The sequence below is a fragment of the Psychroflexus curvus genome, assembly GCF_020164585.1.
GTDB classification, from domain to species: domain Bacteria; phylum Bacteroidota; class Bacteroidia; order Flavobacteriales; family Flavobacteriaceae; genus Psychroflexus; species Psychroflexus curvus.
This window is the reverse complement of record NZ_JAIQZF010000011.1, coordinates 1-40,520: the sequence shown is the minus strand read 5'-3', so window position 1 is coordinate 40,520 and position 40,520 is coordinate 1. Positions and strand designations below refer to the sequence as shown.

Genomic DNA, 40,520 nt, shown 5'->3' with positions numbered 1-40,520 from the left:
CTCAAGGGCGATATACGTAATTGTTATCAAGGGAAGAACCATACTCTTATTGAGACCCTTTATAATTGATTCTTTAAATTTATAAATCTATATTTATATGAAATCAAACATACGAGGGAAATGCCGAAGGCAAAGGGTGTTTTCCTGGTGAGATGGGGAAACGTAAGTATAAATAAATCGATGCGCTCTATCGTATAATCGGCGGGGTGTTTTATGTAACGGTGACGAAGACTTTGACGTTGACTAAAACTACTAGTTAACTGGTATACTGACCTTCCCTAAATAAGGTTCACCGTTTTGGTTAATATACTAATTGATTATTTTCATAATTTTATACCCACCACTCAAAAACTCAAAGACTCAATAACAACTCAACTCAGGTTTGCTGCTTTTTCGTGTAATCGTGTAATCGAATATTCGAATAATCGGCAGGCGCTTTATGTAACGATGACGAAGACTAAGACTTTGGCTTCTGGTTAACTGAATTTGAAAAGAAAAATGTGAACTAACAAATTTAAATTGTTCATAATTCGGTATTCAGTATTTATTATTCAGTATTCGAAATTCCAGTGAGAACTGGGCAGCTAGTCGACTGGTGGCTAATATAAAAACCCAAAAAGCCATAATGGTATTTTATTTTGGTAACCATATTCTATATTATCTGCAACTACAAAAGCATTTTTTAAACCTTTAATTTGCTTTTTAGACTTGTCTTTACCTCCAATTTCAAAAGCATAGGTATTGTTGATTAAAAAATCTGTTTTTTCATGATAGCTCAACTTATTTTTTTGGCTTAATTGATTAGCAAAAAAAGTTTCTCTAACATTGCCTGTATTTATGTTTAGAGAAGAAAGTACAAACATTAAATTAGTGTTTTCTAAATAAACCTTAGCTGGTTTCTGCAACTTTGTATTCCCGTGAGCCTCTTTTTGCAAATGAATAGTTAAGCCTACTTCTTGCAAATAATGTAAATAGGATAACAAGGTAGTTCTATGCATATCCATTTTTTGACTCAAAGCCGCTATATTAGGCACAAAAGGGACAGACTCTGAAATGATTGTTAATAGTTGTTTTATTTTCGGGACTAAACCAACATCAATACCGCGCAATAAAGGTAGTTCTACCTCGAGCATCATGTTGATGACTTCTTCTATACGCTGTTCATATAAATCAGGCTCCTCTTTGTAAAATGGGTAGTAACCTTGTTTTAAATAGCTATTAAAATAACGAAATGGCTTTATTTTATCATTTATTAAACCTGCGATTTTTACATGATCTTTTAAAATAGCTTCCAAGGGATATTGCTCGATTTTTTTTCCTGTTTCAAGCTCAAGATATTCTCTAAATGATAATCCTTGCATGTGGTAAATAATAGCTCTACGACTCAAATCGGCTCGAGAGTTTAATATTTCCAACAGAGATGAACCTGTAAAAACTACTTTTAGCTCAAGGTGATCGTCATAAATATTTTTTAACTCTTGAGCCCAATTAGGATATTTATGCACTTCATCCAGAAACAAATACTTTCCTCCATGTCGAACGAATTCATCTGCTAAGTCAACTAATGTTTTATCTTTAAAACCGAAGGAGTCTAAACTTACATACAATGCAGTTTCTAGATTTTCACTGCAATTCAACTTTATATATTGTAATAGCAAAGTTGTTTTTCCTACGCCTCTTGCACCTTTAATTCCAATTAATCTAGCGTTCCAATTGACATCATGAATAAAACTTCTAACAAAATCCGTGCTGACCTGTTGTATTTTTTTTCGGTATCTTCTAAATAAATCCTCCATAATGCATATTGTATTATACAAATATAACTATATTTTGCATATCATGATGTGCACTATTGTTTTTTGGCTATGACTTTGACGAAGACAAGTGGTGAAGTGTCCTCCTAGTCCGCCTTAGGTGGATTGGCAGAGACAAAGACATTGACGAAGACGAAGACAAGTGGTGAGTGGTGAGCCTGCCTGCGTTCCTTGGCAAAGGCAGGGAATCTTTTTTTTCGTAGATATTAGATATCAGACGTTAGATATTAGAAAAAGGAGAAAAGAACATAGAACAATGACCTTCCCTAAATAGCGTCGACCGTTTTGCTTAATATGCTAATTGTTTATTTTCATAATTCTATACTCAACTCTCACCACTCAAAGACTCACATACTACTCAACTCAAGTTTGCTGCGCTCTTTCGTGTAAGGGTGTAATCGGCAGGCGCTTTATGTAACGATGACGAAGACGCTGAAAACTGGCTGTTGGCTTTTGGCCGTTAGCTACTGTCATCCCGAGAGAGAAGTTTTTTTTGCTTCGACGAGGGATCTTTTTATTATTTGATAATCTTAATTTAATGACTTTAATTTTAATTAAAACTTTCATTCTTTTTTAGTTCACCCTCGTTATTATTGTTTTAAGTGTTCATGAATCTCGTGCCTCGATTTGCATCGCCCAATCCCGATAGCTATCGGGAGAACCAATCCCCAAAGCCTTGGGGACTAGGCTTATTTTTATGTCTTTAAAAACTACGAAAGCAGTTCCTCCACGCAATGCCAACCGTTTCACTAGGGCATTGCTCCTTCATCCTTACTTCACTACCTTCTTGTTTTTTTACATCCATAAAAAATAGGCCAGTTTTAATATGTAAACAATGATGCTGAAGACTGTATTCTATACTCTTCACTTTAATTCCAATTGTTTTAATATGGAATTGCCTATACTGAGCGCAGTCGAAGTAGAGTCGAGATGGAATAATCTTTTGCTCCTAACAACGGAGCTTCGATACATCCGCCTGAGGCGGACACCTGCCTTTGCCGGCAACGCAGGCAGGCTCAGCCACCAATTGAAATTTTAGTGTTGGTAAATCGCTACGCTTATTCGTGTAATCGTATAATCGAATAGTGGTATAATCGGCGGGGCGCTTGAAGAAACGATGACGAAGACCTTGACTAAGACTTCTGGTTAACTAGTCAACCTGCCCGACTAGTGTCATTCAGGCGGGCCGGTCAACCTGCCCGACTAGCGTCAGTCAGGCGGGCTGGTCAACAGGTCTACCAATGTTCAGCAGTTCACTGATTCACTCCTCACTGTTCACTCTTTAATACAACAAACCAAACTGCCAGAGAGGAATAGTGTTGAGGTATCCAGTTTCAATATTATCTTTCACCAAAAAGGCATGATCAAGTCCCTTCAGCTGCTTTTTGCCTTTGCTTTTACCTCCAACTTCAAAATGTAGATGACCAATTTTGAAATCAACGTCTTTGGATGAGGTTACAATATGACTTTGGTTTAACTGATTGAAAAAAAAGGTTTCTCTCAAATTACCTGTATTTAGTTCGCCTTCAGTTAAACTATAAATAAGGTTGGTATTGTCTAAGTAAATTTTATCAACTTTCCCCAAACCCCTGATTCCACCAGTGGAGGGTCTTAATTGCCCTATCATTCCTGCCTCTTCTATATAAAGCAGATAATCTGATATATTATTCCGACTGGCCCCCAGGAATTCTGCGATTTTGGTCCTATTGGGTTTAAAAGGGACACTACGCGAAATGATAGCAAGTAATTGTTTTAACTTTCTGCCTGTAGCTACATTCATCCCTGCATACACAGGAATATCCACTTCCAGACTTTGGTTGATGATTTGTTTTAGTCGTATGTCAAAATCAGCTTCCAGGGAAAAAGGATAATAGCCTTGCTCTAAATACTTTGAAAATAAGGCTAAGGGATGCGGTAATTGTGGAGCCTCCACTTTATGGCTAAGCACCTCATCCAGAGTGTATGTCGGAAGGTCAATGTGATGAAAAAGACTCAAGTATTCTCTAAAAGACAAGCCTTTCATATGGTACATGACCGCTCTTCTGCTTAAATCGGCACTTCCTTTTTTGATATCCAGAACCGAAGACCCCGTAAACACAATCTGCAAATCTTTGTGGTAATCGTAAATGAGTTTCAGTGCTTTGGACCAGTCCGGGTATTTATGTATTTCATCTATAATGAGATGCTTACCGCCATACTTCACAAATTCACTTGCTAAATCGACAAGACTGTGACTCGAAAAATAAAAATCCTCCGCAGTCACATACAGGGTTTGCTGTTGGGGAAGATTTTTTTTAATGTGTTGAAGCACCAGTGTCGTCTTGCCTACACCTCTTGCGCCCAGCAAGCCTATCAACCGATTATCCCAGTTGATTTGAGTATGCATATACCTCATAAACCCAAGATCGGTTTCTTTTATAAGCTTATTGGCATATTCAAAAAGGCTTTCCATAGGACTGATTTTCAGTAAAAATACAAAAAACGCACTTATATAATGCGTTTTTTTATATTTTTTGCACTATTGTAGTGCGTTTTTAGTTTATAAATCTTTAGATAGCGATGTGTTATGAGTTGGTAAGGTGATTTTTATGACGTTGAAAACGGGCTTTAAGCCGTTGGCTTTTGGCTTCCCCCTAGCCCCCAAAGGGGGAATGGCTTGGCAGTGACGAAAACGATAGCAGAAGTTAAATAGTAAATATTAGAAGTAAAAAGTAGTAAGTATAATGACCTTCCCTAAATAGCGTCGACCGTTTTGCTTAATATGCTAATTGTTTATTTTCATGATTCTATACTCACCTCTCAAAGACTCAATAACTACTCAACTCAGGTTTGCTGCTTTTTCGTGTAATCGTGTAATCGAATAGTGGTATAATCGGCGGGGCGCTTGAAGAAACGATGACGAAGACGCTGAAAACTGGCTGTTGGCTTTTGGCCGTTAGCTACTGTCATCCCGAGAGAGAAGTTTTTTTGCTTCGACGAGGGATCTTTTTATTATTTGATAATCTTAATTTAATGACTTTAATTTTAATTAAAACTTTCATTCTTTTTTAGTTCACCCCCCTTGTTATTGTTTTAAGTGTTCATGAACCTCCTACGTCGGTTTGCATCGCCCAATCCCGATAGCTATCGGGAGAACCAATCCCCAAAGCCTTGGGGACTAGGCTTATTTTTATGTCTTTAAAAACTACGAAAGCAGTTCCTCCACGCAATGCCAACCGTTTCACTAGGGCATTGCTCCTTCATCCTTACTTCACTACCTTCTTGTTTTTTTACATCCATAAAAAATAGGCCAGTTTTAATATGTAAACAATGATGCTGAAGACTGTATTCTATACTCTTCACTTTAATTCCAATTGTTTTAACATCGAATTGCCTGTACTGAGCGCAGTCGAAGTAGAGTCGAGATGGAATAATCTTTTGCTCCTCACAATGGGGCTTCGATACATCCGCCTGAGGCGGACACCTGCCTTTGCCGGCAACGCAGGCAGGCTCAGCCACCAATTGAAATTTTAGTGTTGGTAAATCGCTACGCTTATTCGTGTAATCGTGTAGTCGAGTAATGGTATAATCGGCTAGTGCTTGAAGAAACGATAACGAAGACAATTGGTTAACTGAATTTGAAAAGAAAAATTTAGATTATTCATGATTCAGTATTTATTATTTAGTATTCGATATTTCAGAAGAACCAGAACTGGCCAACCGGTATACTGGTGAACTGGTCTACTGGTAAAGTGTTGAACTGGTTTTCGATACAATTTTTCGTTTCACTTAAAATCACTCGAACTGACAAAGTGGATAACTGAGTTTAGGAAACTTTATCCCAGCACCCCGATTTAATAATGCCCTAAAGCCGATACGATAACCACCAATCGGTCGGGTTCTTCAATGACTTGATACACTATTCTGTCTTTTTTATTGATACGCCGGCTCCAGTAGCCAGTTAGGTTGTATTTTAATTGTTCAGGGTTGCCTGTACCTGTATAAGGGTGCTCTGAAAGCTCAGTAATTATTTGTTCAATTTTTTTGATACTGGCTTTGTTACCGGTTTTATACACCTTATCAAAATCTAATCGTGCTGCTTTTTCTACTTTAATCCTAAACTTTCCCATAAGTTATTTGGATCAACTGTTAGGGTATTCCCTGCTTCTACACTTTGAGTACGTTCTTTAATCTTTTTTACAAAAGTGAGGTCGTATGGCGATTTTTCGGTTTCAAACCTTACGCCAAAGGCTTTTAAAAACTGCTTTATGGCTTTGGACTTTTTAGGGTCTGTTTGTATGATAATTGTTTCCATTTCATATGACTTTAGTTACAAAGTTACATATTTTATTTTTCCAAAATCTTAGTACGCTTGATCTTTGACTGGTGGGAGCCCCCTAGCCCCCGAAGGGGATCTTTTGGTAGATGTTAGATTCTAGATTCTAGATGTTAGAAAATGGAGAAAAGAACATAAAGCGCCCCCTAGCCCCGAAGGGGGAATGGATTGATAGTGACGAAAATGATAGTAGAAGTTAAATAGTAAATATTAGAAGTACAAAGTAGTAAGTATAATGACCTTCCCTAAATAGCGTTGACCGTTTTGGTTAATATACTAATTGGTTATTTTCATAATTCAATACTCACCACTCACCACTCAAAGACTACTCAACCTGCCCGACTAGCGTCAGTCAGGCGGGCTGGTCTACTGGCAAAACACACATCTCAGTTTTCTATCATTATAGCTCTTTCGATAACAAAAAATCGGTGATGTATAAATGCTGAACTCCTTCAATAGTATCTTTCCAGAAGTCATCCATAGTTACAACATATTTGGGATAGTGGTCTTTGATAGCCAATAAGTTTCCAAACTCCCTTTCTACGGTGTCTTCACTCTCCAGTTTATAAGCAACTTGTAAGTAAATTTTACGGTTATTTTTTTCGGCTACAAAATCAATTTCTTTATGGTCTAACTTGCCAATATAAACCTTGAATCCTCTTCTTTTAAGCTCTAAAAACACGATGTTTTCTAGTATCCCTGCAATCATTCTGTCGCGATTTCCCATAGTTGCATAAATCAAAGAAATGTCACTGACGTAAAACTTTTCTTGGGTTTTAAGGATTTCTTTTCCTTTTACGTCATAACGCGGAACACGATGCAAAATAAAGGCTCCCACCAAGGCGTTTAAATAATTATAAACCGTATTGATATCTATTTTGCGTTTCTGACTTTTGAAGTAATCGGCTATATTTTTACCCGAAAATGTGTTACCAATATTGTCGAAAGCATATCTAATCACCCGCTCTAATAGCTCCACATCTCTTATCTTATAGCGTTGTACTGTATCTCTAAGAATCACAGATGAGTAAATATCGTAAACGACCTTGTAAGCAGATTCCTCCGAATAATCTAAGGTATGAATTACAGGAAACCCCCCTTTCCGTAGATACTCTAAAAATTGATTTCCTGTATTTTTAGCCTCCGAAAAATAATGCTTTCTAAAGTGTAAATATTCCTGGAATGACAAGGTAAAAATCGGAATTTCAACGTACCGCCCTGCCAAATAGGTGGCTAATTCTGATGAAAGTAAATGTGAATTAGAACCTGTAAGATAGATGTCTACATCAAAATCAACTAAAAAGGAATTAACTGCTTTTTCCCAATCTTTTACTTTCTGGATTTCATCTAAAAGTAAGTAGTATTTTTTTTCTTGTTGAATTTGATTACTTATAAATTGATACAGTTTTGATGCTTCCAATAGGTCTGCGTATCTAAAACTCTCCAGATTAATAAAAATGATATGCTCTTGTTCCACTCCCCTTGTCAACAGTTCATTTTTAAGCAACTGCAACACTGTGGATTTGCCTGAACGTCTAATGCCAGTAATAATTTTAATCTGTGGCCTACCAATAAATGGCTTAATGGCCTCTATATATCCTGAACGTGAAATCATATTTTTAAGGTTATGGGCGTAAAAATATGGTTATTTATTTAATTTTTATGGTTATAAGCCTAAATACTTTGATTTACTTAAAGGTTTTGTAGTGATTTTTCGTGCAATCGTGTAATCGCATAGTGGTATAATCGGCGAGGCGTTTTAGGGGAAGTGACAAAGACATGGACTTTGACGAAGACGTTGGAAACTGGCTGTTGGCTTCCCCCTAGCCCCCAAAGGGGGAATGGCTTGGCAGTGACGAAAACGATAGTAGAAGTAAAATAGTAAATATTAAAAGTACAAAATAGTAAGTAAAAAGTAGTAAGTATAATGTCATTCCCTGATATAGGTTGACCGTTTTGCTTAATATGCTAATTGTTTATTTTCATAATTCTATACTCACCACTCAAAAACTCAAAGACTCAATAACTACTCAACTCAGGTTTGCTGTTCGATTGCAATTCCTGGCTATATCAGGATTGGGACGGTTCTCGATAGTTCTGCTGAGTTGGGTTTGCATTGGCCGATCAGGTGTCACGAAACGCAAACAATAACAAGGTGGGGTATTTTATGTATTGTAACTATAAATCACTGATCGATCAAGCTATTTCCCAAGTGAAACTAATGAAATAACATTGATTCCGTCGGGACGTCGGTAACTCATGCCTGTTCCCGTAATGATATTTAATGATTTTGGAATTTCCATTTTTCCTGAGTCAATATTAGCTTCAAACTTTTTAAGATTTTCTGCTGCTTCATCAATATAACCTACACCTAGTTTGATTTCAAATGCTGCATAATCTCCATTGCGTTTCTGCACGATAGCATCTACTTCATAGCCATAAGAATCATTGTAGTGGTATACTGTAGCATCATTTGCTTTTGCATATACATTCAATTCGTGTATGGCTAATGATTCGAACAGAAACCCTGTATAGTTAAGATCTTTCATCAATGATTCTTTTCCCAAACCCAAAACAGCAACTGCTAAAGAAGGATCGCATAAATGTCTTTTGGGGGATTTACGTAAAGAGGCAGCTGAACGAATATGAGGGTTAAAAGCCGGTTGCTCAAAGAGAATCATTAATTTGGACAAGGCATTCAAGTAATCGGAAAGTGTATTTCTTGATAATTCGTTATTTTCATTTAGTTGAACGTCTTTTCCTAAGGTCTTATTATCGACTAAAGTTGCGATATTTCTGGAGAGAGAGCGCAATAAACTTCTTACTTTATGAGGATTACGCTTCACGCCTGATACCTGACTTATGTCCACCTCGCAAAGCAAATCAATATAAGCCCGGTTCATATTCAAAGCCTCTTTTAGCCCAGAATCAATGAGCGTAGGCCACCCCCCTATGCATATTCTGTCAACAATATATTCCAATGAAATAGCTGGTTCATAATAGTCATTTACAGTTCCACTAAGCAAATCCGAGACTTTTACATTTCCTGTGGAGTATCCTAATTCTTGCCAGGTCATCGTGTCCATTTGCAAGACGGTAAAGCGTCCGGCACCACTATGAAGCTTCACATTTTCAGGTGGATTGGCAGACCCTGTAAGTATAAATACGCCTTTAGTCTTCCGTTGATCGACTTCATGCCTCACATAATTCCATAGTTCTGGTTGCTCTTGCCATTCATCAATCAATCTTGGAGTTTCTCCTTCCAATAATAACTGTGGATTGGTTCTCATCATGACCGAAACTTGTGGGTCTCGATCCATTTTCAGAATACTTTTCGCATATTGAGTTGCCGTTTCAGTTTTCCCGCAAGATTTAGGTCCTTTAATTAATAAGGCCCCAGAAGCTGACATCTTTGATACTAAGTCATCTTCAACCAATCTTTTTACATAACCCATGACATTTAATTTGTTATACAAAAGTAATTTAAAAATTAATTTGTGCAAATTTAAGCATTTTCATTGTGCAGTTTTAAGGGTTTTTTTTGTGCAGATTTAAGAAATTTGTTGTTGGCTGTTGGCAGTGACGAAGACGTTAACTTTGACGAAGTCATTGACGAAGACAAAGACCAAACGAAAACATCAAGCCATCGAACAAACTCTCCGCCTGAGGCGGAAGGGGCCGGGGGAGGAATTTACTTTTTTACTTGGCAAAGCCAGGTGTTTTGATGATAATCAAAACGTATCGAAATGACCATTTCTACTGTCATCCCGAGAGAGAAGTTTTTTTTTGCTTCGACGAGGGATCTTTTTATTTTTTGATAATATTAATTTAATGCCTTTAATTTTAATTGAAACTTCCATTCTTTTTTAGTTCACCCTCGTTATTATTATTTTAAGTGTTCATGAATCTCGTGCCTCGATTTGCATCGCCCAATCCCGATAGCTATCGGGAGAACCAATCCCCAAAGCCTTGGAGACTAGGCTTATTTTTATGTCTTTAAAAACTACAAAAGCAGTTCCTCCACGCAATGCCAACCGTTTCACTAAGGCATTGCTCCTTCACCCTTACTTCACTACTTTCTTGTTTTTTTACATCCATAAAAAGTAGGCCAGTTTTAAATTCTTACCTATTAATAATGAAAAAATCTAGATTCTTTACTCTTCACTTTAATTCCAATTGTTTTAATATGGAATTGCCTGTAATGAGCGCAGTCGAAGTAGAGTTGAGATGGAATGGGGAGTAGATATTAGATTCCAGATGTTAGAAAATGGAGAAAAGAACATAGAACAAAGAGGAATGACCTTCCCTAAATAGCGTTGACCGTTTTGGTTAATATACTAATTGGTCATTTTCCCTTATCATTGCTCCAGTTCCTATGGTTGTTAACCAATTACTATTACGGTACTTCCTGAGTAATTCTGGACTGTAGCCTTGCTCCACTAGCCAACTACTAATTAACACAACTCCGGATGGCTGTAATTTTAACAACCTGTTTATTTTGGATGGTTTAACGGTACTCATAGTTCATTTTTATATGCTAAAATAAACAAATTCATTTATTTAGTTTATTTAAATTTATTTTAATGCACTCTGAGTTCATTTAAAAGCTTTCAAACAAACTGGTTGGTTATTACGGGTTTTTTATTGCGGGTTGCGGGTTAACTCGGAATAGAGCGCAGCGACAAACTCGCAATAAAGCGCAAGCGACTTAAAATTTCCCGCCTTTGTAACTTGTTGTTTTTAAGTACGACATAAATGAACCAAGTTGATTGCCAATTGATTTTGTTATGTCTGTAAGCTCTTTAAATTCTTCTTGATTAATAATTGCTGCATCTAAAGCTCTATATAATTGTGAACTCAGCTCACCTGCACTTCCTTTTGAAATTGAAAGAAATTGTTTAAACTCTTTATTACCATTTCTCTCAAATCCCTCTGCAATATTATCCATTATGCTACCGCTTGTTTTGAACAAATGATTGATCAGAAAGCCAGTATTTTTATCGTCTTTACCCTTCAAAATCTGAAACATTTTTTTATTCAATTCACGAGCATCCTGCCACACTTTTAAGTCCTCAAATGATTTTATTTTACTCATTATTATTGGGGTTGGTTATTGCGGGTTTGGTTATTACGGGTTTTTTTATTGCGGGTTGCGGGTTAACTCGCAATAGAGCGCAGCGACTAACTCGGAATAAAGCGTAGCGCTAACTCGCAATGGAGCGCAAGCGACTAACTCGGAATTATTACGGGTTACGGGTTTGGTTATTACGGGTTCATTATTACGGGTTGTTGGTAAATCGCTACGATTATTCGTGTAATCGGCAGGGCGTTTTAGGGGAAGTGACAAAGACATGGACTTTGACGAAGACGGCGGAAGGGGCTGGGGGAGGTATTTCTCCCCCTCCTTGGGAGGGGGCTGGGGGGAGGATACTACATAAACGAATCATAATACCACATACTACTATCAAATCTGTAATCGTCGTTTTGGGAATCCTGGAGGGTAGGCTTGCCGCTTAGCGGTTTGATGGCGGACACATAGCCGGAAGGAATAAATAAGATGTTGTGATCCTCTGCTTTAAGGACATATTCTTTTTATAATGCTAAAAGTGAAATTCATCAATCGCCGAAAAACTCATTCAAAGCTTGAGACGGGCATGCAAAGTGACAAATAACAGTTTTAAGAATGAAACTTGATGGGTTTTGCAGGAATCCCTACAGCGGTGCAATTTGCAGGTAAGGATTTTGCAACAACGGCTCCTGCACCAACAATAGTATTTTCTCCAATCTGTAACTGATTAATTATTTTTGCACCTGTGCCTACATAAACTCCTTCTTCAATAGTTACTTCTCCTGAAATGTTTACCGAAGGCATAAAAGATGAGAAGCTTTTAATTTCAGTATCATGACCTACTGTACAAGACAAGTTTAAAGTCACAAAATCTCTTATTATAATGTTACAGGTGACAACTGCGTTAGCGCAAATAACACAACCTTTTCCTATGATAACATCATCCTTACCTAGCCAAACATTCGGGTGAATAAGAGTAGGATATTTGAATTCAAAATTTTCTAATCGTTTAATTATATTTTTTTTTACATCAGAAATCCCAATACCCAATGCTATTGATATTTTATCATCCCTTTTTGTCAAATCATCAATTGAACCTAGATAGGGCAAACCATTAATAGTATTTGGCAAGTTTTTATCATCATCATAGAAACCGATAATATCATACTTAGGTTTGTTTTCATTAATTTGATCTATCAACATTTTTACTTCACGACCAAAACCTCCGGCTCCTATAATTGCTATTTTATCTTTCATAGTTTTTATTTTTAGGATTCTATATTCCCTTTAAACTTTTCTGCTGTAGCCTGCCCAGCCTGATTTATACCTTCTGAAACAAAGACTTTTTTTATAGTTAAAAATAGGATTTTTATATCTAATGCAAAGCTTTGATTCCTGACATACTCAATATCCAATCTAAATTTATCTTCCCAGGAAATAGCATTTCGTCCATTGACCTGTGCCCAGCCGGTAATGCCTGGTTTAACCTGGTGGCGTTTTTAAAAAATTTTATTTTAACATATTTGTCTTTCTACACAAAAAGCTTCCGCTCTACTTACACCGATCGTGGAACCCCTATATTTTGCCAAGGCTTCCAGCGCTTCTAATGATCGTGAATGAGGGAATTCTTTCAATTGAGATGTAAAACACTTCATTGATTCAATCTTGTTTTTAAACACATCACTAACATCGACAAAATGATTGGGTACGAAAGGTCTTTCTTGGTAAGGAGTCCATTCAGTTTCAGAGAGAGTCTCATAGCAATAGATATTATTTATTTTATATTTTCCCTGAGGTCTTGCAGCAACCAAACCAGCTCTATATATTGCTTTATGATCTTGGTGAATATCACCAGGGTGAGGAAGATACAAATGTGTTGGACGAAAGTTATAGAACACTTTTGAGAGCTCTAATGAGATTTTATACTCTGGAAAAGCATTTAGAGAAGGTGCTGGAAATTCCATAAATATAGTTTCCTTTATTCCTAAAGCGTTGTGAGCCTGTAGCGCCTCTTTCCTAACGAAATCTATATCGGAGTCCGTAAATAATTGAGGTGCACCTTTACTTGCATTTGTCGCAATTACAATCTTAACTTCATCACCTTGTTCTATATGTTTTGATATTGTTGCTCCACAACCTAGCACTTCATCGTCTGCATGTGGCGCCAGAACTAAAACTTTATTCATTTGAAATGTTTTTTAATAGTTTTTTAATTTTAAAAATTTCATCTTCAATATCGTAACCCAATTTATCCCCTACTCTAAGCTTAAGATTATTTTCTAGAGTTAAATTTTTAAGCCATATAAGACCAGTTCCACACTGAACCAAATAGCCTTTTAGATCATCTATTATTAGGACACGACCGACAACACCTTTAATTGGAATATTTTTTTCTAAAGAACTTTTCCAAATAATCATTTTTTCATCTTTAAAGTAAGTGTAGGCTCCTGGATGAGGGCTAGTACTTGCCTTTATTAATCTATCAATATAATAAGCTGAATTATTCCAATTGATAATTCCGTCTTCAGCAGTTCTTTTACCATACCAAGTCGCTTCACTTTCCTCTTGCTGAATTGGTTCCCAAATTCCTCTTTTAAGTTGGGGTAACCAATCAGACAGGCTAATATTTATGGCTTCTTCTATTTTTTTTCCTACTGATGTAGCATCATCCTCTTCTTCGATATCAAAAGTTTCCTGAACGAAAATAGGCCCATCGTCAGCTCCTTTTCCCATAAGGAAAAAAGTTGCTGTGCCTTTAGCTTGTTCCAAGACTGACCATGCTAGTGGAGCTCTTCCTCTTCCTTTCGGCAAGTGAGTGGGATGAAAACCTACACAACCTAATCTAGGCATATTTAGCCAATCTTCAGACATCAGTTGTGAAAAGCCAACCGCAAAAATAATATCAGTTTTTTTTTCTTTTGCCCACTGAATATTTTCACTGTCATTAATCCTTTTAAACCCTTTGTAATTTAAACCATACTGGTTTGACAAATCTTCTAAGTCTACCCATCCTGATACTTTTTCTTTTAAAGATGGTTCATGACCTAAGACTCCAACTATATTAAAATCATACTCGATAAGTTTTCTTAGGGTGTGTTTTGCTGTGATAACTGCCCCTATAACTATAATTCTATACATTAGGTTTGTTTATAAATTTATCTTCACCGTATACAACTATCAATATAGTTTTAAAAAAAATCTTCAAATCTAAAAGGAAGGACAAATTTTCAACGTACTCTCTGTCATATTTCCATCTTTCTTCCCAGGATAAATAGATATTCCCATTTATCTGAGCAAGTCCAGTGAGTCCTGGTTTTACTTTAAGTCTTTGTTTACCGTCCTCATTAAAATCAACTAACTGGTTTACCATACAAGGTCTTGGCCCAACAATAGACATATCACCTTTGATGACATTAATTATTTGTGGTAACTCATCAATCTTATAGCGCCTTAAATAACTCCCTATGGTTGTGACTTCACTATCGCCTGACAATATTTCTCGAGTAACATCCCTTTTTTTGTTTAACATGGTTCTAAACTTATATAATTTAAATTTCTTACCATGTTTACCTAGCCTATATTGAAAAAAAAATGGTGTTTCCTTTTCAAATAATAAAATCAGGAGGATGACTAATACTAATAAAGGTGAAATAAGTAGAAAGAAAATTAACGAAACCACTAAATCAAAAATTCTTTTAAAAATTACTTTATACATAATTAAAACATTTATTATTTAGTAAATACAATAGTAATTTTTAATTAATTTTTGTGATTATTGGTATCCATTAAGGCTTTTTTCAAGACTTTTATGTATCCAATAGCCAGAACTACTCGGTCGAAGTGTTTTTTAGCATGGTCGAAGCCGTTTTTACCCATTTGTTTGAGTTGCGATGGATCGTATTTTAAAATTTCTTTAATCCCCTGAGCTATTTCTAGAGTGTTTTCGGGTTCAAGGTATACGCCACATCTTGCTTCATCAACAAGATCTCTAGAAACTCCGTCAATCAATAATAAGACAGGTTTTTTACAGGACATATAATCAAAGGTTTTATTGGAATAGATGGTTTTAAATGTATCTACTTTTTTCAAAACTGAAGCGCCCATATCTGAAGATAGTATGTATTTGAAGACTTCCGATTTCGGAACACTGTCTCTGAATATAAATTGATCTTGTAAATCTCTTTTATTGACTTCATTCATAAGTTCATGCTTTTTCATACCATCGCCAATGAGCTGAAAAACGACATGGGTTTCTTTTAAATGCTCTGCTGCATCTACCAATTGAATCAAATGGTTGGCTACACCATGGGCTCCCACATAAGTGATGATAAACTTATCTTCTAGACCCAGACTTGTTTTAAAGGCTGGAGCATCAAAATCACTAAGCAAACTTTCCGCTAGACTAAAATCGGCTGCATTAGGAATAAAGGAAATTTTATCCTTGTCTATATCTTTATCTTCAATCAGTTTTTTTCTAAAAGCAGGAGTAAGCACGTTTATTTTTTCAGCTCTTTTGTAGATAAAAGCTTCAAACCAATAGGCGAATTTGATAATCCATTTGTTGGTTAAAACACCAGTATCTATAGCAGATTCAGGCCATAAATCGCGTATTTCAAATACAAAAGGTTTACGTTTTAATTTAGATAAAACATAGGCAATAATCCCCACAAATAAAGGAGGAGAAGTAACTAAAATGACATCATACTCTTTTCGAGTTTTGAACATGCCTGCCCATATCCCCGAAAACACGAAAGAAAAATAAGCCCATAATCGTCCTATAAAATTGACATTGTAGCTATCTGAAACATGACAGCGAATAACATCTGCATTTTTGTAAAAATTAAGATCCTTATAAAAGTACTTACCCTTATATTTTTCTGGTTTCTTACCTGTTGCATAGTGAACCATGCCAGAAAGCACAGTTATCTCATAGCCTAAATCTGACCAATGCTTCACCATTTCATTAAATCGACTACCGCCTCCGTCATTTTTCTCCAAAAAATATTGATGGATTAAAAGTATTTTCATGTTTTAAAAACTAATTTGTGTAGTGATTCGATTGGTTGTTGAAGAAAATTGTAGGTTCTGAATAGGATGCTTTTCCAAATAATATAATGAAGCTTCGCTTTTGCTAATTGTCGGTGTTAAAATTTCTAAATTTTGATCTACAGCTTTTAAATTAAGCCCTTCACTGACAGGGATATGCCAGAACACTGTAGCTTCAGTTTCTTTGGATTTCTCAAAAGTATCCTTTACTGTTAACTGACTTAAGTTAGTATCCAACTCAAAACTTCTAATGTGTTTATTTTGATTATGGTCTTTGTAAGATGCAGAAAAACTATAGATACTAGATTTTTTCTCTAATGGCTTTTGAATTGAGGCTTTTAGCCAGCCGCCATATAAGAATCGACTTATTTTAGGCATTTGTTCATGATGGCCGAATTGAACGGTATTATGTGCTGTTACCGATTTGAATCTATCGGTTTCACTGCCAGAATTATAAGAATAAGTTCCAGAGTCGCATAGTACATTTTTACCATTAACCCACAGGTCCATATGAAAAGCGTCTGATGAACTGGGTCTAAACTGATCCTGTGGTAAACGCATGTATAAACTCAGTTGCTCCTCTTTAACGTAAAGAAACTGCTTATCTAATATTCCAAATTTAAGTTGATCTGATTTATATAAAGGAAAATTTAAATAAGAACTGGGATAGCGCCACCATAATGCTTCGTCAAAACCATCGCGATGCTGATTATTGTAAACTCTTTTATTTAAAAGCACTCCAAAAAAGAGCTGAGTTGATGGTCGAAAATCTCGATAATCGCACTGATGAAGGTTTTCGAACATAGCACCATCATTAGAACCTAAGTTTGGTGTGTTTCCTTCTTCATTGGCAGTCATGGTTATTTGCCACTGCCCTAACTTTAGTAGTCGCTCGTTGACCCGATTAGAAAACTTTGGCTCATTATAACGCTGCATAGCATACACTACCCAACTAAAGGTGTCAACGACCACCCGATGATAAGTGACCGATTGTTGTGCAAATGTCCCCTGTCGTGCAATTAATTTTAAAACCCGATTAATTAATAGTTTACGACCACGTTTTTTGTAGGAGCTAAGTTTTTTTAAGGAAACTTGGAGTTCCTTTTGTTTTAACAAGAATGTTGCTCCTATGTATAATCCAGCTGTTTCTGAAGTCCCATGGTTATTGTCCTGAGCAATCGCATAATTGATGTTTCCTGAAATACGCTCCAGGTGCTCAAAAATCAGTTGTTGCAATGGCTGAGAAGCCTCAAAGTCTTGATCTAGAATTTGAGAGGCAGTCACAAGTTTCATCACTCGTATAGCCGTTTCTTGTCCACATTTCCAGTTTGGCCCACAGTTTTTTGGATTTTTTTGACTCCAATCTTGTAACCAAACATTAAGCGTCATCAAATACTTTTCATCTCCAAAGACTTTATAAGCACGAGCTAAATCAGTGAGCCAGTCGAAACGGGATGGCTCCCATAAGATTTTGATATCCCCCGTGTTTAAATCAAAATCACTAAGCTCTGTCCAGTGTTTATATGGATTATTGAGCTTACTAGCTTCAAACGGGTTAGTAAACCAATTTGGAGGATTCCCCACCTCAAAGCCATGGTGATGGAAATAGTCTAACTGACCCTGCATGATAGCATCTGCTCTTTCTTTCAATTGCGGCTTCCATTCCTTTGGATAATTGGATGCTAGAGAAATACTTTTATAAAAAATCCCTTTTACTGGATTTCCCAGTGGGAACTTTGCTTTTCGCAAGCCCAATTTTGAAGAAGTGCGATACCAAAGCATATAAGCCACATTCCAATAGCCTAGCTTGGGTAAAAGTGGAAGTAAGAGACTAAGTTTTTTTAGCATTTTTTTTGGCGTTAGGCTGTAGGCGATAGTCTTTAGGCTGCTTATAGCTTTTGACTTAGACTGTAGATTCGTTTTTTTAGATTATTTATTTTTTCATCTAATATTGTATAAGTTTCTTCATTAATGAAGTTTAAATCTTTTGATAAAAGGACAAAATATTCCAGTTCGTGAGCTGAGCCTAGGGCTATTTGTAAGAAACGGTTAAAGTCTTTGTCTGATTTTCTTCCACATCCTTCGCTGATATTGGAAGGAATTGAATATGCTGCTCTTTGCATTTGAGAAATAATCTGATATTTTTCTGAGTTTGGAAAATCTTTAGTAACAGAGTAAATATCTAGTGTCAGTTGATGACTCAGTTTCCAGATATCATAGTTTTTGAAGTTGCGCATTTTGTTGGTTTTAAGGCTGTAGGCGGTAGGCTGCTTATAGCTTATTGCTTATAGCTTATTGCTTAAGGCTTATAGCTTACGGCTTTTTCCTTCTAAAAAATTATTTATGACAAAGTTACCCAAGCTTTGGACTTAAGGCTTTCAATCGCCGCAAAACTTGCATTTGTTGTGTTGACTAAACTATCAAAAGGAATGATAGCATCGCCTTTATTTTCAATTTGTTGGACTAATTTGGTGAATTGTGCTGAATGCCCCTTATCCATTTTTGATTTCAATTTACTAAACCCTTTAAAGCCATAGCCTTTTAAAACTCGCCAGTTATCAAGTGTGAGTGTACGCTCTTGAGAATAAACCTCAACCCGTTCTTTGCTATAGGATTTACTTCCATTGGAAAAATAATTTATAACCCCAGTTGAGCCATTCTCATATTTTAGTAAAATACTTGCATTGTCTGTGTTTTCTTCAGGATTCACCCCCATAGCATTCATACAGACCTCTGTGACTTTACTTCCTGTGAGATAAGAAATTAAGTCTATAAAGTGACAAGCTTCACCAACAATTCTACCACCACCAATTTTTAAATCATGCACCCATACATTGCTGGGGATCATACCAGCATTCATGGTTGCAATGACATTTATTGGGCTATCTGAGCTGCCTAAGACTTCCTTCATTTTTGTAGCAAATGGAGAAAAACGTCGGTTAAAACCAACGCTTAATACTGAATTACTTTTCTGGTAAGTCTCAATTATTTGATTTAACTCCTCAGGATTGAGAGCTAGAGGCTTTTCTACAAACACGTTTTTATTAGCTTCCAAAGCTTTTAAAACCATTGGAGCATGTAAGTTGTGTCTGGTAGTTATTAAAACTGTATTCACAGTATCGTCTTCAAGCACCGTTTTTATATCTGTTGTGCTTTTAGAAATATTAAATTTTTTGGCTAAAGCTGTTCCTGAAACACCACCACTACTTACAACGCTAACGATGTTGGCATTGGTTTTACTCAATTTTGGTAGCATGGTCATTTTAGTAAAATTACCAGCTCCTACTATGGCTAAACCATTATTTTTACTGTTGTTTTCATTGCTTTTTAAAACAACCTGATTGGAATAATTGGAATTGCTATAGGTTAAAATAGAAGCTATAGCTTTGGAAGCTCCTATCTCACCATAAATTTTTTGGTAGTCTTCCAAAGGAATGACTTCTGTAATCAATGGTTTTACCTGAATGTTTCCAGCACTTATCGCTTCTAAAATAGTTTGAAAATTGCGTTGCTCTGTCCACCTTACAAAAGCAAGTGGATAATCCTGCCCTTGTTGCTCATATACATCATCGTAACGTCCAGGACCGTAGGAACAAGACACCTGGAACGTTAATTCCTTCTCATAAAACTCAGCACGGCTCAGTTCTAAACCAATAACCCCAACCAAAATAATCCGTCCTCGTTTACGACTCATTTGAGCTGCTTGCGAGATCACTTCATTAGACTTTGTAGAGGCCGTTATAATGACACCGTCTGCACCAATGCCTTTGGTTTTATTCATTACTGTTTTTACAGGATCGTCTCCCTGAGCAGGATTAATGGTTTCTATACCAAATTGCTCTGCCAAATCTAATTTAGACTGGTCAAAATCAATACCAATAACTTTACAGCCGTTGGCCTTAAGCAATTGCGCTGTCATCAAACCAATAAGACCTAATCCAGTGACTACTATGGTTTCTCCTAGAGTTGGCTGGCATAAACGAATCCCTTGTAAGCCAATAGCGCCAATGACTGTGAATGCTGCTTCTTCATCGCTAACATTTTCTGGGATTTTAGCCACCAAATTTTTAGGTATAGAAACAAACTCAGCGTGTTGGCCATTGGAAGCTACCCGATCTCCTACCTGAAATTCTGAAACACCCTCACCAACAGCAATAACCTTACCTACATTACAATAGCCTAGAGGTAATGGCTCGCCTAGTTTATTAAATACCGCTTCCAGTGTGGGCAATAAACCTTCTGTTTTTATTTTATCGAGTACCTGTTTTACTTTATCAGGCTGTTGGCGAGCTTTAGAAATCAAGTTGGATTTACCAAACTCTACCAGCATACGCTCTGTCCCTAGTGAGACTAAGCTTTTGGAGGTTTGGATTAATACCTGGCCTGACTTTGCTTTAGGTGCCGGTACTTCTTCTAATATGGTGTCTCCTGTTTTAAAGGATTGAATGATTTGTTTCATTTAAATATCTGTTATGACTGCTTTTAATTTTCCTGAATGAGTTCTTGGAAGTTTATCAAAGTATTCTATTTTGATTCTAACTTGTGAATCTGTAATTCTTTCTTTTATGGATTCTAATAACTTCTCTTCTTGATTATTTTCATCATAACCTGGAATTTTAACCACTCTAAAAATTAATTTTTTTGTATTTGGCTGATACACTTGAGCTTCCCTTACGTATTCAATATTTTTAAAAATCAAATTCATAGGACCGAAACTATTGCCATTTGGTAAGGTGACAAAATCTTTTGAACGACCTAAAATTTCTTGAACAATAAATTCATTGCCCTCATGCTTAATTTTCACTAAATCACCAGTATCATATCTTATTAAAGGAAAAGCAGGATTAGTAAAATTTGTACCAATAATTTTATAGATTTCTTTATCATCCGTAGGTATAAATTCCACATAAGAAAAATCTTCGTCAATTCGCAATTTTCCATCAGGCCTCTCGCTAATATTAGCAACCCCTTCTGCGAGGCCATAATGTTGTCTAACTGGGACCTTAAAAGCGGTTTCAATTTTAATTTTTTGTTCGTTCGTTAGATTCTCAGCTCCAATTGTAATCAATTTGAGTGATTCAATTGGACAAAGATTTAATTCAATTATGTAAGATGCTAATAAGTTTAACTGTGAAGAATAGCCATGCAACCAAGCTAATTTTTCTTTTTTTATTGTATTATAATAATGTTCAGCATTTTTGAAATTAAGATGTATGGGACTAAATAATATTTGCTTACCAATATAATCTTTCCTAAAAAAAGGCGGTTCTTTTTGACTTTGTGGAACAATGACCTTTCCCCCAAACCACCCACACCAAGTCCCGAGTTCTATACCATTTTTATTTCTATATCTCCACCAAACAGCCCATTGTCTATTAATTGCATCAAGAGTTATGGGGAAATTTAATGGATTACCTGTCGTTCCACCTGTACTTACGTAAATGATTTTATCGCTTACGTTATTAATATTAATGATTTCTTCAATACTCTCTTTGACCTCATTTTTATTAAGAATAGGCAGTTTTGTTATTTCTTTATATAAATTATTATTAAGATTAACATCATATTTCTCAAACTTTTTATTCCAATAAGGAGACTTTGCAGCAGTTTTTAAAAAATTATAAAACAAATCTTCATTATCAACCTTTCCGTTTTTATATAGTTTTAAATATTTATGGAATTTTCTGTTATATCTGGTGAATCTAAGTTTGATTGCGTATATATTAACCAAAATGTTTTGAAACACAATGGGTGTTGAACTATATAATTTATTCATATCAATTTTGAATTAAGCCTATAAGTCTATTATGCTCATCTGTGTACGAATAAGCACTAGGGGGCAAGTTTTTTAAATTTCTTTTCCACTTATCGAAAGATATTGTGTCTATATTTAGTATTTGATCAACTGAATCTTCCATATTATTCATATCAATTGAAAGACCTAAATTTTTTTCATCAACTATATTTCCATCAGCAGTGCCTACCTGAGTAATCATTGGCTTTTTATAAAAACATGCTTCATAAAACCTATTAGCGCGAGCAAATTGTGAGTTTTGATGATTATGAGCTACCCAGCTAAGATCTATGGAGCTATATAAGTTAGGTAAATCCGAAGGAGATTGATAAGTGCCAAAATATTCAATATTATTTAAACCTTTTATTTTTTCTATATAATTTTCTGTTCCTAGAAATTTTCCAGCTATGAAAACATGGATTTTATTTTCCCTTTGATTTGCTAATTCTATTAACATATCTAAAGATTTTTTTGACCTGATGAGACCAAAATATCCAATTACAATTTTATTTTCATTGAATGATTTATCGTTGCTGTTTTGTATGTATTTCTTTGGATCGATTTTATTTTCAAGAATGAAATTTTTACTCCTGTCGTGATTTTTTAATGCCTCAAAATGTTTCAAATATTCTTTAGAGGTAAGAACTAATATATCAACATACTTTAATAGAATGTTTTCAATAAAATTTATGGTTTTTGATTGTAAATTACTTGAAGTACGACCCCCTAAATCAGCAATTTCATATATCAATTTAAATTTTCTTTTATTAAATGTAGACAAAATTAGTAGCAGAAGTAAATCCATACTAAATACATAAAAAACATTCGTCGTATTCGCTTCACGTCTGATTTTTGGAATGTTTTTTAAAATTTTAAAAAATCTAATAATGTATTTACCATGATTAATTTCTCCTAAAGATTCATTTTCTACTTTGTGAGTTCCTTCCCCATAATAATCTCTTCTATAATATAATAATTTGAATTCTGCGCCACTTAATTCATTTACAATATTATTAATACGCCTTTCAATTCTGGCGTCTTTCTGAACTGGTGATAAAAAAATAATTTTCATTAATCAATTTATACATTTAAAAGTTCAAGGATTTTATCTTCTTGCTGGCACCAATTAATTTTTTGTTTATTTTTTATTATCATTTCTTTATACAACTCTGACTTAATATTTATACTCCTTATCGCTTTTTTTAATATTTCAACATTATTTCCATCATCTTCTAAAACTATTCCAAAATTATTTGAATCGACAAGATCTTTCATGGGTTCATTGCAGCCTACAATGACAGGAATACCATAACTTAGAGCCTGATACATACGGTTAGGTTCACAATACCGATTATTAGGATTAGATATATCATACAATACAACACTGAATTTAGCATTTTTTAAATATATTGGAATATCAAGTTGATTAACCATTCCTGTATTATAGACTTTATTTTTAAAACCAATATCACCATATTTATCTAATAATTTCTTTTCATCTTGTTTATATAGCCCTCCCACAATTACAATTTTTAAATCAGTTTCAGAAAGAATAGCTTCTAATGTGTTATAAGGAAGCCTATCTTCCTTAGAAATACCTTGCAAATAAACGTATTCATGATCATTAAGCCAATTCATAAAATTTTCATCTGAGCCTAAACCAGTTTTATCTGAAAAAATGTTGTCTGGGTAGTTCCTGATAGAGATATGCTTGTTAACAATTTCTATCACCCCGTTCCTTCTCAAATAATCAATTCGATAGCTATTAGCATGAAGCATATAAGAGCAATTCTTTTCAATGCGATGGAATAGAGACTTAAAGGGTTTCTTATAGAAGCTTTCCGGTAATTCATGCTGATCCCATATGAATTTATTCTTAGGTGCAAATAATGCAAAAATAGCTGTTTCCTCTCCGTGAATCCATTGCATATCGTAATGCTTAAGTTTACTCTTTACTTTCAAGTAAAACTCTAAGGATTTCAATATTAAATTATTTTTTTGCTTTAGTTTTTCACGAGATTTTAATTTTATAGATTCGAACGGTATTCCATAAGATGTCACACCTTTTCCTTCTCTATTATCTGAAAAATTAACAAAGATTTTTATATCAGCTATTTTAGATAAAGTGATACACTCTTTCCTGATACGGTCATCATATTCAAGACCATTAGTACGGGCTATCATAGCTATTTTTAAATTTTTAGCTGTTTTTTTTTTCATGATGAGTTATGAATATCAATATTATTAAAAATAAAATCGAATTATGCCTTAATAAGGAGTCAATGTTTAGCGATGCAATTAAAAATATAATTAATGTAAAAGGGACAATGCCAGATGATGATTCCCGATACATATAGTGTAAAATCCACAAAAATAGGATTAGAGGAATCATGCCATACCTCAAAAGAATATTTACTAAAGATGTATCCGTTATAATCATAGGCTCAGCACCAGTGGGTTTTTGCCAATAAAATATAGGTTTATCAATAGGCAAACCTATGATCCAATGCCCTTCATTGACTCTTTCAACGATGCCTTCATAAATTACAGTCCGAGAATTTTCAATAGCAGATTCATATAAGTTTGTTTGCCCTAAAATAATTGATAATATTCTTCTATCTAATTGTCTTTGAACCTGTTCTATATTATTGTATGACCATATTACAATTCCAAAAAGAATTACAGATAGACTTATTAATTTGAATACATTTTTAAATGATAACGTTGTAAATGACAAATACAAAAATTCGAGAGCTAGGATAGCTAAATAGGTTCTGTTAAAGGATAAAATTAAGGATATAACACTTAAAACAGAAGCTGTTTTAACCAATAATCCTTGATTATACCATTTGTCTTTATCTTTAAATAACAAATAAAGTCCAATAATACCAAAAGCTGCATTTGAATTCGTAATTCTACCTCGAAATACTTCTATTATATTGTCACTAGCTTCTATATCATTATAAATAGGGAGCATTATGAAAATGGAAATAATAGATAGAATTACTGATGATATTATGGCCCATAATAACACTTTCCAAATCACCCTAATATCTGCTCGCACGCCTTGAGCCAGCAATACCACTGACGAAAATAAAGGTAAACCAACTCTTACAGCTTTAAAGGATTCTACTATAGATTGGTTATACAGCAAACCTTTAATTATAATTTCTGTAAAAAGTATAATGAATAATAATAAAACTATTTTCTTTTTTAGTTTAAAATCTTTTAATCGGACTTGTTTTTTAGATGTGCATAAAGTATTTACAAAAGGTAGCAACAAAAATGCTAACTCATTAAATTGTAATAAAAAACCAGGTAATGGAATATAAAAATTAGAATTTGTTGGTAAAAAAAAACCAAAAAATAATAAAATATAAAAAATTAGATTAAAAAGTTTCATTTATAAGTATATCACTTTACTTTCTGAGATAAGTCAAGATATCTTATCACATCTTGAATTCTACTATGCATCATAAAATCATTCAAGATTCTCGTACGTCCTTTTCGTGATATTTCTAGTCTATAATCTTTATCATTTATCATTTTTTTTAATCCTCTATTTAGCTGATCTATATTTTCATTTTCTATCAAAATCCCTCCTTCACCTATTGCTTCCGGTATTCCTCCAGTATTAGTACCTATACAAGGAGTTCCAAAATAAAGGGCTTCCATAAAAACAATCCCAAAACTTTCAATATCGTTGGGTAAAGCTCTACTAGTTAAAATAAAAATATCTGCTTCCTTCATATTTGCCCATACCAGCTTTCGTTCAACTTGTCCCAGAAATTTAACTCTTTCTTCTATACCTAGATTCTTTGCTAATTCTTCATAGTAATCTTCGTAACCTACTAAAGTTTGTCCCGCAATTATATATTGCCATTCATATTCTTTCAGATTACTTAATGCTTTTAAAACCAAATCAATACCTTTTCTAGGATATAAAGCTCCAGCTGTAAAAATCGTAAATATTGAAGATGCTGAGTTTTTGTAGTGTTCTCTATTAATAGATAAAATATCGTTAGTTAAAAAAGGATATAATAACTTAATTTTTTCTGGTTTAACACCAAATTTCTCTAATCTACAGATGGTGTTATTTGAATTTGCCCACACCTGATCAGCATTATTATATGTAAATTGATATAATTTCCTCCGCCAGCCTTTTTTATAACGTCCTTCAATTTCAGTACCATGAACCTGTATGATGACTTTAGCATTAATAAATGGATTCAATAATATAGATATTAAACCATAAGGTTGAATTTTTGTAGATATTATAACATCAAATGATTCATCATTAACCGTTTTGTAAAAGTTTAAGATGCTTTTATAGTAATTTCTTAAAAGCCCCCATTTGTTCTTTATAGGTTTGTATTTATATTTATATACTCTTACGCTCCAATTCATTTCTATGAACATACAATGTATGTCTCTTGCAAAGGCTGCGATACCTCCTGAATCAGGAGGGTAAGCATGGGTGCAAAGCAATAACTTACTTCCTTCTTTTACTTTCATCTCAGATAATTGTAATAAATTTCATTTAAATAATTTTTATTGAATATAAATTGTAAACCAAAATAGAAAACTCCCATTATTAATATTGAGAAAATAAGTTTCATATTCATTTTGAATTCTAAGAAATCTTGGATAAAAAAAACAAAAATTGAACTAACTAGAGATATAAGTATATTTTTCCATAATGGTTTTAAATACCATATCCAATTGGATTTTAACATTTTATCAACTACATATCTATGTGTTAAAAAATAGAGAATGTTCATGATTGAAAAGGTCCAAGCTACATGATAAACACTAAACTTGGAAGCAATCCAAAAAGCTATTAAATTCGAAGCAGCAATAAACAAGTTAAAATAAAAGCCGACATCTGCTTTACCTTTTGCTAAATAAATTGAGCCTGCGGGATTGCCTAAAGATCTTATTAATCCAATAATAACCATTATAGGAACCAGCTTAATTGTTAAATCCCATCCTTCTCCGAAAAGTACAGGAATTATTAAATGTGATGTGACAGCAAGAAACATCAATCCTGGATAGGATACAAACGTCAAAAATTTGCTTATTGTAAAATATGCATTACGTAGTATTTCATTATTATTTTTATATTTTGAAAATAAAGGAAACGCGACTGTTGTCAGAATTGGATTAATTTTCTGAACTGGAATTATAATTAATTGAAATGCTATAGTGTAAGCTCCTAATATGTCAGCACCAAAATATCTTCCAATCAATAAGTAATCTACATTTTTTGAAAAAAAGTTTAAAGATTTTTCTCCCATTTGGTATAAACCAAAATTGATATATTCCTTTATCTCACTATATTTAAATTCAAACCCAGGAGGGGATTCATTAAAACCTATGTATGCAGTAAATAATGTTCGTATAGAAACACTTACAATTTGCCCCCAAATTAAGGAGTATACTCCAAAGCCTTTGAGAGCTAATATTATAGAAGTAACAATTCCTACCGAATATGATAAAATTTCAAAAATTGCCAATAATTTAAATCGCAATTCTTTTTGCAACAAAACATAAAATTGTTGGCCTATGGGGGTAATTAAAAACACAAATGAAGCAAGAAAAACTAAATCTTCAAGCCTAGGTTCTTTGTAGAAAGCTTGAATCAAAGAAGATGCTGAATTTAGAACTAAGAATAAAATTACTCCAGCAAAAATATTTAACCAGTAAACAGATGATAATTGTCTTTTAGTAGAATTTTGTATACTTATTATAGCGTTACTAATACCCATATCCATGTATGCTTGAGTAAATCCAATAACAACCATCACCATCGACATTAATCCAAAATCTTCAGGTGAGAGTATTCTTCCCAAAATAACTATTTGCCCAAATTGAAGTAATGCAGCTCCTAGTTTTGAAGTGCCTGTCCATTTCGCACCTCCAATAGCATTTTTTTTTATACCCATCGAGCTATTTAGTATCCGAGTTTATTTTTTATGTTAAAAATAAGTGGCTCTATCAGTATCAATTCCTCTTTACTTAAATTCTTTAATCCTTTCCCTATACTCCCTCTAGTTATTTTTTTTCCTAAATTGTAGTGATGTTTTTTCTTTTCAACATCACCCATAGTAACAATTTTATGATTTTCTGAATCCAAATATTTATCATTATAATCTAGGTTAAGAAAATTGAAAATTTTCTTAACTACATCTTTAGGTTGAGACACTAGTTCCTCATATCTTACTTTCAATACTCGTTCTTTATTGTTTTTCGAGAACTCTAAAGCTTTCTTATTAGCCTCATTCCATCGCCTTGCTGCTGATGATACATCAGCCTGTAATTCATTTTTTGTATATGAGTAAATCACATCATAGGGATTTCTAATTAAATGAATATACTTTGAATTTTCAAACACACTGTCAATTCTTTTTATATTTAAAGTATTTAAAGGCGTCTTATCTCCCCAAACTTTACATTTAATTTCATTTTTTTCAGCATGAAACCTGTAAATGTTATCAATAATCGAAACTAAACATCTTTGTTCAGATGGTAGATTCTTTAGTCTTGATGCAAGCTCTCTAAGACTACCTAAATTAAATGTATAGAATTCTGGATGATATTCATAAGTTGACAAAATCAGGTCAACTAAACTAAACCATCTCATTCCTGCATGTTGTCGATATATTTTTATTACACCTCCCAAAACATATGTTTCAGGTGGAATATGTACACCCTCTACTTGAATTAATATTCTTCTCAATAATGTTGTACCTGACCTTCCTGAACCTATTATAAAAAAAGGCTCATTATCCAGTATTTTATTTCTCATAGGATATCTGAGCCATGGAACTAAGTATCTTAAAGGGATAACATAATCATAGACTTTATTTATAATTTCGGGACATTTATTCATTTTTAAAAATTTTGATATTACCAGAATAAATCAATAGTATTCAAATTAAAGATTTGATAATCAGGAATAACATAGATATCAATAAATCCTGCACCACCAGTGATGAGTATGTTTTTAGATTTTATCATAATTGCAATCTTTGATTTTTATTTGTAAATCATTAATTGCTAAATTATTTATTTAAAACTCCAGCAAAATCTAGGATGACTTTATCCTCTGAAAGTTGTACGTCATTAAATTCTTTATGGGCCACTAAAAAGGCTATAATATCTGCTTTTTTAACCGCTTCCTGGTAAGGTGTAATTTTAAACACCTGATGGTCTTTTATATTGGGTTCTACAATAAAGTATTCTTCATCATGAGCGTCCTGCATGATTTTTTGGGCAATGTATTTGGCAGGAGATTCTCTAAGGTCGTCTATGTTGGGCTTAAAGGCCAAACCCATCAAGGCTATGGATGGAGTTCTACCGTGCTTGAGTTTAAAGTCGTGTTTGGCTTTTTTAACCTGCTCGGCACACCAGAAGCTCTTATAATTATTAATTTCTCTGGCTTTCCCGATAATTTGTGATTCCATAGGAAACTCTGAAGTGATAAAATAGGGATCTACGGCGATACAATGCCCGCCTACACCACAACCCGGTTGTAGAATATTCACCCGTGGATGTTTATTGGCTAATTTGATAAGTTCCCAGACATCAATATCGGCCTTGTCACATATAAGCGACAATTCATTTGCAAAGGCAATTTGCACATCGCGACTGGAGTTTTCAGTCAACTTACACATTTCTGCTGTCCTTGCATTGGTGGCATGCAATTCTCCCTTCACAAAAAGCCTGTAAAAATCAATGGCTTTTTGAGTGCTTTGTTTATCCACACCACCAATCACTCTATCGTTATGAACCAGTTCATGCATGACATTTCCAGGGAGTACCCGTTCCGGGCAGTACGCCATATGTAATTTTCCTTTCAACTCCGGTCTTTGGCTATAGATGAGTTTCGCCATTTTTTCTGTAGTTCCTACTGGCGAAGTAGACTCTATGATGTATAAATCGTCTTCTTTAAGAAGTGGTATGATGCCATTGGTTGCTGCTTCCACGTAAGATATATCTGGTTCGTGGTTTCCTTTAAAAGGTGTCGGTACGACAACAAGATACACCTCTGCTTCCTGAGGTTCTGTATAGGCTTTTAGGAACTTATCCTTCACCGAAGAGGCTACAGCTTTATCCAAATCAGGTTCCACGATATGGATTTCTCCTTTATTGATGGTTTTGACAACCTCAGGATTGACATCCACACCACATACCTGAATTTTATTCTGGGCGATTAGCGCTGATGTTGGAAGTCCGATATAGCCCAGACCGATGGTAGTTACTTTCATGGTTGATTTTTTATTTACAATATTAAAATATTTGCTTATAACTCAATTGCTTTGATATAATTAATAATCTTATCGCAAGCCTTACCATCGCCATAAGGATTGTGCAATCTGCTCATGCTTTGGTAATGCGACGTATCTTCTAATAACTTTTGAGTTTCAGTGATGATTTTATCAGTATCCGTTCCTACAAGAATCACGGTCCCTGCTTCAACAGCTTCTGGTCTTTCCGTGGTATCTCTCATCACCATAACCGGTTTGCCTAGACTTGGGGCTTCTTCCTGAATGCCGCCGCTATCGGTGATGATGATGTAGCTTTTGTTCATCAACCAGACAAATTCCGGATAGGCCATAGGATCGATAAGATGAATATTAGGGATATCCGACAAATATTCATAAACCGGTTTTTGAACATTTGGATTGAGATGTACCGGATAGATTAACTCTACATCTTTATTTTTTGTGGCGATTTCTTTTAAAGCCTTGCAGATATTCTCAAAGCCCTGCCCGTGATTTTCTCGTCTATGACCAGTGATAAGAATAATCTTTTTAGAAAAATCAATATCTTTCTTTAAGGTTTCAATGTGTTCAGAGGTGTAATTTTTTACTTTTTCAGAGCTAATCATGAGCGCATCAACCACTGTATTTCCGGTGACGAGAATGTTTTTTTCATCAACGTTTTCCTTGAGTAAATTGGCTTTGGAAGTTTCTGTAGGTGAAAAGTGATAGTCAGTTATACGTCCAGTCACCTGTCTGTTTATTTCTTCGGGAAAAGGAGACCATTTGTTATGTGTTCTTAAGCCTGCTTCCACATGGCATAACTTAGCTCCGCTATAAAACGAAGCTAAACCTGCCGCCATCGTTGTAGTGGTATCGCCGTGTACATATACAAAATCAGGCTTAAAATCTTCCAACACGGCCTTCATTTCAGTTATAATGGTCGCAGTGAGGTTATATAGGTTTTGATTGGGCTTCATCAGGTCCAAATCATAGTCTGGCTTGATTTCAAAAAAATCCAACACCTGATCCAACATTTCACGATGTTGTGCCGTGACGCAGACTTTTGTTTCAAACTCTTCCGTTCGCTCCTGAAAAGCTTTGACCAAAGGCGCCATTTTAATAGCTTCCGGTCTTGTTCCGAAAATGATGAGATTTTTTTTCATGTTGTATTTATGATTGATTGCTAGTAAATTAGGTGATCAGAATACTGGGTGACGGGTTATTTGTAATTGATTTTAAATCTATCTATATCTTACTCCTACCGAAACTTCGGTAGGGATAAAGGGGTTTTGGTTTTCTCCGCTTTCCCCAGCCCTAAAGGTTGGCGGAGCATTCGCCTTATATTCAAAATTCCCTCCCTCCCTTTAGAGCGAGGGGTATAGGTTTAAGGTAACAAAAGATAAAACACCGCCATTTTACCCCGGCCTGCTTGTGGCGGGTGAATTGCTTTTTACATCACAAAAACATTAAAGGTATCTATTTTTAACTCCCTTTAGGGTTGGAGTTAAAAGTACTACCATTTTCCACCAAGCCGCCTGAGGCGGGTGAATGGCTATTTATATCAAGTAATTTCAAAGCTATCTATATCTTACTCCCTTTAGGGCTGGGGTAATAAAAAACTACAACTAGTTCTCTATTTTTTTAATAGCTCTCTTTAAATCTTTCAATACACTCTGTATATCATTTAAAACTTGATCATTGGTATAACGAATAATGCTAATTTCATTGAAATTTAAAAAATCTTCTCGATCATCATCTTTTTCCTTTTGCTCTTTTTTAAAATGATATTCCCCATCTATTTCAATACAAAGCTTTAATTCGTGATTGTAAAAATCTAAGATATAGTTCCCGAAAGGATGTTGTCGTCTAAATCTATGCCCTAAAGTTTCTTTAGACCGTAGTAACTCCCACAATACTTTTTCAGCTTCAGTTAAGTTTTGTCTTAATTTCTTTGCCTTTAAAAATATTTCAGGAGAAGCACCTTTAAACATACTATCTTGATGATAAGGTGATTTTTTCATCATATAATCCATTACAAAGCCATTTTTCTCCGGCCCGCCTGAGGCGGGTGAATGGCTAATATATATCTGTGATTTTAAAGCTATCTATATCTAACTCCCTTTAGGGTTGGGGTAACTAATCAAAATATTAATATTTATTGTCTGATTCAATAATATACTGGTTAGCTGGTATACTGGTTTCCTGATTAATTTTGAACCTCATAAAACCACACTCCTACCGAGGCTTCGGTATAGGGTTGGGGTAAATAATCTTAGTATTTATTTTCCGATTTGATAATCTACCGTTCTACTTGTCACCTGGTCTACCGGTATACTGGTCTACTGGTCTACTATAAATTACCTTTCACTTAAACACAAGTCAGTCTTAGTCAAAGTTTTCGTCTTCGTCTATGTTTCATACAAACATTTCACTGCTCACTCTTCACTAAAAACTAACTCCAGTCTTAGTCAACGTCTTTGTCTTAGTCTTCGTTTTTTTAGACTGTCAACTAACCAACTTACTGGTCTACCAGCCCGCCTGACTGACGCAAGTCGGGCAGGTCAGCTAGTATACTGGTTTACTAATCATTCCATCGCCTTTTTATATTCTCTATACCCAATAAAAAAACCAACGACTAAAACCCCGGCGATAAAGCCACCAACTACTATAGATTTTAACAGGCTTGTCTCTTCTTTTTCCAAAGGTAAAATAGGGCGGTCTATGACCTGAATGAGCGGGGTTTGTTTGCGGAGGCTGACTCTGGCCAGCTCGGTTTGCTTAACCAGTTCTTCCAGAATCGCTGTATTGGCCTGCACATCGACTTGTTCTTTTGCAGAGGGCACCCGTTTTACATTATAAGCTGGATTAAGGCCGAAGGTGTTGTCATTAGCCACTGCAACGCCTTTTATGCTTTGGTTTAAGGCCGTTCTTATCGAGTCGGTCTGATGCTGAAGGATATCCAGGTTTTCTTTGGAACGCTTGCTTTTGGTTTCTACATAAAAATCGGTCACCGTTTCGGTAAGGGCAAGGGTAAACTGTTGAGCAAAATATTCATCAGGATGGGTCAGACTGATGGTGCCTATAGCCACGTCCTTGTCTTTTTGTTCTACGCTTAGATGCTCTTTGGTGAGTTGTTTGTAAATCAAGCCCAGAATACTATCCTGAGATCTTGAAAATAACGCACGATTGGCCTGAGGAGGAAATGTTAGGCTTTGGTTGAGGTCTGGTTCCTCCTGCCAGTCTTCCCGCCAGTTTTTATCCTGTATATAATATTCTGCTAAGGACAGGCTTTGGTCGTTGACCGCTACCGGAGCCAGGAGGGTCTGCTCTACCATTGAACGGGATTTATAAAGTGCCATCAGATTATTTCCTGCAAACACCCCGGAGTTGCCTCCACCGCCAATATTCAAACCAAAAGAACTCGCAATACCAGAGAGGTTACCCCCGCCAGACTTACCTTCTTCTACAGCATAGCTTAAACTTGCTGTGTATATTGGAGTCTTAAGGCTCGCATAGGCTAAACCCAGCAAAGCACCTACCAGAACAAGGACAGTTATGTATATTTTCTTGGATTTAAGATAGGTGTAATAGCCTTGTATGGTATGAACTATCTCTTTAAGACTGAGGTCATCGTCCTGAGGTAACTCTTTGTTTTGCATAATAAACTAATTATGAATAAGTAATTGTGAATAGGAGCAGTTAATAGGACTATCGGGTAATGCCAAAAATGATGGCTGCCAGTGAGGCTAAGGTAGACGCAAGCCCTATAATCTGGGTCACATCTAATCCCTCTCGTTCCGGCTTGGCCGGCACTACAATTCTACTGCCTGGCTGAACCTTAGGATAGGATTTTATGCCCAGAAAACTCTTGGTATTTGCAGCCGAGCCGTTGGGATAAACAATAAACGTCTTGCGTTTCATCCCTCGGTCATCTACTCCTCCTGCATTTTTGAGATAATACCTAAGGCTTCTGTTTTTCTTGTAAATCACTTCTGTTTCCAGCATTACATTGCCTTCTACCACCACCGTCTGGCTTCTTTTAGGCACCTGAACAGTATCACCAGGCTCTAAAGTAAAGATATCTGCAGCCCCCTTAGATTTTTCTATTTCAGACCAGTCGATAGGGATTATTTTGTCATTTCGCAGTATTCTAACCGATTTAAGGAATGCCAGATCGGTAAAACCTCCGCTGCGTTTGATAAAATCGGTAAGCTTTTCATTTTCTTTAATCAGGGCATATTGCCCAGGGTAAAGCACCTCTCCTTCTAAAGTCACCATAGAAGGGACTTCGTAGGAAATTATTTTCCTTACGATGACGTGGTCCTGTGGCATCAGCATAAAGCTGGCCGCCCTCTCAGGGTTTTGAGGGTCTATCTCCAGCTGAAAGTTAATCAGCTTTTCCTGATCTGCCGGTATGTAATCGTCGCTGATAATTCGCCTGTACACAATGACTTTTTGAGATGCTTTTTCTGTAAAGTAGCCCGCTTCCAGCAAAAGATCATATAAAGTTTTATCTTCTGAGTAAGGATAAATTCCAGGCTCCCTGACCTCTCCCTCTATGGTATTGGTAAAGGATTCTAAGAGGGTTTCATCATAAAACACAACCAGAATATCTTCCCTCTGAAGCTGGATATCAGAGGACTCCTGCCCACTCAGAACAGCCTGCAAATCTATATCGATGTACTCTGTCGTTAAATCCTCTTTTTGACGAATCAACGAAGCTTTAGGTAAGAATACATTTTCCTTTACGCCATCGGCCTTTTCAATCAGGTCACTCACCTTTAAAACCTCCTCTTCTTTCAGGCTATAGTCTCCAGGTCTGTAAACCGCCCCCTTAATCTGGACTCTGTTTTCGTATCGGTTCAGGATTCCGGCTACGATAACCTCATCCCCTGCCAAAGGCAGGTAGTTTTTGTAGTTTTTACTGTTTAAATCTTCTATCCTCAACTCGTTATCGGTTTTCTGTCTTACCAAAATTCTGTTGAGGTAGGCATCTTCTGTAAAACCTGATGCATAGTTGATAATTTGATCCAGATCCTCCCCGGGTAAGATTTCGTATATGCCCGGATTTTTGAATTCACCTTTTAAATCAATGCGCCCCTTAAAGGTTGGGATTCTTATAATGTCATTATCCTGTAAGGCTAAATTATCGCTTTGGTCGCCTTTGGTGAGGAAATCGTATAAATCTATGGTTCTTATCACTTCATTATCCCTAATGAGTTCTATAGCTCTGTAACTTCCTAAAGCATTTGGACCTCCTGCGATATGCAAGGCATTAAATACCGTACTCATAGAGCTTACCTTATAATTTCCAGGCTGCTTAGCCCCTATGATAGTCACAAATATGCTTCTGTAATTGGATACAGTCACAGATAACCTGCTATCGCCAGTTCTAAGCGATGAGAATATTTTTTGCATTTCCAGTTTAATTCGGCTTACGGCAGCTTCAAATTGGAGACCGCTCACGAATACCACCCCCACGTTGGGAATGATCAGTTTACCATTAGTAGAAACCCGTCCTGAGAACGTGAACTGCTGCTCTCCGGATAAAACGATTTCCAGCTGATCTTTAGGGCCCAATATATAATTGGCAGGCGTGGTTTGATTTTGATTGGGCTCGAAGCTTAAATTCTTGGTGGTAAATAATTCTGAACCAAAGACCCTGTTTTTTTTATCTAAACTGTCCAGGTCTTTTGTTAAAGCATCTGATTCCTCATAGCCTTCATAGGTTTTTAAAGAGTCCTGACGTTTTTCGTAAGCTTTTTCGTTTTCGCCCTTAAGCTCCTCGGACTCCGATTGCTTTGGCAGACTTTCCAACCTCGCCTTTAGCTTAGCGATTTCAGCTTTTGGCATTCCTTTTCCTTCGGCTACCAGCTGGGCTTCCTGGAAAGACATTTGATTAGCCTCCAGTTCCTGGTTGATTTGCCTTAATTCCTGCTCTGAAAACTGAGACGCTTTCACCTGGCTTAAATCTCCTTTCTGTAGAAATTCCTGACCGAATAGACTTGAGCTACAGGCGATAACAACGAGAAATACGATTACAATGTGTTTCATTTTTTTAGTTGGTGTGTTTGATATTAAATTTCAGAGGTGTGATTCATTTATAAAACAACCTGCATAGTGAGGTAAAATTAGTGATAAGCGAACTTATAAAAAAAATAAAATGATACAGCTTAATTTTTTGAGGCTCTGACACGGCTTCGCCACAGTGAGCCCCATTTTCAGGTCACCGTAGCGCACATCTATACGCCCAAATTTACGTAAATACCTAGTCCTGGATTCGTTTTTGCCTTGAAAGTAAGGCCTTATGAAGAATGATGTAGGATAAGCGGTTCACGTGTAGTCGTTAATAGATTTTGGTTGAGCAAAAATAGGGTAGATTCTTAAAGAAAACCAAAGAAAATGGGAAGTATTTTGAAGAAAGTTTTTTATCTAGATATTAAAAGTTAGATGTTAGATAGTAGAAGGGAGAGAAAAGAACATAGAGAAAAGAGAATAGAGAAAAGAGGGTCTTCTATTAATTGATAATTTTTTTTCCGATTACTCCACTATACGACCAACTAAAAACTATAAACAATCTTCCTCAAGAATTCATAGACTCATAAACTCACAGACTCATCAAGTTTGGTGCGCTCCCGAAACTTCGGGAGTATCGCGTCACCCTGGCTTGAAGGAGAAAGGAGAAAAGAACATAGAACAAAGAGGGGGGCTTCTATTAATTTTTAATTGTTTTTCGATTACTCGATTATACGATTATGCCACTATACGACCAACTAAAAACTATAAACAATCTTTCTCAAGAACTCATAGACTCACAGACTAACTACTACTTTATACTTCCTAAAACCTACCTTCTAATTCCTACTACCTAAGGCTTAATTCTTCACGAGCGAGACGCTCGCGATAGCTTAGGAGGAATTTTCTTCCTCAAGAACTCATAGACTCACAGACTCATCAAGTTTGGTGCGCGATTGCATCGCGTCACCCTGGCTAAAAGGAGAAAGGAGAAAAGAACATAGAACAAAGAGGGGGGTCTTCTGATAATTATGAATTGTTTTCCCTATTACTCCATTGCACCATTATACCACTATACGATGAACTAAAAACAATCTTCCTCAAGAACTCAAAAACTCACAGACTCACCAACTCACAAACTCACCCCTACTGCGGCTTCGATACACCGCGATGAAAAATCCAAGCTCCTTCCTACCACCTAATCCCTCCCCCCTAACCCCTACATTAAACTTTCACCCTTATATTTAGTCCCACTACTAATTAAACGTGAACATCATGAAATACATCTTACTATTAGTTTTCGCCTTGAGTCTTCAACTAGGAATGGCTCAGGACAAAACCTCCAAAGATTTAGATTCTATTTTACAAAGCATGCCCAAAGACGAAGGGCTTATCACTTCCTATTTCGAGGACGATAAACTCTACTTCGAATTCCCTGAAGACGTGCTTGAAAAAGACCTGCTCATGGTGACTCGCCTAAAGCAGTTGCCGGCTAACTATTCGGCCTACAGAAACGCCGGGTCAAAGACGTCTGAGCAGATGATTCACTTTGTGAAAGTGGGCAAGTCTATCGATCTGGTGCAGGTCTTAACCACCAATGTCGCCGATGAAGAAGATCCCATCAGCCTGAGTGTCGCTCAAAACAACCTCAACCCGATTTTGGCGTCTTTCCCCATCAAATCTGAAGAAGGAGATGCTATCGTTATTGAAGTCTCCTCGTTTTTCAATGCCGATTCACCCTCGTTCAACATTATCCCGGACGGATTAAAATCAGAATATAAAATCGGAAAAGCAGATGACAAGCGCAGCCGTATCAATTCGGTGAAAAGCTTTCCTCAAAACACCGAAATCACGCACACGCTTACCTTCCCTACCGATAAACCACCACGTGGCAATTCGACCAATACCTTTACCTTTCAAATCAACCATTCCATCATCGCTCTGCCGGAAGATAAAATGCAGGTGCGCTACGAAGACTCGCGTGTAGGCTGGTTTGGTATACGAAAATACGACTACAGCTCCGACGCTTTAAAGTCGGATGAAGTCAGACTCATCCGCCGCTGGAGACTGGAACCCAAAGACGAAAAGGCGTACGCCAGAGGCCAACTCACCGAGCCAAAAAAACCTATCGTGTATTACCTGGACCCTGCGACTCCCAAAAAATGGAGAAAATATTTTATCCAGGGGATTGAAGACTGGAATTCTGCCTTCAAAAAAGCAGGTTTCAAAAATGCGGTAGTCGCTAAAATGGCTCCTACTGAACAAGAGAATCCTGATTTTAGTCCCGAAGACGTGCGTTTTTCTACCGTGAGGTACGTGGCTTCCACCACCAGAAACGCCGTTGGACCTAGTGTATCTGACCCACGAACGGGTGAGATTATAGAATCGGATATCATCTGGTACCACAATCACTTAAGGTCGTATCGTAACCGCTATTTACTGGAAACCGGGGCTGCCAATCCAAAGGCCAGAACTCTGGACACCCCGGAAGAAGAAATCGGAGAGATGATGCGCCGTGTGATTTCTCACGAAGTAGGTCACGCCCTGGGCTTGCCTCATAACATGAAAGCCAGTTCTGCCTATCCTGTAGATTCGCTCAGGTCTGGAAGCTTCACCCAAAAAATGGGGATTGCCGCTACCATTATGGATTATGCGCGTTACAATTACATCGCACAGCCCGGCGATAAAAATATCCGATTTGTCAGACAGTTGGGGCCTTACGATGATTATGCCATCGAGTGGGGGTATCGCTATTTCCCCAACAGCTCAGCAGAACAGGAACAGAAGATTTTAAGAAATTTTGTAGATAAGAAAAGTACCGATCCGCTATATATGTTTGGCGGCCGAGGAAACGATCCCGACGCTCAGACCGAAGACATTGGGGATAACGCTATCAAAGCAAGCACCTATGGCTTAAGCAATTTAAAAATTGTCGCCAAAAACCTCAACTCCTGGACCACGCCTCAGGGTCAGAATTTTGATGATTTAGAAGAGCTTTACGGAGAAATGCTTGGTGTGTACAGACGCTATATTTATCACGTCGTCTCCAATGTGGGCGGTGTCCATGAAACTTTGTTACATAAAGGTCAGCAGGGCATTCCTTACAAAGCCACAGGTAAATCCAAACAAAAAGAGGCTTTGGATTTTATAAACGACAACATCTGGACGCCGCAATACTGGTTGGTGGACGAAGCCCTCGTCTCCAAATTTGCCGAATCTGGAAAACTCGAAAGTCTGATTAGCATCAACAAAAGAGTCCTCAAGCGTCTCACCGATGCTAAGCGTCTTAACAGGATGTGGGACACCAGTTCTACCTTACCTGGAAACGGACTGTCTCCTCAGGAACTTTTGGAGATACTGGCAGAGGATATCATCTATTCAAGAACCTCTCCAGATCAGGTGGAGCGTGAGCTGCAGAAACACATGCTGCATCAGCTTATACAAATGAAAGGTGATGAAGATCTGGCTTTAGAACTCAAAGGACACAGCCTGGCCCTTCAAAAGGACCTTTTGTCTCACTTTAAAACGAGAATCAGTTCTACAGAAAACGAATTGAAAGCGCATTACAGCTATATGGTTCAGGCCCTGGAAGAAGCTTTGGATACAGGTAAATAGAGGCCTTCTAACACGCCTTGGGCGGGGAGTGTCATTCCGACAGAGAAGCTTTTTCTGCTTCGACGAGCCTGCCTGACGGCAAGGGCAGGGAATCTTTCTTTTCTTAGATATTAGATGTTAGATAGTAGAAGGGAGAGAAAAGAACATAGAAAAAAGAGAATAGAGAGGGACCTCTACTAATTTTGAATTATTTAACTCATCTGTAAACCGGTAGACTGGTCAACCTGCCCGACTAGCGTCAGTCAGGCGGGCTGGTATACTGGTTAACTAGTAGGCCTCACTTTTCACGAAGGAGACGCTCGCGATAGCTTAGGAGGAATTTTCTTCCTCAAGAACTCATAAACTCACAGACTCATCAAGTTTGGTGCGCGATTGCATCGCGTCACTCTGGTTAGAAGGAGAAAGGAGAAAAGAACATAGAGAAAAGGGTGTAATCTCTGAGCATAACACCCATCTCTTTCTTCCCTCAAGATACTGTGTAAAAACACAAGCAATCTTAAGTTTTTTTCATATTTTTATTCTTTAGGAAGTTATCTGACTATCCTGCGACGGGGCTACGGTCTCGTCTTTTTTTTGTCCAATCATA

The 40,520-nt window shown here is 36.2% G+C and carries 29 protein-coding genes and 1 pseudogene; 1 reads left to right on the top strand and 29 read right to left on the bottom strand.

Translation table 11 applies throughout. The annotated features are described in order from the left end of the window. Positions 1 to 599: 599 nt before the first annotated feature. From LB450_RS13400 to LB450_RS13260, 29 genes and pseudogenes are all read right to left on the bottom strand, one after another. Positions 600 to 1,796, bottom strand: a complete 1,197-nt coding sequence (locus tag LB450_RS13400; protein WP_224489754.1) for an ATP-binding protein — start codon at positions 1,794 to 1,796, stop codon at positions 600 to 602. 1,300 nt (positions 1,797 to 3,096) lie between these two features. After that, entirely contained in the window at positions 3,097 to 4,266 is a 1,170-nt protein-coding gene (locus LB450_RS13395; RefSeq protein ID WP_224489753.1) for an ATP-binding protein, read from the bottom strand. A gap of 1,381 nt (positions 4,267 to 5,647) precedes the next feature. Next, complete coding sequence (locus LB450_RS13390; protein ID WP_224489752.1) at positions 5,648 to 5,923, bottom strand: Txe/YoeB family addiction module toxin; 276 nt, start codon at positions 5,921 to 5,923, stop codon at positions 5,648 to 5,650. Further along, a complete protein-coding gene (locus tag LB450_RS13385; RefSeq protein WP_224489751.1) occupies positions 5,899 to 6,108 on the bottom strand; it encodes a DUF2683 family protein in 210 nt (69 codons plus the stop codon). Before LB450_RS13385 ends, LB450_RS13390 begins: the two co-directional genes overlap by 25 nt. Positions 6,109 to 6,529: 421 nt before the next feature. Further along, the gene (locus LB450_RS13380; RefSeq protein ID WP_224489750.1) at positions 6,530 to 7,744 is read right to left on the bottom strand and encodes an ATP-binding protein; all 1,215 of its coding nucleotides are present in this window, start codon (positions 7,742 to 7,744) and stop codon (positions 6,530 to 6,532) included. Between the two features lie 586 nt (positions 7,745 to 8,330). Next, complete coding sequence (locus tag LB450_RS13375; protein WP_224489749.1) at positions 8,331 to 9,584, bottom strand: ATP-binding protein; 1,254 nt, start codon at positions 9,582 to 9,584, stop codon at positions 8,331 to 8,333. An 874-nt stretch (positions 9,585 to 10,458) separates the two neighbouring features. Continuing rightward, the gene (locus tag LB450_RS13945; RefSeq protein WP_224489748.1) at positions 10,459 to 10,650 is read right to left on the bottom strand and encodes an AbiEi antitoxin N-terminal domain-containing protein; all 192 of its coding nucleotides are present in this window, start codon (positions 10,648 to 10,650) and stop codon (positions 10,459 to 10,461) included. Positions 10,651 to 10,837: 187 nt separating this feature from the next. Further along, complete coding sequence (locus LB450_RS13365; protein WP_224489747.1) at positions 10,838 to 11,224, bottom strand: four helix bundle protein; 387 nt, start codon at positions 11,222 to 11,224, stop codon at positions 10,838 to 10,840. Positions 11,225 to 11,806: 582 nt separating this feature from the next. Then, the gene (locus LB450_RS13360) at positions 11,807 to 12,454 is read right to left on the bottom strand and encodes an acetyltransferase (RefSeq protein ID WP_224489746.1); all 648 of its coding nucleotides are present in this window, start codon (positions 12,452 to 12,454) and stop codon (positions 11,807 to 11,809) included. An 11-nt stretch (positions 12,455 to 12,465) separates the two neighbouring features. Further along, positions 12,466 to 12,696 (bottom strand): annotated as a pseudogene (locus tag LB450_RS13355) (sugar transferase); the annotation flags it as partial. Positions 12,697 to 12,711: 15 nt separating this feature from the next. Beyond that, positions 12,712 to 13,383: a PIG-L deacetylase family protein gene (locus LB450_RS13350; RefSeq protein ID WP_224489745.1), complete on the bottom strand. Its 672-nt coding sequence runs from the start codon at positions 13,381 to 13,383 to the stop codon at positions 12,712 to 12,714. After that, a complete protein-coding gene (locus LB450_RS13345; RefSeq protein WP_224489744.1) occupies positions 13,376 to 14,335 on the bottom strand; it encodes a methionyl-tRNA formyltransferase in 960 nt (319 codons plus the stop codon). Before LB450_RS13345 ends, LB450_RS13350 begins: the two co-directional genes overlap by 8 nt. Then, complete coding sequence (locus tag LB450_RS13340) at positions 14,328 to 14,912, bottom strand: sugar transferase (RefSeq protein WP_224489742.1); 585 nt, start codon at positions 14,910 to 14,912, stop codon at positions 14,328 to 14,330. Before LB450_RS13340 ends, LB450_RS13345 begins: the two co-directional genes overlap by 8 nt. 44 nt (positions 14,913 to 14,956) lie before the next feature. After that, the gene (locus LB450_RS13335; protein ID WP_224489741.1) at positions 14,957 to 16,225 is read right to left on the bottom strand and encodes a glycosyltransferase family 4 protein; all 1,269 of its coding nucleotides are present in this window, start codon (positions 16,223 to 16,225) and stop codon (positions 14,957 to 14,959) included. A gap of 3 nt (positions 16,226 to 16,228) precedes the next feature. Then, positions 16,229 to 18,091, bottom strand: coding sequence for a heparinase II/III domain-containing protein (locus tag LB450_RS13330; protein WP_224489740.1), 1,863 nt, complete (start codon positions 18,089 to 18,091; stop codon positions 16,229 to 16,231). A gap of 41 nt (positions 18,092 to 18,132) precedes the next feature. After that, on the bottom strand, positions 18,133 to 18,480 hold the full coding sequence (locus LB450_RS13325) for a four helix bundle protein (protein ID WP_224489739.1): 348 nt from the start codon (positions 18,478 to 18,480) through the stop codon (positions 18,133 to 18,135). A 104-nt stretch (positions 18,481 to 18,584) separates the two neighbouring features. Next, on the bottom strand, positions 18,585 to 20,702 hold the full coding sequence (locus LB450_RS13320; protein WP_224489737.1) for a bi-domain-containing oxidoreductase: 2,118 nt from the start codon (positions 20,700 to 20,702) through the stop codon (positions 18,585 to 18,587). Then, complete coding sequence (locus LB450_RS13315; RefSeq protein WP_224489735.1) at positions 20,703 to 22,019, bottom strand: phenylacetate--CoA ligase family protein; 1,317 nt, start codon at positions 22,017 to 22,019, stop codon at positions 20,703 to 20,705. It abuts the gene before it with no gap. Between the two features lies 1 nt (position 22,020). Next, positions 22,021 to 23,109 carry a glycosyltransferase gene (locus LB450_RS13310; RefSeq protein ID WP_224489734.1) on the bottom strand — a complete coding sequence of 363 codons (1,089 nt, stop codon included), beginning with the start codon at positions 23,107 to 23,109 and terminating at the stop codon, positions 22,021 to 22,023. 8 nt (positions 23,110 to 23,117) lie between these two features. After that, positions 23,118 to 24,257: a glycosyltransferase gene (locus tag LB450_RS13305; RefSeq protein WP_224489733.1), complete on the bottom strand. Its 1,140-nt coding sequence runs from the start codon at positions 24,255 to 24,257 to the stop codon at positions 23,118 to 23,120. Then, on the bottom strand, positions 24,238 to 25,440 hold the full coding sequence (locus LB450_RS13300) for a hypothetical protein (protein ID WP_224489731.1): 1,203 nt from the start codon (positions 25,438 to 25,440) through the stop codon (positions 24,238 to 24,240). Before LB450_RS13300 ends, LB450_RS13305 begins: the two co-directional genes overlap by 20 nt. Positions 25,441 to 25,451: 11 nt before the next feature. Continuing rightward, the gene (locus LB450_RS13295; protein ID WP_224489730.1) at positions 25,452 to 26,552 is read right to left on the bottom strand and encodes a glycosyltransferase family 4 protein; all 1,101 of its coding nucleotides are present in this window, start codon (positions 26,550 to 26,552) and stop codon (positions 25,452 to 25,454) included. After that, positions 26,549 to 27,982, bottom strand: coding sequence for an MOP flippase family protein (locus LB450_RS13290; RefSeq protein WP_224489729.1), 1,434 nt, complete (start codon positions 27,980 to 27,982; stop codon positions 26,549 to 26,551). The genes LB450_RS13295 and LB450_RS13290 overlap by 4 nt, the downstream gene beginning before the upstream one ends. An 8-nt stretch (positions 27,983 to 27,990) precedes the next feature. Then, positions 27,991 to 28,929 (bottom strand): sulfotransferase family protein, encoded by a 939-nt coding sequence (locus tag LB450_RS13285; protein ID WP_224489728.1) that lies wholly within the window; start codon positions 28,927 to 28,929, stop codon positions 27,991 to 27,993. Between the two features lie 172 nt (positions 28,930 to 29,101). Then, positions 29,102 to 30,307: a UDP-N-acetyl-D-mannosamine dehydrogenase gene (wecC, locus tag LB450_RS13280; RefSeq protein ID WP_224489726.1), complete on the bottom strand. Its 1,206-nt coding sequence runs from the start codon at positions 30,305 to 30,307 to the stop codon at positions 29,102 to 29,104. Positions 30,308 to 30,342: 35 nt separating this feature from the next. Continuing rightward, a complete protein-coding gene (gene wecB, locus LB450_RS13275) occupies positions 30,343 to 31,467 on the bottom strand; it encodes a non-hydrolyzing UDP-N-acetylglucosamine 2-epimerase (protein ID WP_224489725.1) in 1,125 nt (374 codons plus the stop codon). 462 nt (positions 31,468 to 31,929) lie between these two features. Then, positions 31,930 to 32,337: an endonuclease domain-containing protein gene (locus LB450_RS13270; protein ID WP_224489724.1), complete on the bottom strand. Its 408-nt coding sequence runs from the start codon at positions 32,335 to 32,337 to the stop codon at positions 31,930 to 31,932. A gap of 552 nt (positions 32,338 to 32,889) precedes the next feature. Then, positions 32,890 to 33,963, bottom strand: a complete 1,074-nt coding sequence (locus LB450_RS13265) for a GumC domain-containing protein (protein ID WP_224489723.1) — start codon at positions 33,961 to 33,963, stop codon at positions 32,890 to 32,892. Between the two features lie 49 nt (positions 33,964 to 34,012). Further along, complete coding sequence (locus LB450_RS13260; RefSeq protein ID WP_224489722.1) at positions 34,013 to 36,358, bottom strand: SLBB domain-containing protein; 2,346 nt, start codon at positions 36,356 to 36,358, stop codon at positions 34,013 to 34,015. Between the two features lie 1,236 nt (positions 36,359 to 37,594). Between LB450_RS13260 and LB450_RS13255 the strand changes: the two genes are divergently transcribed. Next, a complete protein-coding gene (locus tag LB450_RS13255; protein WP_224489721.1) occupies positions 37,595 to 39,934 on the top strand; it encodes a zinc-dependent metalloprotease in 2,340 nt (779 codons plus the stop codon). The last annotated feature ends 586 nt before the right edge of the window (positions 39,935 to 40,520 follow it).

Bases quoted from the DNA above. Each gene is read 5' to 3' on its own strand.
- LB450_RS13400 (WP_224489754.1), bottom strand. From the start codon at position 1,796: ATGGAGGATTTATTTAGAAGATACCGAAAAAAAATACAACAGGTCAGC.
- LB450_RS13395 (WP_224489753.1), bottom strand. From the start codon at position 4,266: ATGGAAAGCCTTTTTGAATATGCCAATAAGCTTATAAAAGAAACCGAT.
- LB450_RS13390 (WP_224489752.1), bottom strand. From the start codon at position 5,923: ATGGGAAAGTTTAGGATTAAAGTAGAAAAAGCAGCACGATTAGATTTT.
- LB450_RS13385 (WP_224489751.1), bottom strand. From the start codon at position 6,108: ATGGAAACAATTATCATACAAACAGACCCTAAAAAGTCCAAAGCCATA.
- LB450_RS13380 (WP_224489750.1), bottom strand. From the start codon at position 7,744: ATGATTTCACGTTCAGGATATATAGAGGCCATTAAGCCATTTATTGGT.
- LB450_RS13375 (WP_224489749.1), bottom strand. From the start codon at position 9,584: ATGGGTTATGTAAAAAGATTGGTTGAAGATGACTTAGTATCAAAGATG.
- LB450_RS13945 (WP_224489748.1), bottom strand. From the start codon at position 10,650: ATGAGTACCGTTAAACCATCCAAAATAAACAGGTTGTTAAAATTACAG.
- LB450_RS13365 (WP_224489747.1), bottom strand. From the start codon at position 11,224: ATGAGTAAAATAAAATCATTTGAGGACTTAAAAGTGTGGCAGGATGCT.
- LB450_RS13360 (WP_224489746.1), bottom strand. From the start codon at position 12,454: ATGAAAGATAAAATAGCAATTATAGGAGCCGGAGGTTTTGGTCGTGAA.
- LB450_RS13350 (WP_224489745.1), bottom strand. From the start codon at position 13,383: ATGAATAAAGTTTTAGTTCTGGCGCCACATGCAGACGATGAAGTGCTA.
- LB450_RS13345 (WP_224489744.1), bottom strand. From the start codon at position 14,335: ATGTATAGAATTATAGTTATAGGGGCAGTTATCACAGCAAAACACACC.
- LB450_RS13340 (WP_224489742.1), bottom strand. From the start codon at position 14,912: ATGTATAAAGTAATTTTTAAAAGAATTTTTGATTTAGTGGTTTCGTTA.
- LB450_RS13335 (WP_224489741.1), bottom strand. From the start codon at position 16,225: ATGAAAATACTTTTAATCCATCAATATTTTTTGGAGAAAAATGACGGA.
- LB450_RS13330 (WP_224489740.1), bottom strand. From the start codon at position 18,091: ATGCTAAAAAAACTTAGTCTCTTACTTCCACTTTTACCCAAGCTAGGC.
- LB450_RS13325 (WP_224489739.1), bottom strand. From the start codon at position 18,480: ATGCGCAACTTCAAAAACTATGATATCTGGAAACTGAGTCATCAACTG.
- LB450_RS13320 (WP_224489737.1), bottom strand. From the start codon at position 20,702: ATGAAACAAATCATTCAATCCTTTAAAACAGGAGACACCATATTAGAA.
- LB450_RS13315 (WP_224489735.1), bottom strand. From the start codon at position 22,019: ATGAATAAATTATATAGTTCAACACCCATTGTGTTTCAAAACATTTTG.
- LB450_RS13310 (WP_224489734.1), bottom strand. From the start codon at position 23,109: ATGAAAATTATTTTTTTATCACCAGTTCAGAAAGACGCCAGAATTGAA.
- LB450_RS13305 (WP_224489733.1), bottom strand. From the start codon at position 24,257: ATGAAAAAAAAAACAGCTAAAAATTTAAAAATAGCTATGATAGCCCGT.
- LB450_RS13300 (WP_224489731.1), bottom strand. From the start codon at position 25,440: ATGAAACTTTTTAATCTAATTTTTTATATTTTATTATTTTTTGGTTTT.
- LB450_RS13295 (WP_224489730.1), bottom strand. From the start codon at position 26,552: ATGAAAGTAAAAGAAGGAAGTAAGTTATTGCTTTGCACCCATGCTTAC.
- LB450_RS13290 (WP_224489729.1), bottom strand. From the start codon at position 27,982: ATGGGTATAAAAAAAAATGCTATTGGAGGTGCGAAATGGACAGGCACT.
- LB450_RS13285 (WP_224489728.1), bottom strand. From the start codon at position 28,929: ATGAATAAATGTCCCGAAATTATAAATAAAGTCTATGATTATGTTATC.
- wecC (WP_224489726.1), bottom strand. From the start codon at position 30,307: ATGAAAGTAACTACCATCGGTCTGGGCTATATCGGACTTCCAACATCA.
- wecB (WP_224489725.1), bottom strand. From the start codon at position 31,467: ATGAAAAAAAATCTCATCATTTTCGGAACAAGACCGGAAGCTATTAAA.
- LB450_RS13270 (WP_224489724.1), bottom strand. From the start codon at position 32,337: ATGGATTATATGATGAAAAAATCACCTTATCATCAAGATAGTATGTTT.
- LB450_RS13265 (WP_224489723.1), bottom strand. From the start codon at position 33,963: ATGCAAAACAAAGAGTTACCTCAGGACGATGACCTCAGTCTTAAAGAG.
- LB450_RS13260 (WP_224489722.1), bottom strand. From the start codon at position 36,358: ATGAAACACATTGTAATCGTATTTCTCGTTGTTATCGCCTGTAGCTCA.
- LB450_RS13255 (WP_224489721.1), top strand. From the start codon at position 37,595: ATGAAATACATCTTACTATTAGTTTTCGCCTTGAGTCTTCAACTAGGA.